60 protein-coding genes and 4 pseudogenes (2 of these 64 cut by a window edge) are annotated in these 55046 nt (G+C 60.3%); 32 read left to right on the top strand and 32 right to left on the bottom strand.

Annotation, left to right across the window (positions count from 1 at the left end; genetic code table 11):
- The 5 genes from K1X80_RS21920 to K1X80_RS21900 all read right to left on the bottom strand — a co-directional run.
- On the bottom strand, positions 1-180 hold the beginning of the coding sequence (locus tag K1X80_RS21920; RefSeq protein WP_057960494.1) for a bifunctional diguanylate cyclase/phosphodiesterase. It extends 1872 nt beyond the left edge of the window; 180 of the gene's 2052 nt are visible here — the first part of the coding sequence; its start codon is at positions 178-180; the stop codon falls past the left edge of the window.
- A 217-nt stretch (positions 181-397) separates the two neighbouring features.
- Positions 398-586 (bottom strand): hypothetical protein, encoded by a 189-nt coding sequence (locus K1X80_RS21915; protein ID WP_057439976.1) that lies wholly within the window; start codon positions 584-586, stop codon positions 398-400.
- A gap of 156 nt (positions 587-742) precedes the next feature.
- Positions 743-1339, bottom strand: coding sequence for a superoxide dismutase (locus tag K1X80_RS21910; RefSeq protein WP_003212997.1), 597 nt, complete (start codon positions 1337-1339; stop codon positions 743-745).
- A gap of 178 nt (positions 1340-1517) precedes the next feature.
- Complete coding sequence (locus tag K1X80_RS21905) at positions 1518-2117, bottom strand: LysE/ArgO family amino acid transporter (protein WP_170060095.1); 600 nt, start codon at positions 2115-2117, stop codon at positions 1518-1520.
- A 5-nt stretch (positions 2118-2122) separates the two neighbouring features.
- Positions 2123-2521 carry an ACT domain-containing protein gene (locus K1X80_RS21900; RefSeq protein ID WP_057960493.1) on the bottom strand — a complete coding sequence of 133 codons (399 nt, stop codon included), beginning with the start codon at positions 2519-2521 and terminating at the stop codon, positions 2123-2125.
- A 102-nt stretch (positions 2522-2623) separates the two neighbouring features.
- On the opposite strand from K1X80_RS21900, the gene K1X80_RS21895 reads away from it, so the two are divergent.
- The 10 genes from K1X80_RS21895 (at position 2624) to K1X80_RS21850 (ending at position 13922) form a co-directional block, all read left to right on the top strand.
- Complete coding sequence (locus tag K1X80_RS21895; protein WP_057439973.1) at positions 2624-3517, top strand: LysR family transcriptional regulator ArgP; 894 nt, start codon at positions 2624-2626, stop codon at positions 3515-3517.
- A 53-nt stretch (positions 3518-3570) separates the two neighbouring features.
- Complete coding sequence (locus K1X80_RS21890; RefSeq protein WP_057439972.1) at positions 3571-4569, top strand: NAD(P)-dependent oxidoreductase; 999 nt, start codon at positions 3571-3573, stop codon at positions 4567-4569.
- A 111-nt stretch (positions 4570-4680) separates the two neighbouring features.
- Positions 4681-5523 (top strand): hypothetical protein, encoded by an 843-nt coding sequence (locus tag K1X80_RS21885; RefSeq protein WP_057439969.1) that lies wholly within the window; start codon positions 4681-4683, stop codon positions 5521-5523.
- 141 nt (positions 5524-5664) lie between these two features.
- Positions 5665-6924, top strand: coding sequence for an AGE family epimerase/isomerase (locus tag K1X80_RS21880; protein WP_057960492.1), 1260 nt, complete (start codon positions 5665-5667; stop codon positions 6922-6924).
- 106 nt (positions 6925-7030) lie between these two features.
- Positions 7031-8317, top strand: a complete 1287-nt coding sequence (locus K1X80_RS21875; RefSeq protein WP_057960491.1) for an ABC transporter substrate-binding protein — start codon at positions 7031-7033, stop codon at positions 8315-8317.
- Between the two features lie 169 nt (positions 8318-8486).
- Positions 8487-9395, top strand: coding sequence for a carbohydrate ABC transporter permease (locus tag K1X80_RS21870; protein ID WP_029296391.1), 909 nt, complete (start codon positions 8487-8489; stop codon positions 9393-9395).
- On the top strand, positions 9388-10230 hold the full coding sequence (locus tag K1X80_RS21865) for a carbohydrate ABC transporter permease (RefSeq protein ID WP_057439965.1): 843 nt from the start codon (positions 9388-9390) through the stop codon (positions 10228-10230). The genes K1X80_RS21870 and K1X80_RS21865 overlap by 8 nt, the downstream gene beginning before the upstream one ends.
- A 2-nt stretch (positions 10231-10232) precedes the next feature.
- Entirely contained in the window at positions 10233-11390 is a 1158-nt protein-coding gene (locus K1X80_RS21860; RefSeq protein WP_128593440.1) for an ABC transporter ATP-binding protein, read from the top strand.
- Positions 11391-11568: 178 nt separating this feature from the next.
- Positions 11569-12915 carry a carbohydrate porin gene (locus tag K1X80_RS21855; RefSeq protein ID WP_057960489.1) on the top strand — a complete coding sequence of 449 codons (1347 nt, stop codon included), beginning with the start codon at positions 11569-11571 and terminating at the stop codon, positions 12913-12915.
- A gap of 161 nt (positions 12916-13076) precedes the next feature.
- A complete protein-coding gene (locus K1X80_RS21850) occupies positions 13077-13922 on the top strand; it encodes a D-hexose-6-phosphate mutarotase (RefSeq protein WP_057960488.1) in 846 nt (281 codons plus the stop codon).
- Positions 13923-14007: 85 nt separating this feature from the next.
- Here the strand turns inward: K1X80_RS21850 and K1X80_RS21845 are convergent, their stop codons facing one another.
- Positions 14008-14868 carry a MurR/RpiR family transcriptional regulator gene (locus K1X80_RS21845; RefSeq protein WP_169866643.1) on the bottom strand — a complete coding sequence of 287 codons (861 nt, stop codon included), beginning with the start codon at positions 14866-14868 and terminating at the stop codon, positions 14008-14010.
- A 219-nt stretch (positions 14869-15087) separates the two neighbouring features.
- Here K1X80_RS21845 and zwf point away from each other — a divergent pair, with 219 nt between their 5' ends.
- Genes zwf through K1X80_RS21830 form a run of 3 tightly spaced genes read left to right on the top strand, consistent with a single transcriptional unit; the run spans position 15088 to position 17937 of the window.
- Complete coding sequence (gene zwf, locus K1X80_RS21840; RefSeq protein ID WP_057960487.1) at positions 15088-16554, top strand: glucose-6-phosphate dehydrogenase; 1467 nt, start codon at positions 15088-15090, stop codon at positions 16552-16554.
- Entirely contained in the window at positions 16541-17254 is a 714-nt protein-coding gene (gene pgl / locus K1X80_RS21835; protein ID WP_057960486.1) for a 6-phosphogluconolactonase, read from the top strand. Before zwf ends, pgl begins: the two co-directional genes overlap by 14 nt.
- Positions 17255-17271: 17 nt before the next feature.
- On the top strand, positions 17272-17937 hold the full coding sequence (locus K1X80_RS21830; protein WP_057439953.1) for a bifunctional 4-hydroxy-2-oxoglutarate aldolase/2-dehydro-3-deoxy-phosphogluconate aldolase: 666 nt from the start codon (positions 17272-17274) through the stop codon (positions 17935-17937).
- A 1031-nt stretch (positions 17938-18968) separates the two neighbouring features.
- Here the strand turns inward: K1X80_RS21830 and K1X80_RS21825 are convergent.
- Both K1X80_RS21825 and K1X80_RS21820 read right to left on the bottom strand, forming a co-directional pair.
- Entirely contained in the window at positions 18969-20141 is a 1173-nt protein-coding gene (locus K1X80_RS21825; protein WP_128593815.1) for an aminotransferase class V-fold PLP-dependent enzyme, read from the bottom strand.
- A 12-nt stretch (positions 20142-20153) separates the two neighbouring features.
- Positions 20154-20390 (bottom strand): DUF3820 family protein, encoded by a 237-nt coding sequence (locus K1X80_RS21820; RefSeq protein ID WP_008056784.1) that lies wholly within the window; start codon positions 20388-20390, stop codon positions 20154-20156.
- A gap of 206 nt (positions 20391-20596) precedes the next feature.
- On the opposite strand from K1X80_RS21820, the gene K1X80_RS21815 reads away from it, so the two are divergent.
- The gene (locus K1X80_RS21815) at positions 20597-21064 is read left to right on the top strand and encodes a PA2169 family four-helix-bundle protein (RefSeq protein WP_057439949.1); all 468 of its coding nucleotides are present in this window, start codon (positions 20597-20599) and stop codon (positions 21062-21064) included.
- Here the strand turns inward: K1X80_RS21815 and K1X80_RS28635 are convergent.
- The 3 genes from K1X80_RS28635 to K1X80_RS21805 all read right to left on the bottom strand — a co-directional run bounded on the left by K1X80_RS28635 (position 21016) and on the right by K1X80_RS21805 (position 22733).
- A complete protein-coding gene (locus K1X80_RS28635) occupies positions 21016-21162 on the bottom strand; it encodes a 4Fe-4S binding protein (protein WP_128593822.1) in 147 nt (48 codons plus the stop codon). The two genes, K1X80_RS21815 and K1X80_RS28635, sit on opposite strands and share 49 nt — an antisense overlap.
- 87 nt (positions 21163-21249) lie before the next feature.
- The gene (locus K1X80_RS21810; protein WP_032862565.1) at positions 21250-21720 is read right to left on the bottom strand and encodes a MaoC family dehydratase; all 471 of its coding nucleotides are present in this window, start codon (positions 21718-21720) and stop codon (positions 21250-21252) included.
- A 68-nt stretch (positions 21721-21788) separates the two neighbouring features.
- Positions 21789-22733 (bottom strand): alpha/beta hydrolase, encoded by a 945-nt coding sequence (locus K1X80_RS21805; RefSeq protein WP_169961339.1) that lies wholly within the window; start codon positions 22731-22733, stop codon positions 21789-21791.
- Between the two features lie 210 nt (positions 22734-22943).
- Between K1X80_RS21805 and fadD2 the strand changes: the two genes are divergently transcribed.
- Both fadD2 and fadD1 read left to right on the top strand, forming a co-directional pair.
- The gene (gene fadD2 / locus K1X80_RS21800; RefSeq protein WP_057439948.1) at positions 22944-24632 is read left to right on the top strand and encodes a long-chain-fatty-acid--CoA ligase FadD2; all 1689 of its coding nucleotides are present in this window, start codon (positions 22944-22946) and stop codon (positions 24630-24632) included.
- A gap of 314 nt (positions 24633-24946) precedes the next feature.
- Positions 24947-26638 carry a long-chain-fatty-acid--CoA ligase FadD1 gene (gene fadD1, locus K1X80_RS21795; RefSeq protein ID WP_057439947.1) on the top strand — a complete coding sequence of 564 codons (1692 nt, stop codon included), beginning with the start codon at positions 24947-24949 and terminating at the stop codon, positions 26636-26638.
- Between the two features lie 195 nt (positions 26639-26833).
- On the opposite strand, the gene K1X80_RS21790 is transcribed toward fadD1, so the two are convergent.
- Complete coding sequence (locus K1X80_RS21790) at positions 26834-27211, bottom strand: hypothetical protein (RefSeq protein WP_057439943.1); 378 nt, start codon at positions 27209-27211, stop codon at positions 26834-26836.
- Positions 27212-27410: 199 nt separating this feature from the next.
- On the opposite strand from K1X80_RS21790, the gene K1X80_RS21785 reads away from it, so the two are divergent.
- The 3 genes from K1X80_RS21785 to def all read left to right on the top strand — a co-directional run bounded on the left by K1X80_RS21785 (position 27411) and on the right by def (position 29275).
- Positions 27411-27602, top strand: coding sequence for a CsbD family protein (locus tag K1X80_RS21785; RefSeq protein ID WP_057439941.1), 192 nt, complete (start codon positions 27411-27413; stop codon positions 27600-27602).
- 176 nt (positions 27603-27778) lie between these two features.
- On the top strand, positions 27779-28732 hold the full coding sequence (locus tag K1X80_RS21780) for a YihY/virulence factor BrkB family protein (protein WP_057960482.1): 954 nt from the start codon (positions 27779-27781) through the stop codon (positions 28730-28732).
- A gap of 3 nt (positions 28733-28735) precedes the next feature.
- The gene (gene def / locus K1X80_RS21775) at positions 28736-29275 is read left to right on the top strand and encodes a peptide deformylase (protein WP_029296447.1); all 540 of its coding nucleotides are present in this window, start codon (positions 28736-28738) and stop codon (positions 29273-29275) included.
- Here def and K1X80_RS21770 read toward each other — a convergent pair.
- Positions 29272-29688 (bottom strand): GNAT family N-acetyltransferase, encoded by a 417-nt coding sequence (locus K1X80_RS21770; protein ID WP_057960481.1) that lies wholly within the window; start codon positions 29686-29688, stop codon positions 29272-29274. The genes def and K1X80_RS21770 overlap by 4 nt on opposite strands.
- Before the next feature lie 703 nt (positions 29689-30391).
- Between K1X80_RS21770 and K1X80_RS28630 the strand changes: the two are divergent.
- Positions 30392-31165, top strand: a pseudogene (locus K1X80_RS28630) (PAS domain-containing protein); the annotation flags it as partial.
- Positions 31139-31711, top strand: coding sequence for a methyl-accepting chemotaxis protein (locus K1X80_RS28625; protein ID WP_370693748.1), 573 nt, complete (start codon positions 31139-31141; stop codon positions 31709-31711). The pseudogene K1X80_RS28630 and the gene K1X80_RS28625, both read left to right, overlap by 27 nt.
- Positions 31712-31818: 107 nt before the next feature.
- On the opposite strand, the gene K1X80_RS21760 is transcribed toward K1X80_RS28625, so the two are convergent.
- The 8 genes and pseudogenes from K1X80_RS21760 to K1X80_RS21730 form a co-directional block, all read right to left on the bottom strand.
- Positions 31819-32319: a hypothetical protein gene (locus tag K1X80_RS21760; protein WP_057960479.1), complete on the bottom strand. Its 501-nt coding sequence runs from the start codon at positions 32317-32319 to the stop codon at positions 31819-31821.
- Between the two features lie 149 nt (positions 32320-32468).
- Entirely contained in the window at positions 32469-33206 is a 738-nt protein-coding gene (locus K1X80_RS21755; protein WP_216311851.1) for an NAD(P)-dependent oxidoreductase, read from the bottom strand.
- 10 nt (positions 33207-33216) lie between these two features.
- Positions 33217-33849 carry a glutathione S-transferase family protein gene (locus tag K1X80_RS21750; RefSeq protein ID WP_057439933.1) on the bottom strand — a complete coding sequence of 211 codons (633 nt, stop codon included), beginning with the start codon at positions 33847-33849 and terminating at the stop codon, positions 33217-33219.
- A gap of 81 nt (positions 33850-33930) precedes the next feature.
- Positions 33931-34101: pseudogene (locus K1X80_RS28305) on the bottom strand (IS110 family transposase); the annotation flags it as partial.
- 30 nt (positions 34102-34131) lie between these two features.
- Positions 34132-35169 carry an IS630-like element ISPa47 family transposase gene (locus tag K1X80_RS21745; RefSeq protein WP_013982509.1) on the bottom strand — a complete coding sequence of 346 codons (1038 nt, stop codon included), beginning with the start codon at positions 35167-35169 and terminating at the stop codon, positions 34132-34134.
- A gap of 23 nt (positions 35170-35192) precedes the next feature.
- On the bottom strand, positions 35193-36002 hold the full coding sequence (locus K1X80_RS21740) for a transposase (protein WP_220172508.1): 810 nt from the start codon (positions 36000-36002) through the stop codon (positions 35193-35195).
- Between the two features lie 302 nt (positions 36003-36304).
- Complete coding sequence (locus K1X80_RS21735) at positions 36305-36628, bottom strand: DUF6124 family protein (protein WP_057960477.1); 324 nt, start codon at positions 36626-36628, stop codon at positions 36305-36307.
- Positions 36629-36965: 337 nt separating this feature from the next.
- Positions 36966-37997 (bottom strand): LacI family DNA-binding transcriptional regulator, encoded by a 1032-nt coding sequence (locus K1X80_RS21730; protein WP_162947806.1) that lies wholly within the window; start codon positions 37995-37997, stop codon positions 36966-36968.
- Between the two features lie 213 nt (positions 37998-38210).
- Between K1X80_RS21730 and K1X80_RS21725 the strand changes: the two genes are divergently transcribed.
- Positions 38211-38744, top strand: coding sequence for a gluconokinase (locus K1X80_RS21725; protein WP_057441958.1), 534 nt, complete (start codon positions 38211-38213; stop codon positions 38742-38744).
- An 84-nt stretch (positions 38745-38828) separates the two neighbouring features.
- Positions 38829-40181: a GntP family permease gene (locus K1X80_RS21720; protein ID WP_057960476.1), complete on the top strand. Its 1353-nt coding sequence runs from the start codon at positions 38829-38831 to the stop codon at positions 40179-40181.
- Between the two features lie 130 nt (positions 40182-40311).
- Here K1X80_RS21720 and alaC read toward each other — a convergent pair whose 3' ends face one another.
- Entirely contained in the window at positions 40312-41523 is a 1212-nt protein-coding gene (alaC, locus tag K1X80_RS21715; protein WP_029296464.1) for an alanine transaminase, read from the bottom strand.
- 195 nt (positions 41524-41718) lie between these two features.
- Between alaC and K1X80_RS21710 the strand changes: the two genes are divergently transcribed.
- Entirely contained in the window at positions 41719-42201 is a 483-nt protein-coding gene (locus K1X80_RS21710; protein ID WP_120733974.1) for a GyrI-like domain-containing protein, read from the top strand.
- A gap of 151 nt (positions 42202-42352) precedes the next feature.
- Here the strand turns inward: K1X80_RS21710 and K1X80_RS21705 are convergent, their stop codons facing one another.
- The 4 genes from K1X80_RS21705 to K1X80_RS21690 form a co-directional block, all read right to left on the bottom strand.
- On the bottom strand, positions 42353-42958 hold the full coding sequence (locus K1X80_RS21705; RefSeq protein WP_057960474.1) for a pyridoxamine 5'-phosphate oxidase family protein: 606 nt from the start codon (positions 42956-42958) through the stop codon (positions 42353-42355).
- A gap of 31 nt (positions 42959-42989) precedes the next feature.
- Positions 42990-44198, bottom strand: a complete 1209-nt coding sequence (locus K1X80_RS21700) for a type II toxin-antitoxin system HipA family toxin (RefSeq protein ID WP_057960473.1) — start codon at positions 44196-44198, stop codon at positions 42990-42992.
- Positions 44191-44445, bottom strand: a complete 255-nt coding sequence (locus tag K1X80_RS21695) for a helix-turn-helix domain-containing protein (RefSeq protein WP_057960472.1) — start codon at positions 44443-44445, stop codon at positions 44191-44193. The genes K1X80_RS21700 and K1X80_RS21695 overlap by 8 nt, the downstream gene beginning before the upstream one ends.
- 70 nt (positions 44446-44515) lie before the next feature.
- The gene (locus tag K1X80_RS21690) at positions 44516-45004 is read right to left on the bottom strand and encodes an N-acetyltransferase (RefSeq protein ID WP_057960471.1); all 489 of its coding nucleotides are present in this window, start codon (positions 45002-45004) and stop codon (positions 44516-44518) included.
- A 148-nt stretch (positions 45005-45152) separates the two neighbouring features.
- On the opposite strand from K1X80_RS21690, the gene K1X80_RS21685 reads away from it, so the two are divergent.
- From K1X80_RS21685 to K1X80_RS21670, 4 genes are read left to right on the top strand one after another with little or no spacing between them, the layout of a single operon-like run.
- The gene (locus K1X80_RS21685; RefSeq protein WP_128593818.1) at positions 45153-45572 is read left to right on the top strand and encodes a nuclear transport factor 2 family protein; all 420 of its coding nucleotides are present in this window, start codon (positions 45153-45155) and stop codon (positions 45570-45572) included.
- A gap of 43 nt (positions 45573-45615) precedes the next feature.
- Entirely contained in the window at positions 45616-45960 is a 345-nt protein-coding gene (locus tag K1X80_RS21680) for a YciI family protein (RefSeq protein WP_057441944.1), read from the top strand.
- 32 nt (positions 45961-45992) lie between these two features.
- Positions 45993-46469, top strand: a complete 477-nt coding sequence (locus K1X80_RS21675) for an SRPBCC family protein (protein ID WP_057441942.1) — start codon at positions 45993-45995, stop codon at positions 46467-46469.
- Positions 46466-47695: an RNA polymerase sigma factor gene (locus K1X80_RS21670; protein WP_057960469.1), complete on the top strand. Its 1230-nt coding sequence runs from the start codon at positions 46466-46468 to the stop codon at positions 47693-47695. The genes K1X80_RS21675 and K1X80_RS21670 overlap by 4 nt, the downstream gene beginning before the upstream one ends.
- Positions 47696-47708: 13 nt before the next feature.
- On the opposite strand, the gene K1X80_RS21665 is transcribed toward K1X80_RS21670, so the two are convergent.
- Positions 47709-48563, bottom strand: a complete 855-nt coding sequence (locus K1X80_RS21665; RefSeq protein ID WP_057960468.1) for a LysR family transcriptional regulator — start codon at positions 48561-48563, stop codon at positions 47709-47711.
- A gap of 90 nt (positions 48564-48653) precedes the next feature.
- On the opposite strand from K1X80_RS21665, the gene K1X80_RS21660 reads away from it, so the two are divergent.
- Entirely contained in the window at positions 48654-49097 is a 444-nt protein-coding gene (locus K1X80_RS21660; RefSeq protein ID WP_057960467.1) for a multidrug/biocide efflux PACE transporter, read from the top strand.
- A gap of 93 nt (positions 49098-49190) precedes the next feature.
- Here the strand turns inward: K1X80_RS21660 and K1X80_RS21655 are convergent, their stop codons facing one another.
- Together K1X80_RS21655 and K1X80_RS21650 are read right to left on the bottom strand one after the other, a co-directional pair.
- Positions 49191-50807, bottom strand: coding sequence for an inorganic phosphate transporter (locus K1X80_RS21655; protein ID WP_120733965.1), 1617 nt, complete (start codon positions 50805-50807; stop codon positions 49191-49193).
- A 146-nt stretch (positions 50808-50953) separates the two neighbouring features.
- A pseudogene (locus K1X80_RS21650) lies at positions 50954-51167 on the bottom strand (CorA family divalent cation transporter); the annotation flags it as partial.
- A 75-nt stretch (positions 51168-51242) separates the two neighbouring features.
- Between K1X80_RS21650 and K1X80_RS28620 the strand changes: the two are divergent.
- Together K1X80_RS28620 and K1X80_RS28615 are read left to right on the top strand one after the other, a co-directional pair.
- Positions 51243-52079, top strand: a pseudogene (locus K1X80_RS28620) (hypothetical protein); the annotation flags it as partial.
- Between the two features lie 117 nt (positions 52080-52196).
- Positions 52197-52964: a methyl-accepting chemotaxis protein gene (locus K1X80_RS28615; protein WP_370693747.1), complete on the top strand. Its 768-nt coding sequence runs from the start codon at positions 52197-52199 to the stop codon at positions 52962-52964.
- Between the two features lie 51 nt (positions 52965-53015).
- Here the strand turns inward: K1X80_RS28615 and K1X80_RS21640 are convergent, their stop codons facing one another.
- Entirely contained in the window at positions 53016-53321 is a 306-nt protein-coding gene (locus K1X80_RS21640) for a PepSY domain-containing protein (RefSeq protein ID WP_038442689.1), read from the bottom strand.
- A gap of 151 nt (positions 53322-53472) precedes the next feature.
- Here K1X80_RS21640 and K1X80_RS21635 point away from each other — a divergent pair, with 151 nt between their 5' ends.
- Positions 53473-54351, top strand: coding sequence for a sterol desaturase family protein (locus tag K1X80_RS21635; RefSeq protein ID WP_057960464.1), 879 nt, complete (start codon positions 53473-53475; stop codon positions 54349-54351).
- Here K1X80_RS21635 and K1X80_RS21630 read toward each other — a convergent pair.
- Together K1X80_RS21630 and K1X80_RS21625 are read right to left on the bottom strand one after the other, a co-directional pair.
- The gene (locus K1X80_RS21630; protein WP_120733963.1) at positions 54343-55017 is read right to left on the bottom strand and encodes a helix-turn-helix domain-containing protein; all 675 of its coding nucleotides are present in this window, start codon (positions 55015-55017) and stop codon (positions 54343-54345) included. The two genes, K1X80_RS21635 and K1X80_RS21630, sit on opposite strands and share 9 nt — an antisense overlap.
- Positions 55018-55046: the final stretch of a glycerophosphodiester phosphodiesterase gene (locus tag K1X80_RS21625; RefSeq protein WP_057960462.1), read on the bottom strand. The gene runs 1099 nt beyond the window's last position; only the last 29 of its 1128 coding nucleotides appear in the window; its start codon lies beyond the right edge, outside the window; it ends in the stop codon at positions 55018-55020.

Raw genomic sequence — 55046 nt, 5'->3', positions numbered from 1 at the left:
GGTCGAGGGGTCGCGAAACATGTCGAGGATGCGCTGGGCATCGCCTGCCACCGCCTGGCGCGTCTTGTAGGCATCAAAGACGATCTGCGCCACGCTTAGTGCCACGCCCACTATCAGTGCCGACAACAGCACCACCCGGAGCAACTTCACCGACAAGCTGTTTTTGAGTTCCAGCTTCAAAGGGTTATTCCTTGTTCCATGCGGGTAGCCTCAATATGCCATGAGTATTGGCAATCCCGTGGTGGCAGTCAAAGGAACATTGCGGTGCGTGGCGTCTGGACGCTAGCGGGGCAAGATCTGGAAGGCGATGGGCGGATCAAATCTTCCGCCCTTTTGCACGGCTGGCGGGCGTACAGGCGTAGGCTTTTCTGCCTGTCGCAAGAGCACGTCGATGGCCTCAAGGGTGCGGGTAGGTAATCTGCATATCGACTTTGGCGTGTACATCTTCGGCTATTTTGCCGGGTTCTTTCTCCTCGTCTTCACCTGACTTGCCCTTTATTGCATTCCCCAGCACTCCCGCCAAGGCACCCACAAGCTCTCCGATCCCTGGCATGGCGCCCTTGGCGAGTTCCATTATTCCAAGCATGGTTGATACTCCTAAAATAGATGAGGGAGTTATTTCTCTCACCGGCTCAGTGGTCAATTCCTGTCGGTGAGTTCCACGGGTGTTGGGGTGAGGTGGTTTCAATCTGGCACAAAAAAGCCCGGCAATTGCCGGGCTCTTTTTTACTGCAAGGGTTACTTACGCAGTGAAGGTTTTGCCTTCGAACTGCTCGGCAACGAACTTCCAGTTGACCAGGTTCCAGAACGCTTCCACATACTTTGGACGCACGTTACGGTAGTCGATGTAGTAGGCGTGTTCCCAGACGTCGCAGGTCAGCAGCGGGGTATCGCCGCTGGTCAGCGGGTTGCCGGCGCCGATGGTGCTGGCCAGGGCCAGGGAACCGTCAGCCTTTTTCACCAGCCAGCCCCAACCGGAACCGAAGGTGCCGACCGAAGTCTTGGTGAACTCTTCCTTGAACTTGTCGAACGAACCGAAAGCGGCGTTGATCGCCTCGGCCAGTGCGCCAGTCGGTTGGCCGCCGGCGTTTGGCGCCAGGCAGTTCCAGTAGAAAGTGTGGTTCCAGACCTGGGCGGCGTTGTTGAAGATGCCACCCGAAGAGGATTTGACGATCTCTTCCAGGGTCTTGCCTTCGAACTCGGTGCCAGGCACCAGGTTGTTCAGGTTCACGACATAGGTGTTGTGGTGCTTGTCGTGGTGATACTCCAGGGTTTCCTTGGAGATGTGCGGCTGCAGGGCATCGTGTGCGTAGGGCAGCGGCGGCAATTCGAAAGCCATGATAATTCTCCTAATCAGGTCAGTTGCGGTGAGCGCAAGGCCGATCACGGGCGGCCAAACAAGCGCCGGGGAGTTTGTACTCTTTGCGGCGCAGGGGCTGGATCATAGCACCGGGGGTGCGGCAAAACCACGCAACAACTGTGTGGGATAGAGGTTCCAGAGCGTTTTGGAATATTCCTCAGGTGCTGATCAATTGATAGGCCACGCTGAACATCATCACCGCCACCAAAAGGTCCAGCAGGCGCCAGGTCGCCGGGCGCGCGAGCCACGGGGCCAGCCACGCCGCGCCCAGGGCCAGGGCGGAAAACCAGAGGAACGACGCACTGGCGGCGCCTGCGACATAAGCGCCCGGCTCGGTTTGCTGGGCGCCCAGGGAACCGATCAGTAACACCGTGTCCAGGTACACATGAGGGTTGAGCAGGGTTACGGCCAGGGCGCTGAGCATCACCGCGCGCAATGAGCGCACCTTCTGGCTCTCGCCTTGCCCCAGGCTTTGCCGCGAACAGGCGCGGCGCAAGGCCAGGGCGCCATACCACAGCAGGAAAGCCGCGCCGCCCCAGCGGGCAATCGCCAGCAATAACGGGTTGTGCGCCAGCACCGTCGCCAGGCCAAATACCCCGGCGGCCACCAGCAGCGCATCACACACCACGCACAAGGCCGCCACTGGCAGGTGATGTTCGCGACGCAGGCTCTGCGCCAGCACAAACGCGTTTTGCGTACCGATAGCCATGATCAGCCCGAGGGCCACCAGCAAGCCGTTCACATAACTTTGCCACATAGGATTTACTCCGCGCCCGCTGCCAGTTGTTTCAATACATCCATTGCCCGCTCGGCATCGTTGCGGCCGACAAACAAATGGTCGTGGTAGTAGCCGGCGACCACGTTGCAACTGATCCCGGCACGTCCCAGGGCAGTGGCGAAGGCGGCGGTCAGGCCGACGGCCTCCAGGGCTGAATGCACGTTCAAGGTGATCCACGCCGCCACATACTCAAAGGCCAGGCCGGCCTGTTCGGCCTGTTGGCGCTCGACAATCACCGTCAAGCCTTCCTGTTCGCGAAAGCTGCCGATCACTTCGCAGGCGGGCAGGCGGTTGTCGGCCAGGGTGCAGAACACATAGTCGCCCGCGTTGAGCTGTGGGCTCATGCTGCGCAGTAGGGTTGCCAGGGCGGTTTCGCCAGCCATTGGAAGATCCTTGAAAGAAGATAAACACGGGATGCTGGTCATTCTCCGGTCTGGCGCTGTATAAGAAAAACCAATATTGCTCATCGCTCATTAGGAAAACTGATGTTCGACTACAAATTGCTCTCTGCCCTGGCGGCGGTGGTGGAACAGGCCGGCTTCGAACGTGGCGCCCAGGTGCTGGGCGTGTCGCAATCGGCCATTTCCCAGCGCATCAAATTGCTCGAAGCGCGTATCGGCCAGCCAGTACTGGTGCGCGCAACGCCGCCCACCCCCACGGAAATCGGCCGGCGCCTGCTCAACCATGTGCAGCAGGTGCGCCTGCTGGAGCGCGACCTGCAAAGCCAGGTGCCGGCGTTGGACGAGGAGGGCATGCCGGAGCGCCTACGGATTGCCATCAACGCCGACAGCCTGGCCACATGGTGGGGGCAGGCGGTGGGGGATTTTTGCGCCGAACAGCATGTGTTGCTGGAGTTGGTGGTGGAAGACCAGACCGTCGGCCTCAAGCGCATGCGCGCCGGCGAAGTGGCGGCCTGCGTCTGCGCCAGCGAGCGCCCGGTGGCCGGTGCCCGCAGCCTGCTGCTGGGGGCCATGCGCTATCGGGCCCTGGCCAGCCCGGCGTTTATCGCCCGGCACTTTCCCGGCGGGGTGCGCGCCGATCAGTTGGCCCGGACCCCGGCGCTGGTATTTGGCCCGGATGATTTCCTGCAGCATCGCTACCTCGCCTCGCTGGGCGTGGACGGCGGTTTCGAACACCATTTATGCCCGTCTTCCGAAGGGTTTATCCGCCTGGCCGAGGCCGGCCTGGGCTGGGGGCTGGTGCCGGAGTTACAGGTGCGTGAGCAACTGCAGCGTGGGGTGTTGGTGGAGTTATTGCCAGATAAACCCATTGATGTGCCGTTGTACTGGCATCATTGGCGCAGCGGTGGGCAATTGCTCGGCTTGTTGACCGAACATCTGGCGCGGGCGACCGGCCAGTTGTTGGTGCCGTTGGGGTGACGGCTGGCGTCAACGCAACTGCGATGAAAAATGTAAAGAACACGGAGTAATACATGAAAATTCTGGTCACCGGCGCAAGCGGCTTCATTGGCGGGCGCTTTGCGCGCTTCGCCCTGGAGCAGGGCCTGGACGTGCGGGTCAACGGGCGGCGGGCCGAGGGTGTCGAGCACCTGGTACGGCGCGGCGCCGAGTTTATCCAGGGTGATCTGAATGATCCGGATCTGGTGCGCAACCTGTGCCGCGACGTCGAAGCCGTCGTGCATTGTGCCGGTGCCGTAGGGTTGTGGGGGCGTTACCAGGACTTTTACCAGGGCAATGTGCAGGTGACCGAAAACGTGGTCGAAGCCTGCCTGAAACAGCGGGTCGGGCGCCTGGTGCACTTGTCGTCGCCGTCGATCTATTTCGATGGCCGCGATCACCTGGGGCTGACCGAAGAGCAAGTGCCCAAGCGTTTCAAGCATCCCTATGCGGCCACCAAGTACCTGGCCGAGCAAAAAGTCTTCGGTGCCCAGGAGTTCGGCCTAGAAGTGCTGGCCCTGCGCCCGCGCTTTGTCACCGGGGCCGGGGATATGAGCATCTTCCCGCGACTGTTGAAAATGCAGCGCAAAAACCGCCTGGCCATCGTCGGCGACGGCCTGAACAAGGTTGATTTCACCAGTGTGCACAACCTCAACGAGGCCCTGCTCAGCAGCCTGCTGGCCACTGGCTCGGCGTTGGGCAAGGCCTATAACATCAGCAATGGCACGCCGGTGCCGGTGTGGGACGTGATCAACTACGTGATGCGCCAGATGGAAATGCCCCAGGTCACGCGTTACCGTTCCTACGGCTTGTCCTACAGCGTCGCGGCGCTCAATGAAGCCTTCTGCGCGATGTGGCCGGGGCGTCCGGAGCCGTCACTGTCACGCCTGGGCATGCAGGTGATGAACAAGGATTTCACCCTGGACATCAGCCGCGCGCAGCACTACCTCGATTACCAACCCAGGGTCAGCCTGTGGACAGCGCTCGACGAATTTTGCCACTGGTGGAAAGTCCAGGAACCGGGCTCCCAGTAGCCTTCGCAACACCGGGAACCGATTTTTCGGTTGCCGCTCGACCAAGGCGACGGGCCAGGGGTTTATACTCCCGCCGCTTGGTTTTTTATGTGGCTATCTCAAGGTTGATTCATGCGTAACGATACTAAAGACGACTTCGACAATGTGCCGAGCCTGCGGGCCGACGTTGGCGATGACGATGATTTTGTGCCGACAGCTGCCACCTCCATCCGCTCGCGCCCGGCGCCGGTGGTCAAGGTCAAGAGTGCCAGTACCGGGCCGTTGTGGGCCCTGGTCGGCGCGCTGCTGTTCGCCTTCGTGGGCCTGGCCTGGTGGAGTTTCCAGCAGATCTCCCTGATGGGGCAGCAACTGGTGGCCACCCAGGAAAGCTTTGCACGCATCAGCGAAGAAGCCGCCGGCCGCTTGCAGGACATTTCCGGCAAGGTGGTGGCCAGTGAGGCCATCGTCAATACCGGTAGCGAAGCGCTCAAGCTGCAGATCAAGCAGTTGGAAAGCCAATTGCTGGAGCAGGGCAAGCAGCAGTTGGGCGTGGCGGGCCAGGCCACCGACCTGGACAAGCGCCTGGCGCAGATGAGTGCCAGCACCACGGACCTGGCCACCGCCAATACCCAGTTGCAGGCCCAGGTGCTGAGCCTGGTCAATGAATTGACCGCCCTCAAGGCCGCACAGGCCGAAGCCGCCAAATTGAATGCCGACGTCAAGGAACTGGGCACGGAGGTGGCCGCCTTGAAGAAGCAGGGCAATCCGGCCACGGCCATTGCACGCCTGGAACAGGACCTGCTGGTGGTCAAGAGCGAACTGGACAACCGCGCCGCCACCGAAGGGCCGTCGAATAAAGAGTTCGACGTGTTCCGTATCCAGACCACCCGCAACATCACCACCTTGCAAACCCAGATGCAGAACCTGCAACGGGAAGTGAGTGCGCCGGCCAAGGTCACGCCCCTGGGCCAGTGACGCCATTGTTACTCTTGGGGCCGGCTTGCCGGCTCTTGCCAATGTCACCAATCGGTGACATTTCCTCGCTCTTTCGTTACATGCCCTCTCCCGACCCTTGTTTAGACTGCGGTCATCCCATAAAAACAAAAAGGGCCACCCATGATCATGCAACCACTGCCTGCCAGCAGTTGGCTGAACGCCCCTGCCCATCACGCCTGGCTCGCCGCCGAAGGCCAGCGCCTGCTGGGTTTTGCCAAGGCCTCGCGGCTGCCTGAAGGCTTCGGCAACCTCGATGTACAGGGCCGTCTGCCCGTCGATGCCCACGCCGAAACCATGAACACCGCCCGCATGACCCACAGCTTCGCCATGGCTCACGCCCAAGGGCTGCCGGGCTATGCCGAGCTGGTGGAGCACGGTGTGGCCAGCCTCGGCGGCCCGTTGCGGGATGCCGAGCATGGCGGCTGGTTTGCCGTCGCCGGCGCGGGTGATGGCAATACGGGCAAGGCCGCCTACCTGCACGCCTTTGTCGCCCTGGCCGCCAGTTCCGCCGTGGTGGCGGGTGCCCCTGGGGCGCAAGCTCTGTTGACGGATGCCATGCAGATCATCGACCAGCATTTCTGGTGCGAGGAGGAGGGCGCAATGCTTGAATCCTTCGCCCGGGACTGGAGCGGTGAAGAAGCCTATCGCGGCGCCAACAGCAATATGCACGCCACCGAAGCCTTTCTGGCCCTGGCCGATGTCACCGGCGACACGCGCTGGCTGGGGCGGGCGCTGCGTATTGTCGAACGGGTGATCCATCGGCACGCCGCCGCCAATGAATTTATGGTGATCGAGCATTTCGACCGCTATTGGCAACCCCTGCACCGTTACAACGAAGACAACCCGGCCGACGGCTTTCGCCCCTACGGCATCACTCCCGGGCACGGCTTTGAATGGGCGCGCCTGGTGTTGCACCTTGAAGCCGCACGCCAGCAGGCGGGGCTCGTCACGCCAGCGTGGTTGCTGGAGGATGCCAAGGCTTTGTTCGCCAGCGCCTGCGAGTATGGCTGGTCGGTGGACGGTGGCCCGGGCCTGGTCTACACCCTGGACTGGCACTACCGCCCGGTGGTGCGCGAGCGTCTGCATTGGACCCACGCCGAAGCCAGCGCGGCCGCCCAGGCCCTGCTCAAGCGCACCGGCGAGTGGCATTACGAGGTCTGGTACCGGCGCTTCTGGGAGTTCTGTGAAACCCACCTGATCGACCGGGTCCAGGGCAGTTGGCACCACGAACTCGACCCGCAAAACCTGCCCGCCAGCAAAATCTGGGGGGGCAAGCCGGACCTGTACCATGCCTGGCAGGCCGTATTGCTGCCGGGCCTGCCGTTATCCCCAAGCATGGCCAGTGCGCTGGGGGCCGGTTGCTATGTCACCAAGTGGTGACATTTGCCCGTCCCTTTGTTACGTGCCTGGCAAAAATCCCTGTTTAGAATCCTATGCAGCGCAAGCTCCAGACTTGCATGCATAACAACAAGAAAAAGGTACTCAGATGAACGCGATTAATCGCCTCGCCGTTGCTATTTCCATTGCCTCGTTGTTTCCCCTCAGTGCATTTGCCGCCGACTCCAAAGGGACGGTTGAAGTTGTGCATTGGTGGACCTCGGGCGGTGAGAAGGCGGCGGTGGATGTCCTGAAGGCCCAAGTTGAGAAAGACGGTTTTACCTGGAAAGACGGGGCCGTCGCAGGCGGCGGCGGTGCCACGGCCATGACCGTGCTGAAAAGCCGCGCGGTCGCCGGCAACCCGCCAGGCGTAGCCCAGATCAAAGGCCCCGACATCCAGGAATGGGCGTCCACCGGGCTGCTCGACACCGACGTCCTGAAGGACGTGGCCAAGGCCGAAAAGTGGGACGAACTGCTCGACAAGAAAGTCTCCGACACGGTGAAGTACGAAGGTGATTACGTGGCCGTGCCGGTGAATATCCACCGCGTCAACTGGCTGTGGATCAACCCTGAAGTCTTCAAGAAAGCCGGCATCAGCAAAAACCCTACGACCCTTGAAGAATTCTATGCCGCCGGTGACAAGCTCAAGGCTGCCGGCTTCATTGCGCTCGCCCACGGTGGCCAGCCTTGGCAGGACAGTACGGTGTTCGAAGCCGTGGTGCTCTCGGTCATGGGCGTGGACGGCTACAAGAAAGCCCTGGTCGACCTCGACAACGCGACCCTGACCGGCCCGGACATGGTCAAGGCGCTGACCGAGCTGAAAAAGGTCGCGACCTATATGGACGCCGACGGCAAGGGCCAGGACTGGAACCTGGAAGCCGCCAAAGTCATCAACGGCAAGGCCGGCATGCAGATCATGGGTGACTGGGCCAAGAGCGAGTGGACAGCCGCCAAGAAAATCGCCGGCAAGGACTACGAGTGCGTAGCCTTCCCGGGCACCGACAAGGCCTTCACCTACAACATCGACTCCCTGGCGGTGTTCAAGCAGAAAAATGCCGGTACCTCGGCCGGTCAGCAAGACATCGCCAAGGTCGTGCTGGGTGAGAACTTCCAGAAGGTCTTCAGCATCAACAAGGGCTCGATCCCGGTGCGCAACGACATGCTCGGCGACATGGCCAAATATGGCTTCGACAGCTGCGCCCAGACGGCGGCCAAGGACTTCCTGGTGGATGCCAAGTCCGGCGGCCTGCAACCGAGCATGGCGCACAACATGGCGACCACGCTGGCGGTGCAGGGCGCGTTCTTTGATGTGGTGACCAACTTCATCAACGACCCGAAAGCCGACCCGGCCGACACCGCCAAGAAACTTGGCGCGGCGATCAAGTCTGCCAAGTAACCCCTAGGGGCAATCGGTTTCAGTGTGGGAGCGGGCTTGCCCGCGATGCAAGCGCCTCGGTGTAGCAGTGACACTCAGGTGATGCCATCGCAGGCAAACCAGCCCCCACCCAAAGCCGACTCCCACAAGGTTATCCATTAGTCCCTTATTCCCTGCCCTGGATTTCCCCATGAGTTCTGTTGCTGTGTTCAGCAAGGCCTCGCCGTTCGATGCATTGCAGCGCTGGCTCCCCAAACTGGTGCTGGCCCCGAGCATGTTCATCGTTCTGGTGGGCTTCTATGGCTACATCCTGTGGACGTTCGTGCTGTCGTTCACCAACTCCACCTTCCTGCCCACCTACAAATGGGTGGGCCTGGCGCAATACGCACGGTTGTTCGACAACGACCGCTGGTGGGTGGCGAGCAAAAACCTGGCGCTGTTCGGCGGCATGTTTATCGGCATCACCCTGGTGATCGGCGTGCTGCTGGCGGTCTTTCTCGACCAGCGCATCCGCCGCGAAGGCTTTATCCGCACCATCTACCTGTACCCGATGGCGCTCTCGATGATCGTCACCGGTACTGCCTGGAAATGGCTGCTCAACCCCGGCATGGGCCTGGACAAACTGCTGCGCGACTGGGGCTGGGAAGGCTTCCGGCTGGACTGGCTGATCGACCCGGACCGCGTGGTGTATTGCCTGGTGATTGCGGCGGTATGGCAAGCCTCGGGCTTTATCATGGCGATGTTCCTCGCCGGCCTGCGTGGGGTTGATCAGTCGATCATCCGTGCCGCACAGATCGACGGCGCGAGCCTGCCGCGTATCTACTGGAGCGTGGTGCTGCCCAGCCTGCGCCCGGTGTTCTTCAGCGCGGTGATGATCCTTGCGCACATCGCCATCAAGAGCTTTGACCTGGTGGCGGCAATGACGGCCGGTGGCCCTGGCTACTCGTCCGACCTGCCGGCGATGTTCATGTATTCCTTCACCTTCAGTCGCGGCCAGATGGGCATGGGCTCGGCCAGTGCGATCCTGATGCTCGGCGCGATCCTCGCGATCATCGTGCCTTACCTGTACTCCGAGCTGAGGACCAAGCGCCATGACTAGTCTCGCCAAACCTTCCATCAGCTTCAGCCGCCTGGCGATCCATGCGGTGCTGATCCTCGCCGTGGTGCTGTACCTGGTGCCGCTGGTGGTGATGCTGCTGACCAGCTTCAAGACCCCGGAAGACATCAGCACCGGCAACCTGCTGAGCTGGCCGACGGTGATTACCGGGATCGGCTGGGTCAAGGCCTGGGCCACGGTAAACGGGTACTTCTGGAACTCGTTCATGATCACCATCCCGGCGGTGCTGATCTCCACCACCATCGGTGCGTTGAACGGCTACGTGCTGTCGATGTGGCGTTTTCGCGGTTCGCAGTTGTTCTTCGGCCTGTTGTTGTTCGGCTGCTTCCTGCCGTTCCAGACCGTCTTGCTGCCGGCCTCGTTCACCCTCGGCAAAATGGGCCTGGCCAGCACCACCACCGGCCTGGTGTTCGTGCACGTGGTCTACGGCCTGGCATTCACCACGCTGTTCTTCCGCAACTACTACGTGAGCATTCCGGATGCGCTGGTCAAGGCTGCGCGCCTGGATGGCGCAGGATTTTTCACCATCTTCCGTCGGATCATTCTGCCGATGTCGACCCCGATCATCATGGTCTGCCTGATCTGGCAGTTCACCCAGATCTGGAACGACTTCCTGTTTGGCGTGGTGTTCTCCAGCGGTGATTCGCAGCCCATCACGGTGGCGCTGAACAACCTGGTCAACACCAGCACCGGGGCCAAGGAATATAACGTTGATATGGCGGCGGCGATGATCGCCGGGCTGCCGACCCTGCTGGTCTATGTGGTCGCAGGCAAGTATTTCGTGCGCGGCCTCACGGCTGGCGCGGTCAAGGGGTAATCATGGCTACGCTCGAACTTCGCAACGTAAACAAGACCTATGGTGCCGGCCTGCCGGACACCCTGAAGAACATCGAACTGTCGATCAAGGACGGTGAGTTCCTGATTCTTGTCGGGCCCTCGGGCTGCGGCAAGTCGACCCTGATGAACTGCATCGCCGGCCTGGAAAACATCAGCGGCGGCGCGATCATGATCGGTGACCAGGACGTCAGCGGCATGAGCCCCAAGGACCGGGATATCGCCATGGTGTTCCAGTCCTACGCCCTGTACCCGACCATGAGCGTGCGCGAGAACATCGAGTTCGGCCTGAAAATCCGCAAGATGAGCCAGGCCGACATCGACGAGGAAGTGGCGCGGGTGGCCAAGCTGCTGCAGATCGAGCACCTGCTCAATCGCAAGCCGGGCCAGCTCTCGGGCGGCCAGCAACAACGCGTGGCCATGGGCCGGGCACTGGCGCGGCGGCCGAAGATCTACCTGTTCGACGAGCCCCTGTCCAACCTCGACGCCAAGCTGCGGGTCGAGATGCGCACCGAAATGAAACTGATGCATCAGCGCCTGAAAACCACCACGGTCTACGTGACCCACGACCAGATCGAAGCGATGACCCTGGGCGACAAAGTGGCGGTGATGAAGGACGGGATCATCCAGCAGTTCGGCACGCCGAAAGACATCTACAACGACCCGGCCAACCTGTTTGTGGCGAGCTTTATCGGCTCGCCGCCGATGAACTTCATCCCCCTGCGCCTGCAACGCAAGGAGGGCCGCCTGCTGGCCCTGCTCGACAGCGGTCAGGCGCGTTGCGAATTGCCACTGGGCATGAACGATGCGGGTCTTGAAGACCGCGATGTGATCCTCGGCCTGCGCCCGGAGCAAATTGTCCTGGCCAGCGGCGAGGGCAATGGCCTGCCGAGCATTCGTGCCGAAGTCCAGGTGACCGAGCCCACAGGCCCGGACACCCTGGTGTTCGTGCAGCTCAATGACACCAAGGTCTGCTGCCGCCTGGCGCCAGATGTGGCGCCGCAAGTGGGCGAGAGCCTGACCTTGCAGTTCGATCCGGCCAAGGTGCTGCTGTTCGACGCCAAGACCGGCGAACGCCTGGGCACCGCCGCGTCAGTGCCAGTGCCACACGCCGACAACGTCACCCAATTTAAAGGCCGCTGAAAATCAAAATGTGGGAGCGGGCTTGCCCGCGATACAGGCCGCTCGGTCTACCAGGCACACCGCAGTGATGCCATCGCGAGCAAGCCCGCTCCCACACATTCGATGTGGATGTTTCGGAAATAGCTGTAAACCGCGTTAGATAAAAACAGTTAATAACAATAAAGACGAGGATGTAGGGATGAAAAAGCAACACAACAACACTCGCTTGATCTGCCAGCTGTCAGCAGCGGCAGCGCTGGTTTTGTCCGCCAATGCGATGGCAGACGAGGCCTTCAGTGCCGATTCCAAATGGATGACCGGCGATTGGGGCGGCGAGCGGACCAAGCTGATCGAGCGGGGTATCGACATCAAGGCCGACTACGTTGGGGAAGCGGGCTACAACGCCCACGGCGGCTACAACGATGACAAGACCGGTCGTTATGCTGACCAGTTCGGCCTCGGCGTAGCGCTGGACCTGCAAAAACTCTGGGGCTGGGACAACACCCAGGCCAAGATCCAGATGACCAGCCGTAATGGCCGCAACATCTCCAATGACCGCATTGGCGACCCGCGTGCCGGCACCTTGAGTTCGTCTCAAGAAGTGTACGGCCGTGGCCATATGGTGCGCCTGACCCAGTTCTGGATTCAGCACCAGATGTTCGACAACAAGCTGGATGTGAAACTCGGTTACTTCGGTGAAGGCGAAGACTTCAACACCTTCCCGTGCGACTTCCAGAACCTCTCGTTCTGCGGCTCCCAAGTGGGTAACTACGTCAACACCTGGTACAACTGGCCGGTCAGCCAGGCCGCGATCCGCGTGAAGTACCACATCACGCCTGAGCTGTATGCGCAGATCGGCGCGTACAACCAGAACCCCTCGCAGCTGGAGCACGGCAACGGCTTCAAGCTCAGCGGCAGTGGCACCAAGGGCACCGTGATTCCGGTGGAGCTGGTCTGGTCGCCGAAGGTCAATAACCTGCCGGGCGAATACCGTGTGGGTTACTACAAGAGCGCCGCCGATGCTCCCGACGTACGTGAAGACGTCAACGGCGACAATGCGGCCACCACTGGCGCAGACTACCGTACCCGCAGCAGCAAAAAAGGCTATTGGTTCGTTGCCCAGCAGCAGCTCACCACCCATAACGGCGACGCTTCCCGTGGCCTGAACATCGCGGCCAACGCCACCTTCCACGACAAGGAAACCAACACGGTCGACAACTATCAGTCGATCATGCTGGTGTACAAAGGCCCATTCGATGCGCGTCCAAAAGATGACGTCGGCATTGGCGCCGCTCGCCTGCATGTCAACGATGACGTGCGCAAGAACGCCCAGCTGTTGAACGAAGCGGGCGGTTTCACCGATTACAGCCAGGCAGGTTATGCGCCACTGCGCGGCACCGAGTACAACTACGAAATCAACTACGGCTTCCACGTCACCAACTGGTTGACCGTGCGTCCCAACCTGCAATACGTCACCCACCCAGGTGGCGTGGATAAAGTCGACAACGCCTTGGTCGCCGGTCTGAAAATTCAGTCGGTGTTCTAACGCGGTTGCGATAAGCTCCTTCCTCTGTGCGCATTTTGCGGGTAGCCATGGCTATCCGCTTTTTTTTGAGCGGGTGCGCATAACGCGTGTGGGAGCTGGCAAGCCAGTTCCCACAGGTTCACCAAAGAGGTGAGCGATAGTGATCTACAGGACCGTGGCACATGCATGAGCATCCGCTGCAACGCTTTTTCAAATCCCTGCGCGAGCAACCGATATTCGCCTGGGAGCGCTTCCAGATGCGCGACGTATTGGTGATTGACCACCCCCTGTGCCAGGCGGTATTCAGCCGCCAGGGCGCGCAGTTGCTGCACTTCCAACCCACGGGCCAGAAGCCATGGCTGTGGTGCGCGGCCAAGTGGCCGCAGGTCGGGGCGATCCGTGGCGGGGTGCCAGTGTGCTGGCCGTGGTACGGCCGCCATCCCAGCGAAAACGCCTGGCCCTCCCATGGTTGGGCACGCTTGATTGACTGGAAGCTATTGGACAGCAGCACCGATGACGACGGTGTGCGCCTGCATTGGCAATTGCAGCTGTGCGATTGGCAGGTGGACCTGCATGCGCACCTGGGCGAAACCCTCGAACTGCGCCTGAGCACCGAGCATCAGGATGAGCTGCCGTGCCAGTTGAGCCACGCTTTGCACGCCTATTGGCGGATTGGCAACGTGGGCGAGATAGCGCTGTCTGGGCTCGACGGGGCGCAGGGTTACGACCAGTTGAGTCGTCAGGTTTGCCAGCAGCAAGGTGAGTTGCGCGTCGATGGCGGCTGCCAGCGCGTGTTCCAGCATGAGGGGGAGTTGCAGCTCAAAGACCACGCCTGGCAGCGCGAACTGTGCATCGACACTGGCGACAGTGCCGACACGGTGGTCTGGCATCCGGGCAGCCGGCCATTGCTGGGGGTGAGCTTTAACGAGGCGTCGGGCTTTGTGTGCGTGGAGTCGGCCATGGCTGGGGCCAGCCTGGCGCCGGGGGAGAGGGCGCATTTGAGTTTGCAGGCCCGGGCGGGGGGTTAGTGGTGTTGCCCTGGGCCTCATCGCGGGCAAGCCCGCTCCCACAAGGTAGCGGGCTGGGCTGGCCCTGCTGGAGGCGATTCCAGCTTTAGTTGAACTCATCCCCCACCGGATACCGGCTGTCATTCAAGCTCTCTTTGATCTTGCGCAGATGGGGCTGGAAATCCACACCACGGCGCAAGGTCATGCCGGTCGCCAGCACATCCAGCACTGTCAACTGAATGATCCGCGAGGTCATTGGCATATAGATGTCGGTGTCTTCCGGCAGCGGTATGTTCAAGCTCACCGTACTGACCTTGGCCAATGGCGAGTTCTCGGCCGTCACGCCCAGCACCGAGGCGCCGTTCTCCCGGGCAATGCGCGCCACTTCCACCAGCTCGCGGGTGCGGCCGGTGTAGGAAATGATCACGAACAGCTCGCCGGTATGCGCCACCGAGGCAATCATGCGTTGCATCAATACGTCGGCGTGGGCCGTCACCGACAGGTTGAAACGGAAGAACTTGTGCAGGGCATCCATGGCCACTGGCGCCGAAGCACCGAGGCCGAAGAAGTGGATCTGCCGTGCCTGGATCAGCAAGTCCACGGCCTTGCTGATAAGCGCGGGGTCCAGGGCCTGGCAGGCGCTGTCCAATGAAGCGATGGCGCTGCCAAAAATCTTCTGCGTGTAGGCCTCGGGGTTATCATCGGCCTCCACGGCGCGGCTGACATAGGCCGCGCCACTGGCCAGGCTTTGCGCCAGTTGCAATTTCAGTTCAGGGTAACCGCTGACGCCGAACGAGCGGCAGAAACGGTTGACCGTCGGTTCACTGACCGAGGCGGCTTGGGCGAGGGCGGCGATCGAGAAGCGGGTCGCCTGCTGTGGGTTGAGCAGGATGACCTCGGCGACTTTTTTCTCGGCCTTGTTCAATTCTTCGAGGCGGTTCCGGATCTGTTCCAGAAGATTGCGCACGCGGTCCATTCAGTCTTTCCTTCGGGCGACGATGCAAGTAAGGGCCAGTAACAGGTCGACGAGCGGCCCTTGGCGGTGGCCTATCCTACTGAGGGTAGTTGAACACCACCACTCGCAATGCGTATTTTGGGAAAATGTTGTGGTTATTACTACATTTTTCCTTGAGTGATGCCTTGAAAAAAGGTATTTGTAGCTTAACTTGATAAAAGAACAAACATCATGCCTTCGATAACCGTGGAACCCTGCACCTTTGCCCTGTTTGGCGCCTTGGGTGATCTGGCGCTGCGCAAGTTATTTCCTGCCCTTTATCAACTCGATGGCGCCGGGCTCTTGCACGCCGACACCCGCATCCTGGCCCTGGCCCGTGAAGCTGGCTCCGAGCAGCAGCACCTGGACCACATCGAGCACGAACTGCGCAAATACGTCGGTCAGGAACTGGATGAAGCGGTAGCTGCGCGCTTCCTCGCGCGCCTGGCCTATGTGCATGTCGATTTCATGAATGCCGATGACTACGTGGCCCTGGCCGCCAAGGCCGGCACCGAACAACGCCTGATCGCCTACTTCGCCACCCCGGCGGCGGTGTATGGCGCGATCTGCGAGAACCTGTCCAAGGTCGGCCTGGCGGAAAATACCCGGGTGGTCCTGGAGAAACCCATCGGCTCGGACCTGGAGTCCTCGCGCAAGGTCAACGACGCCGTGGCGCAGTTTTTCCCGGAAAACCGCACTTACCGCATCGACCACTACCTGGGCAAAGAGACGGTGCAGAACCTGATCGCCCTGCGTTTTGCCAACAGCCTGTTTGAAACCCAGTGGAACCAGCATTACATCTCCCACGTGGAAATCACCGTGGCCGAGCAGGTGGGTATCGAAGGCCGCTGGGGCTACTTCGACAAGGCCGGGCAACTGCGGGACATGATCCAGAATCACCTGCTGCAACTGCTCTGCCTGATCGCCATGGACCCGCCGGCCGACTTGTCCGCCGACAGCATCCGCGACGAGAAGGTCAAGGTGCTCAAGGCCCTGGCGCCGATCAGCCCGGAAGGCCTGACCACCCAGGTCGTGCGCGGCCAGTACATTGCTGGCTACAGCGCCGGCAAGCCGGTGCCGGGTTACCTGGAAGAAGATAACTCCAACACCCAGAGCGACACCGAAACCTTCGTCGCCCTGCGGGCCGATATCCGCAACTGGCGTTGGGCCGGGGTGCCGTTTTACCTGCGCACCGGCAAACGCATGCCGCAAAAGTTGTCGCAGATCGTTATCCACTTCAAGGAACCGTCCCACTATATCTTTGCCCCCGAACAGCGCCTGCAGATCAGCAACAAGCTGATCATCCGCCTGCAACCGGACGAAGGTATTTCCTTGCGCGTGATGACCAAGGAGCAGGGCCTGGACAAGGGTATGCAACTGCGCAGCGGGCCACTGCAACTGAATTTTTCCGACACCTACCGCAGCGCACGGATTCCCGATGCCTACGAGCGGTTGTTGCTGGAAGTGATGCGCGGCAATCAGAACCTGTTTGTCCGTAAAGATGAAATCGAAGCCGCGTGGAAGTGGTGTGACCAGTTGATCGCCGGGTGGAAAAAATCCGGTGATGCACCCAAGCCGTACGCGGCGGGTTCCTGGGGGCCGATGAGCTCCATTGCACTGATCACGCGGGACGGGAGGTCGTGGTATGGCGATATCTGATTTGAAACTGCCCCAGGGCGTAACACCCCATGAGTACCGCACGCCGGTACTGCTGGCCGAAGGCTTGGCCAACGACGTGGCCGAACAACTGCGCGCGGCCATCAGTGCCCGTGGCGAGGCGACCCTGGTGGTGTCCGGTGGCCGCAGCCCGGTGGCGTTTTTCCAGAACCTGGCCAGCCAGGGGCTGGACTGGTCCAAGGTCACCATTACCCTGGCCGATGAGCGCTGGGTGCCGGTGGAACATGCCGACAGCAACGCCGGCCTGTTGAAGAAATATCTGCTGCAAGGCCCGGCGGCCAAGGCCAAGTTCTTGAGCCTTTACAGCGCCGCCGCGAACCTGGACGGCGCTGCCGAGCAGGCGGATCGCCTGCTGGCCGAACTGCCGGCGATTGATGTGCTGGTGCTGGGCATGGGCGATGACGGGCATACCGCGTCGCTGTTCCCCAACAGCCCGAACCTGGCCGAAGCGCTGCAGCCCGATGGCTCCCGCCGGTGCTGGCCGATGCTGGCGCCGAGCGTGCCCCATCAGCGCCTGACCATGAGTCGTGCATTGCTGGCCAGCGCCCGTTACACCGTGTTGTCGATTGCCGGCGATTCGAAACTCCATACCCTGAGCGAAGCGCTGGCCAGCGACGATGTTGCCGGCATGCCGATTCGCGCGTTTTTGCAACCCACTCTAGAGATTTACTGGTGCCCATGAGCCAAGGATCAGCCGCTATGAAAAGCCCTCACCCGACCGTGTCCATGGCGGATAAAGTTGCCCTGATCGACAGTCTCTGCGCCAAGGCGCGGATCCTGCCAGTGATCACCATTGCCCGCGAACAGGACATTCTGCCCCTGGCCGATGCCCTGGCGGCGGGTGGCTTGACCGCGCTGGAAGTGACCCTGCGTTCGCAGTTCGGCCTCAAGGCCATCCAGGTCCTGCGTGAGCAGCGTCCGGAGCTGGTGACGGGCGCGGGCACGGTGCTCGATCGCACCATGCTGGCGGCTGCCGAGGCGGCGGGTTCGCAGTTTATCGTCACCCCCGGTATTACCCGTGACCTGCTTGAAGCCAGTGTCGACAGCCCAATCCCGCTGCTGCCCGGCATCAGCAATGCCTCCGGCATCATGGAAGGCTATGGCCTGGGCTATCGTCGTTTCAAACTGTTCCCGGCGGAAGTCAGCGGCGGTGTGGCGGCAATCAAGGCCCTGGGCGGACCGTTTGGCGAAGTGAAATTCTGCCCCACTGGCGGCGTTGGCCCGGCCAACATCAAACACTACATGGCGTTGAAAAACGTGATGTGCGTGGGCGGTAGCTGGATGCTTGATCCGGAGTGGATCAAGAACGGCGACTGGGCGCGCATCCAGGAAGTCACCGCCGAGGCGTTGGCACTGCTGGACTGATTGGCTTTACCGAATCGTTGTTGCTGTGCTTCACGGCATGTTTGCGGTGCACTTGGTCGGTGTGCCGCTTTTTTTTGCCTATAGAAAAGCGAAATTTCACCGTAATTCAAATGGGGGTGGCTTGTGTGGGAACTGGCTTGCCTGCGATGGCCATAGGTATCTACACAACTATCTTCTTGGTCTGTGTACATATCCATTGCTGCGGTCACGGCCACTTAGGGTTCCGCCCTTACGGCGGCTCACTTTGGAGAAGCGCCAAAGTAAGCAAAGCGCTCTTGCCCCACCACTCGGTGCCTCGCCTAGGCTCGGCATGCCCGCAGTCAGGCATTGCTCCGTGGGCCCGCCGCGATCGGCCATCCATGGCCGTGTCGCGGCTACCCCGGCATCCATGCCGGGGTGCCCACTGCGCAATACCTGCCTGCGGCCAGCGTGGTTTAACGGGGCGCCTCAGATCAAGATCAAAAGCCAGATCAAAAGCAGAGCAACAGCAACAGCAAAGCCGGGGCGCGAAGCTGCATTCCCCCCCTGTGGGAGCTGGCTTGCCTGCGATGGCGGTGTATCAGCCAATACATTTATCGACTGAGACACCGTCATCGCAGGCAAGCCAGCTCCCACAGGAATCCGCGTACGCCTCGAGGATCAGGTCGGCTGTCAGGCCGCCTCGCTTTGCTTTGATTTTGATCTTAGGCGCCCCGTTAAACCACGCTGGCCGTCATCCGATTTTGATTTGGGGGGTAAACCGGCAGGACGCCGGTTTAGCCGCGCTGGGCCATGGATGGCCCATCGCGGCGGCCCCCCAAATCAATGTCGGATGACGGGCACACCGAGCCTAGGCGAGGTGCCGAGTGGTGGGGCAAGAGCCCTTTTGGTTACTTTTGGCTGGGCCGGCACTCCGGGCTCTTTTCCAAAAGTGACCCGCCGTAAGGGCGGAACCCTAAGTGGCCGTGACCGCAGCAACGGATATGTACACAACCCCAGAAAAGAGTTGTGTAGATACCTACGGCTATCGCAGGCAAGCCAGCTCCCACATTTTAATCAGTGTTCAGCTTGGTAATGGCATTGACCAGCACGTCGATGTCCGCCGCCGACGTCACCACCCCCGGCGTCACCCGTATGCAGGTACCAAACGCTGCCCCACTGCGCAGGGTGGTAAACAGGTTGTATTCATCAAGCAGTCGATCCGCCATCACCTGTTGATCACGCCCGTTGAACTTGAACGCCGTAATTGCGCAATACAACCGTGGATCATCCGAGGTCAGCACCTCGATCCCCGGCAATGGCCGTACCTGGCTCACCCACAGGTCACGCAGGTATTTCACCCGCGCCCCCTTGGCCTGCGCGCCGCCCAGGGCCCGATGCTCTTCGAGCACCAGCGGCAAGGTCATCAGCGCTGGAAAGTTCGGCGTGCTGTAGGACGTACGGGCGCGCACGTCGCTGGCTGGGTAATGGAACTCGCCCATGTCCGGGTCAATGTCCGCCAGCCGCTGCGGGGCGATATAGAGAAAGCCCAGGGTCAGCGGTGCACCGATCCACTTGTGCAGGTTGAAGCCGGCGAACGAGATGCCCAACTGGGCCAGGTCGAACTCGATCTGGCCAAGGGCATGGGCGCCATCGAGGATGATTTCGACGCCATATTCCCGCGCAACCTGGGCGATGGCCTCCACCGGCATGACCAGGCCGGTGCGGTGGGTGACATAGGTCAGCGCCATCAGCCTCAGGCGTGGGTAGCGGCTGAAGGTGTCGCGATAAGTCTGCAGCAGGCTGTCGAAACTGGCCGGATGGGCGTGGGACAATTCGATCACCTCTACCCCCCGGTAGCCGGCGAGCCAGCGCATGGCGCCTTTGACCGTGTCGTATTCCAGATCGCTGATCAGCACCTGGTCGCCCGGCTGCAGGTGGTTGTAGTTGCGGATCAGCGACTGCAGGGCTTCGGTGGCATTGCGGGTGAAAGCAATCGCTTCTGGGTCGACGTTGACCAACTCGGCCAGTTGCCGGCGAATCTCGACATGTTGCCCTTGCTCGAAGCGCTGGCGCACATGCACCGAGTTGCTGCGATTAATGAAGGCCACGTGCTCCTGATACTGGGCCAACACGGCCCGGCTCATGCGGCCAAAGTAGCCGTTTTCCAGGTTGATGGGGCCGGGCTCCAGGTCATAGCGCTGGGCAATGGCCTGCCAATAGGCTTCGTCGCGGGTGTGGGGCATGGGCGGGCTCGGTTAGTGGCGCGGGGCGGGTTTACCGTGTTTGGCGCGTAGCGGTTCCAGCAATTCGGACAGGCCGTTGTGGTCGATTTCCTGCATCAAGGCCAGCAAGCCGCCCAGCTCGCCGTGGGGGAACCCTTCGCGGGCAAACCAGTTCAGGTACGGCCCGGGCAGGTCGGCAATGATCCGGCCCTTGTACTTGCCGAACGGCATTTGGCGGGTGATCAGCAGTTCGAGTTTTTCGGGGTTCATACGGGCTTCAGGCAATCAGGAGGATGCCTTGGAAAATACAGGCATTCTGCATGAAGGCCAAATGACAGATCATGCAAATAAAGCGGATACAGATTTGAGGATTATTTATAACTTTTTGAAAAATAAGGAATAAATATTGATTCAAGACCTGGCACGGGCGCTGCAACTACCCCAATACCTTTCTAAACCCGCGAAGGAATTGAAAAATGACTGATATCAACAAAGAGTCGATCTCCGTACTCAATGACCTGATCGAAACCAGCAAAGACGGCCAGGAAGGCTTCAAGACCTGCGCAGAAGACATCAAGCACCCTGAGCTCAAGGCGCTGTTCATCAAGCGTTCCGCAGACTGCGCGTCGGCGGCTGCCGAACTGCAAACGGCGGTGCGGGCCTTGGGTGGCGATCCGGAAGATTCCGGCAGCGTGGCCGGCGCACTGCACCGTGGCTGGGTCGACGTAAAGTCGATGGTCACCGGCAAGGACGAAGAAGCGGTACTCAACGAAGCTGAGCGCGGTGAAGACCACGCACTGAAGGCTTACAAAGAGGCCATCGAGAAAATCAACAAGCACAACCTGGTCGGTATTCGTGACCTGGTTGAGCGCCAGTATCATGGTGCGCAACGCAATCACGACCAGGTGAAAGCCCTGCGTAACCAGGCTCGCGCCCAGTCCTGAGCTGCGCTGAAGTAACAAATGTGGGAGCAGGCAAACCTGCTCCCACCGGTAATTGCGCCGTACCCCGATACAAATGTGGGAGCTGGCTTGCCTGCGATAGCGGTTGATCAGTCGATGTATGTATCGACTGACAGAACGCCATCGCGGGCAAGCCCGCTCCCATATTTTTTATTTCACATGCCTGATCAGCCGATGCTGATCGCCGGCAACTCGGTCAAGGTCACAACCTGCTGTTTGCGTGGCGCGAGGATCTCGGCTTCGCCATCCACCACCAACTCATCACGCTGGTTGAACACCTGGGTGGCAATCCGCACGCGGAACTTGGGCAGCTTCTCGAGGATTTCCAGACGTACGGTCAAGGTGTCGCCGATTTTCACCGGCTTCTGGAAGCTCATCTGCTGACCGATATAGATGGTGCCCGGCCCAGGCAGCTCACAAGCGACTGCCGCGCTGATCAAGGCGCCGCTGAACATGCCGTGGGCGATCCGCTCCTTGAACATGGTCGCCTTGGCGAATTCGGCATCCAGGTGCACCGGGTTATGGTCGCCGGACATTGCCGCGAACAGCTGGATATCGCGCTCTTCTACGGTTTTGCTGTAGGTGGCTTTCTGGCCAACTTCGAGGGCTTCGTACGGAGTGTTGGTAACCTGGGTCATCTGATCCTGCATCCTGTGGCTAATCGGTAATCTTAATTCGTTGATTTTAAACGAAAATATTTATGCGTTCACTCGCAGCGCGCCGGCCGGCGATGGTTCACGGCCTGGGCCATCCAGGCCAGCACATCAGCGGTGACCGCATCGCGGTTGGTTTCATTGAAGAGTTCGTGGCGCGCCTGCGGGTAGATGTTCACGTGCAGGTTCTGGCAGCCGGCATCGCGCAATGCGTTGGCCAGGCTGGTGAGACGCTTGCCTTCACTGACCGGATCACATTCGCCGCCCATCACCAAAATCGGCAGGCCCGGATCAATCTGTTTGAGATTGGACGCTTTGCTGATTTGCTGCAAGCCACCCAGCAGGTCGATCCATAGCTGGTTGGTGCAACGAAAGCCGCACAGGGGGTCGTTGACGTACTTGTCCACTTCGTCCGGGTCGCGGCTCAGCCAGTCAAACGCCGTGCGGTTGGGCTTGAAGGCCTTGTTGAACGAGCCAAACGACAGAAACTCGATCAGTGCGCTGCGGCCCCTGAGGCCCTGGCGCAGGCGTTCGGCCCGGGCGATCAGGCGGGCGGCGCGGTACAGGGCCACCGGCTGGAAGTTCGACCCACTGAGAATCGCCCCGTGCAGGCTGGCACTGTGATGCAACAGATAGGCCTGGGCGATATAGCTGCCCATGCTATGGCCCAGCAGGAGGATCGGCACACCGGGGGCTTGCTGGCCGATGTGCTGGTTGAGCGCGGCCAGGTCACCTACCACTTTGTTCCAGCCATCGCGCTCGGCAAACAGGCCCAGGGTGCCTTCATCGGCGGTACGGCCATGGCCGCGCAGGTCCGGGGCGTACACGCCGTAGCCGGCATCACACAGGGCCTGGGCCAGGCGCGCATAGCGGCCGCTGTGCTCGGCCATGCCATGGGCCAGCATCACCAGCGCCGTGGGCGTGCCGTCCGGTAGCCACTGGTTGACGTACAGGCGGCTGCGGTCGTTCGCGGTCAGCCAGAAAGTGGTGTGGTTCATGGCGCTTCCTTTGCTCAGGGTCGTTGCAGTGTATAGCTCATCCGAGGGCCGGCGTCTGATCACCCGCGGCCTCAGGGGCAAGATTCATACAATCAATGACACGTTTTAGTGTATTTGCCTGTTTGGCCATAGCTGCTAACGTCCCCGAAGCTCCGCTTCCCTTAAACAGCCGGAAGCGGTCGGGCACACTCGGGTAAGAGGACAAGAATAATGCAACCTGATTTCTGGAATGACAAACGCGCAACAGGCGTTCCCAACGAGCTTGACCTGTCGGCGTACAAGTCAGTAATCGAAGTCTTCGAGCGTTCCTGCAAAGCCTTTGCCGACCGTCCGGCATTCAGCAACATGGGGATCACCCTGACCTACGCCGACCTGGAGCGCCAGAGTGCGGCGTTCGCCGGCTACCTGCAACACCACACCGATCTCAAGCCGGGCGACCGTATTGCGGTGCAGATGCCCAACGTCCTGCATTACCCGATTGCCGTGTTCGGCGCCTTGCGCGCCGGGCTGGTGGTGGTCAACACCAACCCGTTGTACACCCCGCGGGAAATGCGCCATCAGTTCAAGGATGCGGGCATTCGTGCGCTGGTCTACCTCAACCTGTTTGGTTCCCGGGTCCAGGAAGTGGCGGCCGACACCGAGATCGAGTACCTGATCGAAGCGAAGATGGGCGACTTCATGCCCGCCGCCAAGGGCTGGCTGATCAACACCGTGGTCGACAAAGTGAAGAAGATGGTCCCGGCCTACAGCCTGCCCCGGGCGGTGTCGTTCAAGCGCGCGTTGCGCATGGGCGCGGGCCTGGCCGTGACCCGCCACCCGATAACCCTCGATGACATCGCCGTGCTGCAATACACCGGCGGCACCACCGGCCTGGCCAAGGGCGCGATGCTCACCCACGGCAACCTGGTAGCCAACATGCAGCAGGTGCGGGCGTGCATGTCACAGCTGCGTGAAGACGGGCATCCGCTGGTCAAGGAAGGGCAGGAGGTAATGATTGCGCCGCTGCCGCTGTATCACATCTATGCCTTTACGGCGAACTGCATGTGCATGATGGTCACCGGCAACCACAACGTGCTGATCACCAATCCACGGGACATCGGCGGCTTTATCAAGGAATTGAAGAAGTGGCGGTTTACCGGGTTGCTGGGGCTCAACACACTGTTTGTCGCCTTGATGGAGCACCCGGATTTCAAGACCCTGGACTTCTCCCACCTGAAGATCACCAACTCCGGCGGTACCGCCCTGGTCAAGGCCACCGCCGAGCGCTGGAAGCAGATCACCGGCTGTTCCATCGGTGAAGGCTACGGCCTGACTGAGACGTCGCCAGTGGCCAGCACCAACCCCTACGGTGATCAATCGCGCCTGGGCACCGTGGGTATTCCAGTGCCGGGCACGGCGATGAAGGTTATTGATGACGCCGGCGTCGAGTTGCCGATGGGCGAGCGGGGCGAGTTGTGCATCAAGGGCCCGCAGGTCATGAAGGGCTACTGGCAGCAACCGGCGGCCACTGCCGAGACCCTGGACGCCGAGGGCTGGCTCAAGACTGGCGATATTGCGGTGATCGACCCCGACGGTTTTGTGCGCATTGTCGACCGCAAGAAAGACCTGATCATCGTCTCGGGCTTCAATGTGTACCCCAACGAGATCGAAGACGTGGTGATGGCCCACCCGAACGTTGCCAACTGCGCGGTGATCGGCGTGCCTGACGAGCGTACCGGCGAGGCGGTGAAACTGTTCGTGGTGGCGCGGGCCCAGGGTGTCAGCCTTGAGGAGCTGAAGACTTACTGCAAGGCCAACTTCACCGGCTACAAAGTGCCCAAGCACATTGTGTTGCGCGACTCGCTGCCGATGACGCCGGTAGGCAAGATCCTGCGCAGAGAGCTTCGCGATATCGCCTGACCTGAATTGAAATGCGATTCAAATGTGGGAGCTGGCAAGCCAGCTCCCACATTTACGGTGTACACCCTTAAAGTAGAGCGGTTTCGCAGGTTATAGAATCTTTGCTCTAAAAATGACTACTGCATATTCTTGAGTCATGTTTATGACTGTAGGGGCCTCTTTTGGCTCTAGGCGGCCCTTGGCAAAGCTGCTACTCTCGGCGCGCTTTGTGACCTCTCGGCCTGCTTGAAACAGCCGGAATCACCTAAAAACACACAAATAATAATCGCATCAAATGCGGTGAATGAATTCGCGTCGCTGAGGAGTGGGCTTCCATGATCGAAGACTTTTGGAAGGATAAGTACCCCGCCGGGATTGCTGCAGACATCAATCCAGACGAGTATCAAAATATTCAGGCGGTACTGAAACAGTCCTGCCAACGCTTCGCCGACAAACCGGCTTTCAGCAACCTGGGCAAGACAATCACCTACGGTGAGTTGTACGAATTGTCCGGTGCCTTTGCCGCGTACCTGCAACAGCATACCGACTTGCAGCCGGGTGATCGAATCGCCGTGCAATTGCCCAACCTCCTGCAGTATCCGGTCGCCGTGTTTGGCGCTATCCGCGCCGGCCTGATCGTGGTCAACACCAACCCGCTGTACACCGCGCGGGAGATGGAACACCAGTTCAACGACTCCGGGGCCAAAGCCCTGATCTGCCTGGCCAACATGGCGCACCTGGCAGAAAAAGTCGTGCCCAAGACTGGCGTCAAGCACGTGATCGTCACCGAAGTGGCTGACCTGTTGCCGCCGCTCAAGCGGTTGCTGATCAACAGCGTCATCAAGTACGTGAAGAAGATGGTCCCGGCCTATCACTTGCCCCAGGCGATCAAGTTCAACGACGTCCTGGCCAAGGGGCATGGCCAGCCGGTCACCGACGCCAGCCCGGCCAGCGAAGACGTCGCCGTACTGCAATACACCGGCGGCACCACCGGCGTGGCCAAGGGCGCAATGCTGACCCATCGCAACCTGGTCGCCAACATGCTGCAGTGCAAGGCGCTGATGGGCTCCAACCTCAACGAAGGCTGCGAGATCCTGATCACGCCGCTGCCGCTGTACCACATCTATGCCTTCACCTTTCATTGCATGGCGATGATGCTGATCGGCAACCACAACATCCTGATCAGCAACCCGCGCGACCTGCCGGCGATGGTCAAGGAGTTGTCGAAGTGGAAGTTCAGCGGCTTTGTCGGCCTGAACACCCTGTTCGTGGCCCTGTGCAACAACGAAGGCTTCCGCAAGCTGGACTTCTCGGGGCTCAAGGTCACGCTGTCGGGTGGCATGGCATTGCAACTGGCGGCGGCCGAGCGTTGGAAGGCCGTGACCGGCTGCAATATCTGTGAAGGTTACGGCATGACCGAAACCAGCCCGGTGGCCACGGTCAACCCGATCCAGAATATCCAGATCGGCACCATCGGCATCCCGGTGCCCTCGACCCTGTGCAAAGTCATCTCGGATGAGGGCGTCGAGTTGCCCCTGGGCGAAATCGGCGAGCTGTGCGTCAAGGGCCCGCAAGTGATGAAGGGCTACTGGCAGCGTGAAGACGCCACCGCCGAAGTGCTCGACAGCCAAGGCTGGCTGAAGACCGGCGATATCGCGATCATCCAGCCAGACGGCTACATGCGCATCGTTGATCGCAAGAAGGACATGATTCTGGTCTCCGGTTTCAACGTCTACCCCAACGAACTGGAAGACGTGCTGGCAAGCCTGCCGGGCGTGCTGCAATGCGCGGCCATTGGTGTACCGGACGAGAAATCGGGCGAGCACATCAAGCTGTTCATCGTGGTCAAGCCAGGCGCGACCCTGACCAAGGAGCAGGTGATGGAGCATATGCGCGCCAACGTCACCGGCTACAAAGTGCCGAAGGCTGTCGAGTTCCGCGAAGCACTGCCGACCACCAACGTGGGCAAGATCCTGCGTCGTGAGTTGCGCGATGAAGAGATGAAGAAACTGGGCCTGAAGAAGTAAACAAAAAGCCCCGCGAATGCGGGGCTTTTTATTGGGCGCTGAGTGTCGACTGACCCGCCGCTATCGCCGCGATGCGGCGACCCGACAAGCCATTTGTCCTGGGCCGCACTCAAAACACCTGTACAGCACAACCCCTGTGGGAGCGGGCTTGCCCGCGATGGCGTCCTGTCAGCCCCCACATTTCTGATCGGGTGTCTACAGGGCGAACTGCGCGAAGCTCACGCCAGCGCCTGCCGGGCGTACATCCTTCAGGAACGAGTCCTTGTCCGCGCTCAGCTCCAGGGTAATCTCCGGCTTGCGCTTGCCTGCATTGCGTACCACCAACCCTTCAAGCTTCTCACGCAGGTACACGGTCGGTACTTTCAGGTGCAGTAGCTGATCGGTTTCGGCGTTGTGCATCAACAAATGAATCCACTCGTACTGGCCAATGGCGATGCGCGCCACCGGCAGGTCGAACCACCAGATGTTGCGCTTGCGGTCCAGGTCGGTGAAGTGGCAGTTGTTGACACCGAGCACGGCACCGCCCAGTTCCAGGTTTCTGCGGGCGATGGCCTGTGATTTATTGAGTTTCATAACCTTCCTACGGGATCTGTTATTCAGCGGTTGAGCCTGAATCTGCCGGGCATTCTCGTGGGTTGGCCGCAAAACATAAAGCCAAACCTGTGCGGGGTGATGAAATGCCTGACGCAAATAATTGAAACTCTGCGCAAATGCCCAGGGTCAATCCTTAGGTAATGACCAAAATCCTTGATTGTTCTTACGGAGAAATACCATGGGCAGCACAGCGGATAAGGCAAAAGGTTTAGCGAACGAAGCCATTGGCAATATCAAACAAGGTGTCGGCAAAGCCACAGACAACACCCAGCTTGAGGCCGAAGGCAAGATCCAAGAGAAGAAGGGCGAAGCCCAGCAAGCGATCGGCAAGGTCAAGGACGCGGTAAAGAATACGGTCGACAAAGCCTGATTCACCCGCCTGCCAACACGCAGCATAACGGTCATCCACGGATGGCCGTTTTTATGTCAAACCGGCGGATTAAAGTTTCGAAATTGTTTCAAGGTCGCCAAATAGGCTACCTTGATGTAGAAAACGGCCCCTGAGTCGCCCACGAACTCAACCTTTTTGCGGCGAAAGGAGACGCTATGATTTTTCCGGTATTAAAAGATCTGCCGCTGCACCGCGTATTGATGCGCACCGTCACAGAGTTCATCGACGACGAGATGCCCACCTACGCCTCGGCACTGGCCTACCAGATGCTGTTTTCATTGTTTCCCTTCCTGCTGTTCCTGATTGCCCTGATTGGTTTCCTGCACCTGCCGGACTTCTTCAGTTGGTTGCGCCTGCAATCGGAGCTGGTGTTGCCGCCCCAGGCCCTGGAGCAGGTCAACCCGGTGATTGACCAATTGCAGCAATCCAAGGGTGGGCTGTTGTCGGTGGGTATCGTCATCGCGCTGTGGACCGCCTCGGCGGGCGTGCGCCTGATGATGAGTGCGATGAACGCTGCCTACGACGTGGTGGAAGGCCGGCCGATCTGGAAACGCTTCCCGCTGTCGATTCTCTACACCGTGGGTATCGCCGGCATGTTGCTGGCCGCTGCCGCGTTGATGGTCCTGGGGCCGCAAGTGATGGAGTGGCTGGCCGGGCAGATTGGCATGCAGGAATTCGTCGTTACCCTGTGGACCATCCTGCGCTGGCCGTTGATTGTGATCCTGCTGATGTTCGCCGTGGCCTTGATGTACTACGTGATGCCGGACGTGAAGCAGAAATTTCGCTTTATCACGCCAGGCTCGGTGCTGGCGGTGGTGGTCTGGATCATCGCTTCCCTGGGCTTTGGCTATTACGTGAAAACCTTCGCCGACTACAACGCCATGTACGGCAGCATCGGCGCGATCATTGTCCTGCTGTTGTACTTCTATATTTCCGCCGCCGTATTACTGCTGGGCGCGGAGATGAACGCGGTGATCGAGCACATGTCTGTCGAAGGCAAAGACCCGGGCGAAAAGGACTTTGGCGAACACCACCCTGATCAAAAACAGCATGTCTCGGGCCTCGGCCGGGACCATTCGCAGCCCAAACCCACCTCTGATGAAAGTTGATCGATGATTCGTGAAATCCTGAAAATGGGCGATGAACGCCTGCTGCGTATCGCGCCCCCGGTGCCCCCGGAAATGTTCGATAGCCCCGAGCTGTGGCAACTGATCGACGACATGTTCCAGACCATGGAACACGTGGGTGGCGTTGGCCTGGCCGCGCCGCAGATTGGTGTCGACCTGCAACTGGTGATCTTCGGCTTCGAGAGCAGCGAGCGCTACCCGGATGCCCCGGCGGTGCCCCAGACCATCCTGATCAACCCGCTGATTACCCCGCTGAGCCCGGTGTTGGAGGAGGGGTACGAAGGCTGCCTGTCGGTGCCAGGCCTGCGCGGTGCGGTGGATCGCTACCAGCAGATTCGCTACGAGGGTTTTGACCCCAAGGGCGAGCCGATTGTGCGGATTGCCGATGGCTTCCACGCGCGGGTGGTGCAGCATGAATGCGACCACCTGATCGGTCGCCTGTACCCGTCGCGGATCACAGACTTCAGCAAATTCGGGTTTATCGAGGTGATGTTTCCGGAGCTGGATCCCGCCGCCGACGCTTAACCCTGGCGGCACAGGCCCATGGCAATCATCGGCTTGTTGCGTTTATAGCGCACCAGGCGCTCTGCCAGCGACTGCGGCAACACGGTCTGCTGGCTGAAGCCCTGGGCTGTATAAAACCCTTCCAGGTCGGGGTGGCACAGTAGCCACACCGTGCCTTCGACAGGCGCAATCGCTTCAGCGATCAGCCGCGCCGCCAGCCCTTGTCCGCGTAATGCCGGATCGACAAACAGCCCGGTCAGCCACTGACCGCAGACCACGGGGCTCAGGCACAGGCCTGCGACGATCTCGCTGTTGCGCGCGACCCACAACTGGCCGCCCTTGAGGGCCTTCATCGGCGAGTTATGGCGGCGGTAGAACTTGTTCAGCAACGGCCACAGGGGCTCCGCCAGTAGATCAATGTGCAACTCGGGCATGGTATTTGGACAAGCGTGATCAAGGGCTGGGGATTATAAGTCGGGCAAAGCGCCTTCTGTTGGGCAATAGGTGTTATACCCATGCTTACTTCCTCTGTTAGTGGAGCATGCATCATGGCCAAAGGTATGGATTCAAAGAAAGCCGCGAAGAAAAAACCGGCAAAGACCGCCGATGAAAAACGCGCGGACAAAAAAGCCAAGAAAACTGAGACAGGCCTGTTCGGTCACTAAGCCCTTCACTGTGGGAGCGAGCAAGCTCGCTTCTACACGGCAAGATACATCCTGATATCCCCCTCGCACGCCCCTCCAACATCTTTTTATCAATGATGGCTGATTAATGGCCTTGCAGAGTGCCAAGCCCTGTCTATGCTCATCCAGAACCACTTATGTCGCTTGCCATATGAAGCGTCTTGGGTGGTTTTTGGCATAGCGAGCGCGTACCTCAAAGCGCCGGGAAAAAGGAGCCTCAAGTTAAATGGATTTGCGTGTGTCGGTTGAAGCAGGCCCCAGAGAGGGTCATCAAGAAAAGGATGCCTTGAAGCGAGTGTTGCCCCATGGACTCTCCGATTAGCCATCATTTATCTATCGCCTGACACTTGTCCTGTCTCTGGACGATTGCGTTTGCCTGTTTTGTGGAAAGTTGTGCTGGGTCAAATCCAAGAACTAACCGTCATTCAAAGACAGCGCTGAAGGTGATCCGACCATGTTTAACCTGCACCACAAATCCGACCTGTTGCAAATCGAACGTTTTTCCTGCGCGTTGACCCAGGCCCAGGCCAAGCTGGCGGCGATCAGCCGCTCCATGGCGATGATCGAGTTTGATCGCGACGGCATAGTCCTGGATGCCAACGAAAACTTCTGTAAGACATTGGGTTACAGCGCCGAGGAAGTACGTGGCAAACACCACCGAATTTTCTGTGAAGAGTCCTACTACCGCAGCGACGTCTACGCCAAGCTATGGCGCGACCTGGCCCAGGGCGAGCCCCTCAGCGGCACGTTCATGCGCTTGACCAAGAGCGGCGAGGAAGTGTGGCTGGAGGCCAGCTACATGCCGGTGTTCGGCCCGGATGAACAGGTGCAGAGCGTGATCAAGGTGGCGTCGGACATTTCCGAACGGATCCACCGCGAACATGAAAACCAGAGCCTGATTGATGCCATCGGCCGCTCCATGGCGGTCATCGAGTTCACGCCCCAGGGGCAGATCCTCAATGCCAACCAGAACTTCCTGAAGACGGTGCAGTATTCCCTCGGTGAAATCGTTGGCCAGCACCACAGCATGTTCTGTGACCGCGCTGAGGTGGACTCACCGAGTTACAAGGCGTTCTGGGCGTCGCTCAACCGGGGTGAGTTTCACTCCCATCGTTTCGAACGGCGCAACAAGCATGGCCAGACGCTGTTTCTGGAAGCCTCCTACAACCCGATCTTCGATGCCAATGGTCGCCTGTACAAGGTGGTGAAGTTCGCCAGTGATATCACCCACCAGGTCACCACGTTGCGGACCGCTGCCGATTCGGCCCACGCCACCTCGGTGCAGAACGACGCCTGCGCCCGTAAGGGGTCGGAAGTGGTGCAGCAGACGGTGCAGATCATCGAAGAAATTTCCCGCGACCTGAATCAGGCGGCGCTGAGTATCGACGCGGTAAGCAAGCAGTCGGACATTATCGGCACCATCGTGCAGACCATTCGCGGTATTGCCGATCAAACCAACCTGTTGGCGCTTAACGCGGCCATTGAAGCTGCACGCGCGGGTGAGCACGGGCGTGGGTTTGCGGTGGTGGCGGACGAGGTGCGCAGCCTGGCGGCGCGTACCAGCCAGGCGACGATCGAGATTGTCGACGTGGTGCGCAAAAACCACGACTTGTCCCTGAGCGCGGTATCGAGCATGCAGTCGAGCCTGAGCCGTACCGGCGTGGGGGTGGAGTTGGCCAATGAAGCGGGGCAGGTGATCCTGGAGATCCAGGAGGGCTCACGGCATGTGGTGGATGCTATCGGCCAGTTCAACTCCACCCTGCAATTGCAGTAGCGGGACCGTGCCCACCCTGTGGTGAGGGAGCAAGCTCCCTCGCCACAGGTCAACGGGAGAGTGGGTTGCCAGGCTCAACCCGCGCAGAGCGGCAGTGGCGGGCCATATCAGATGGCAGCCAGGGCATCTTTCACGGCCTTGATCTGCGGGTCAGCGGTCTTCTCGGCGAACTGCTGCGCCGCCTGCATCTTCAGGCGCTCAGTCACTTCCAGGGCAATGGCATTCTGCTGTTCGATAGGCATCGCTTTCACATCTTCTTCGGTCAGGCCCTTTTCCTTGAGGATCTGATCGCGAATGCGCTCGGCCGGCGTCTTGGCCATGTAGTCGGTGAACTCTGTCCGGGCCTGGGTGCTGGTCGCGGTGGTTGGCGTGGCGCTGGTCGGCGGTGTTGCCTGCAACTGCAGGCGGGTCTTGGCAAACGCCGCATCCACGTTGCTGGCCGTGGTGTCGGTGGCCTTTTGCGTGGCTTGCACCTGGGTCGCGGCGGCAGCGTTCTGCACGTTTTGCATCACGCCGCTGTACAGCGCGCTGGCGGCGGCGTTGGCCGGGTCCAGGTCGGGGCGTTTGGACTGTTGGATCACGGACGAGACTTGGGTATTGACCAACATGATCGGGCACCTGTGGTTTTGAACGGTCCATAGGGTTTAGCAATTAGCGTGCCGGGAACTAAAACCCCGTATTCATTGGCTGTGAGGGCAATACCGAGGCAAGAGGCGGGTTGCCGACGGCCAATGTTTGCCGTCGGCGGCCATTGCCTTCAGTAAGTAATGGGAATCTCGAAGACCTGGAAAGCATCGTCCTGCGGCTGATACCCCAGAACCCGTGTGGTCTCGCTCAAGTCCAGGCGCTTGAAGCGGTTATTGGAAATGCCATGGGCGATCAGGTGCTTGACCCCCTCGGCCTCCACCGAGCGCTGCAACAACTGCACGGCATCCCGAGGGCTGAGCCAGGCGCTGAGGTCGCGGGCGTTGTTCAGGTCGTGGGTTTCGGTAAATTCAAACGCGCCAATGCGTAATGCGATGGTGGAGAGTGGGGTTTTGGCTGCGTAATACCCGCACAGCGCTTCGCCGTAGCATTTGCTCACGCCATACAGGTTGGCCGGCAGCACCGGCATGCCCGGGGTGATTTGCCGATCCACCGGGTAGCCTTCGATGGTCTGGGCGCTGCTGGCGAAGACCAGGCGCTTGACGTTGGCGGCCACGGCGGCCTCGAACAGATAGGTGGTGGCGAGGATATTGTTGGGGAGCAGTTCGTCGAAGGTGGCGCTGGCGTGGGGAATGCCCGACAGGTGCACAACCACGTCGATGCCGTCGAGCAGTGCGGTGAGGGCCGTTTTGTCACTCAAGTCGGCCTGCACGAAGCGATGGCCGTCGAGGGCGAAGCCCGGTGCGACGCGGTCGGTGAGGGTAAAGCAGTAGCGATCTTTCGACGCTTCGAAAAATGTCTTGCCGATCCTGCCGCAGGCGCCGGTGAGCAGTACGTTGAGTCCTTTCATCGTGTAATCCTTAGTTGTGACCGTCGAGGGCAAAGGCCTGGAAACCTGGGCGCTGGCTGAGCAGGGCGTAGTACGCATCGACAGCCGGGTAGCGAGGGCGCTCCATGGGCGTCATCCGCCAGCGGTGCACCGACAGGCCGACCAGGATATCGGCGAGGCTGAAGCTGTCACCGGCCACATAGGCGCCGGTCTTGATCAACTGCTGCTCCAGCAATCCCATTTTGTCGTTCCAACCGCGCACGCCGGCAGCAATGCGCTGCGGGTCCTGGAAGTCCGGGTTCTGGCGCACCAGGGCGTGGAAGGCATAGCCCCAGGAGGGGTTGAGTTCGGTGGCTTGCCAGTCCATCCATTGCTCGACCCTGGCGCGAGGCGCGGGGGCGGCGGGCAGCAAGTCATGGCGCTGGTGCAGGCCCACCAGGTAACGGCAGATGGTGTTGGATTCCCACAGCACGCCGTTGTCGTCAATGATCACCGGCACCTGGGCGTTGGGGTTCAGGGCGAGGAAGGCGGGTGATTGGGTGGGGGTGAAGCCGATGCCCCAGTCTTCGCGCTCGTAGGGGATGTTCAGTTCCTGGCAGGTCCACAGGACTTTTCGTACGTTGATGGACGAAGTGCGACCCAAGATTTTCAGCGCGTGTCCCATGGTGCTTCCCTGGCAGGTGTGAGTTGGCGTTGGCCAATTTAGCAGGGGCCAAGTGGGCACGGTAAAAAAAGGTGGGAGATTCTATGGTTTTGGGGAAGCCCCCAAAACCGCTTTTGACTGGTATTCGCTCAGGTTTTTCATGAGCGAAAAGGCGATGCGCGCCAGCTTGCGGCCAATGATGACCAGGGCTTGAGTCGTTTTCAGGCCCCTGGCCAGATAACCCTCGTATAAAGGTTTCCAGGCTTCTGACCTGATATTAACCCGGCAATCAAATACACCAAATCATGCTGCGTAGGCGATACGTGGATGCCGGAAATAAGAACGGATTCTTTGAGGGCGTAATTGCAATCGTCTCATGACCGAGCGAACACGCCTTTCCAGTTCGTCCTGATTACGCGCCGGCAAGCCCGTGCGGACCTGATGTTTCAAATCACAATTCAAATACTCGTCAGGGTTCAACTCCGGGGCGTAGGCCGGCAAGAAGAACAGTTCGATTTGCTCTTTGCGGTCGCCAACCCAGGCGCTCACCTTTTTGCTGTGGTGTACGCGCAGGTTGTCGAGAATCAGGAACACCTTGCGGCCCTGAGCATCGCGAATCAGGCGGCTCAGGAAGCGAATCAGCACTGGGGCTGTCAGCGTTTCCCGATACAGCATGAAGCGCAGTTTGCCCCGATTGGTCACGGTGGAAATCATGTTGGTGGAAAAACGACTGCCGCTGACCAGGCGCACCGGCGTTTCGCCAATAGGGGCGTAGCTGCGGCCAGCATGGCTGTCACTGCGCATACCGGTTTCGTCGCCCCACTGAATCTCACCATTCTCAGCCTTGGCCCGCTGTGCGATGCGTGGATATTCATTATCCAGCCAGTGCTGAACCACTTCAGGTTTCTGCTGATAAGCCCGATGCAGTGGGCGCTGCGGGGTGTAGCCCCAACGCTTGAGATATTCACCAACCGTTCGAACCGGCATGAGAAAACCACAGCGCTGGCGGATCAGTTCTCGCACCGCATCACGCGTCCAGAGCGCAAAGCCGAGCTTGAGTTGGTCGGGCATCTTATCGGTCATCAAGGTGCGAATCAGCACTTCCTGGCTGGAGCTCAAACTGCGGCGATCACCCTGGCGCACACCACGCTGGCCGCCGGCAATGGCAGCCTTTTCGCCTTTATGTTCTGCGACCTGCGCCCAGTGAGCAATAGTGCGGGGGTGAACACCAACCGCTTCGCCAATAGCCTTGTAGGTGTAACCCTGCTCACGCATGCGTAGGGCCGTGGAGCGCTTTTCACGTTGTTCTTGGGGGCTGAGTTTGCGGGCATCTATTTTCATGGAGACAGATTATCTAATATGCCCTATTTATTTGCCAGGTTAATACCTGCTGACGCCGCGTTATGCAGCAATCTGCGTATCTCTGAATCTCCCTTCTTGCTCAATGAGCGGCGTCCGCTCATTTGCCCAGAATCGGATACTCTCAAGTCCATTCCCAAGAACGCGATGTAAGCGTCAGCACTTTCAAATTCTCCTCGCTGAAACGCCATTACCAGGGCAACTGCTGTCAGAAAACCAATGCCCTCGACGGCTTGGCAGCGCTTGACCTGATGCAAAAGCCCCGCCTCAGTAACAGCATCTAATATCCTTTTCTCAATGAGCCCCTCATGCCTATCAAGACACGCTGAAATGCTCTTGGACGAGGCCTTGAGTGATGGCTCGCCCGCCCAGCTCTGATTCAGTGCAACACGCATTTTCACCAGCGCTGCGCGTCGACGCAGCAAGCTTTGAAGCTTGGTATAAATCTTCGGCGGCGGATTCCAGGCGCGTAAATCAGCCTGTTCATTCTTCAAGTAGCGAGCCAGCAACTGCGCATCACTGAAGTCTGTTTTAGCGCGACCACCTGTGCCTTTGCGGTAATGGCTAAGGCGATATCCATCAATCACGTAAACGATATGGCCCATCGAATGAGCCAAATTGACGGTATCCACGTGATAGATATTGGTGGCTTCAATTGCGATGGCGCTGCCCGCAGGCAAAGACTTCAGCCATGCCTTCAGCTCGCTTTTCTTGTTCGATACGATCTTTGTTTCAGCAGTTTCACTTTGATAAACAACTACTTCGGCTTTAGCGACATCCACTCCAATGATTGATTGCGAGACAGTCATTGCCATGAGAAAAGCTCCGGGTTAGGGTTTACGGGCTTGTCGGGGCTTCACCGTTGCGCTGGCTTGCTTCTATCGTCGGTCATGGCCGATGCATTCCTTATCGGCGCTTTGGTGAAGGGGTGGGACGAAGTCTCCCACGGTCTGTACTGGCTAGAGTCAGATGCTGGCTTTTAGTCCCACCACCCCTACAAGTCTAACCATACAAGCTGGCTTGCCTGCGATGGCGGTGTGTCAGTCATTATCTTGGCTGGCTGACACACCGCCATCGCAGGCAAGCCAGCTCCCACCTTTTTGATCGCGTCTGGGCTTTAGTTGTGCAGTGTTTGCTGGTCCATCAATGTGCCCATCAGCAACACGCCCAACTCGCTCAACTGGTGAATCGCTAGGGCCCTGTCGCGGTCTTTGCCGGTCAGGTCTTCGGACAAGTCCAGCAGCAATGTGGTGACGGAGGATAGGGTTTCATAGCTGTTGGCAATCAGGCTTTCGCTGCTGGCGCCGGAAGTGACGGTGAACAGAGTGGAAGGTTCGGGCGCGGGGGCGGTTGGTGGATTGAGGTAGTGATCAATGGCGCGGTGGGCGGCCAGGTTGAGTTTTGCGTCGTGAAGCGGGGGGTTGGGCGTTATTTTGAACATAGGGGTGTTCCTGATTCGGGCCGCCACCTCATCGCTACTAAACGAATTAGGGTGGCGGCTGCACGCAGGTTAGTAGACCGGTGAACACCCAAAGCCGGCGCGCCCGAAGGCGCCCTGCGCACAGCCACCATCAAGCACAGACGAGAACGTCTGACAGGGGAGGCTCATGCACTTAGGTTGTTCAAGCTCAGGCTACTAAACCCGATCACCGAGACATTCAGCGACCGAGCCACCTTAGAGAGCCCCACCCAGGCGCACAAGCCGGCGGATTCTGACGCAACCGTAGGTAACGGAGCAAGGCGCGGCCGCACAGTCAGCTCATTCCTACAGCCAATGCTTAACTGCTCTCGCGTACCTTCAACTCAAACCCCATATCCACCACCGGCCGGGCGATTTTGTTGCCGGCCATCACCGTCAGCAAATGCTCTGCCGCGCGTCGGCCAATGGCTTCGCGTGGGGTGCTGATGCTGCTCAGGCGCGGCACCATGAAGCTGGAGGCGGGCAGGTCGTTGAAGCCCAGTACCGCCACTTGCTGCGGCACCTTGATCCCGTGGCGCAGGGCTTCGAGCAGCGCACCCTGGGCCAGGTCGTCGTTGCCGAAGAAGATCGCGTCCACATCCGGATGGCTGGCCAGCAGTTGCAGGAACAACTCGCCACCCAGGCCCACCGACGAGGGGCGCGGGGTCAGCAGTTCGAGGGTCGGGTCATACAAACCGGCCTGTTGCAGGCCACGGCGGAAGCCTTCACCGCGCAGCAGCGTGCGCTGGTCCAGTTGTGCGCCGACGTAGGCCAGGCGTTTGCGGCCCCGGGAGATCAGGTGCGCTGCTGCGGTTTCGCCGGCACTGATCTGCGAGAAGCCGACGCAGTTGACCCCGGCCGTCGGGTCCAGGTCCATCATGTACACGCAGGGCACATTGCTCGACTCCACCATGCGCCGGGCGCTTTCGGTGCGGTCAAAGCCGGTCAGCAGCAAGCCGCGTGGCTGATAGGCCATGTAGTTGCGCAACAGGTTTTCTTCTTCGTCCCGGGAATAGTGGGTGTTGCCGATCAGCACTTCGAAGCCCTTGGGCCGTAGCACCTGATGAATGGCTTCGAGGGTTTCGATAAACAGCAGGTTGGACAGCGAGGGCACCAGCACCACCACCGACTGGCTGCGGGCGGAGGCCAGGGCGCGGGCGGCCGGGTTGACCACGTAGTTCAGCTCGGCAGCGGCCTTCTGCACTTTTTCCACCAGTTCGGTGGCCACGGTGCTGATCCCGCGCAGGGCCCGGGAGGCGGTAATCGGGCTGACGCCGGCCAGGCGCGCGACTTCGTTAAGAGTAGGGCGACCCGTGGTGCGGGTATTTTTATCGTTCTTGGAGGTCATCAGGCGGCTTGCCAAACAAAAATCGAGGCACTAAGGTAGCGCTGTCTCCAAAAGCCTGCAAATACTTGCGCAAAGGGTTGCCTGATCCTGGTGCAAGCGGTGGCAGAGGATGCACGCGTCACTCCATAAAAATGACAATTAGGCGCGGGAAAAGCCTGTTTTTGCACTAGCCTTAGGGCGTGCAAAGGTAGCGCTATCTGCGTCCTGAGGTGTTTCATGAGTCAACCTGTTACTGCCCTGGTCATCATGGGTGTTTCCGGATGTGGCAAGTCCAGTGTCAGCGAGGCCCTGTGCCTGTTGAACGGCGCCACCGCCATTGAAGGCGACAGCTTTCACCCGGCTGCCAATATCGAAAAGATGAGCGCAGGCCATCCCCTGAACGACGACGACCGCGCCGGCTGGCTCGACATCCTCTGCGATGAGTTGCGTCGTGCGCTCAAGGCCGGCGAGCATCCGGTGCTCACCTGTTCGGCCTTGAAGAAAAAATACCGCGATCACTTGCGCGAAGCCGCGCCGGGCCTGGGGTTTGTCTTCCTCGAACTGACCCGCGAAGTGGCCGCCGACCGCGTGTCCCATCGCCCCGGCCATTTCATGCCGGCCAGCCTGATCGACAGCCAGTTCGCCACCCTCGAATCGCCCATTGGCGAGCCGCTGACCCTGGCCCTCAACGCCAGTAAAGACAGCATCGAGGCGTTGGCCGCGCAGACCCACGCGTGGTGGCTGACCCACGGTTTTGAACCTTCCCGATGATTTTTTGCCCGAAAGACAGCGCTATCCGACGGCACGAAATTCAACACCCGCTTTAATAACAACAACAAACAGGAGACGACCCCCATGTTTGGCATGTCCCACGAGTCTTACCTGCTGCTTGATGCAGTGGTCACTATCATCGGGCTGATCGTGTTGATCACCCGGTTCAAGGTCCACCCCTTTATTGCGCTGATCATCGCCGCAGGCTTTCTCGGCCTGACCTCGGGCATGCCCGTGGACAAGATCATCAAGGCCTTCCAGGACGGTTTTGGCGGGGTGCTCGGGTTTGTCGGGATTATCCTGGCGCTGGGTACGATGCTCGGCAAGATGATGGCCGAATCCGGCGGTGCCGATCAGATCGCCCAGACCCTGATCCGCGCCTTTGGCAAGGAAAAGGTGCAGTGGGCGATGATGTTCGCGGCCTTCCTGGTGGGCATCCCACTGTTCTTCGAGATCGGTTTTGTATTGCTGATCCCGCTGGTGTTTATCGTTGCGCGGCGCACCGGTGTGTCGCTGATCAAGATCGGCATCCCGTTGCTCGCCGGCCTGTCGGCGGTGCACGGCCTGGTGCCGCCGCATCCGGGGCCGTTGCTGGCCATCGGCGTGTTTGGCGCGGATATCGGCAAGACCATTCTTTACGGCCTGATCGTCGCCTTGCCGACCGCCATCATTGCCGGGCCGATCTTCGGGACGTTCATTGCCAAGTACATCCCCGGCAACCCGTCCCAGGAACTGGTGGACCAACTGGCCCGCGAGTCCGACGCAAAAAACCTGCCGAGCTTCAGCATCACCCTGATCACCGTGCTGCTGCCGGTGTTCCTGATGCTGCTGAAAACCTTCGCTGACATCGCCCTGCCAGACGGGCACATCGTGCGTAACTGGATGGACATGATCGGCCACCCGATCAGTGCCTTGCTCCTGGCGTTGCTGCTGTCGCTGTACACCTTTGGTCATCGCCAGGGCATCCATTCCAAGCAAATCCTCAAGCTGCTGGATGCGAGCCTTGCGCCGACCGCCGCGATCATCCTGATCATCGGTGCCGGTGGTGGCTTCAAGCAGATGCTGGTGACCAGCGGTGTGGGTGACGTGATCGGCCATATGGCGGTGACGGCGCAGATCAACCCGATCCTGCTGGCCTGGCTGGTAGCCGCAGTGATTCGGATTGCCACGGGTTCGGCGACCGTGGCCACCATTACGGGCGCAGGCATTGTGGTGCCGGTGGTGGGCATGGTGCCGGGGGTCAACCTGGAATTGCTGGTGCTGGCGACGGGGGCGGGGTCGTTGATTCTGTCGCACGTCAACGATGCAGGGTTCTGGCTGGTCAAGCAGTACTTCAACATGACCGTGGCCGAGACGTTCAAGACGTGGACGGCGATGGAGACCATCCTGTCCATCGTGGCGCTGGGCTTTATCATGTTGCTGTCGTTGGTGGTGTAACCCAACCTGGGGTGACTGATCGTTCCCACGCTCCGCGTGGGAATGCCCCTTGTGACGCTCTGCGTCACGCTTTGGGACGCAGAGCGTCCCGGACTACGTTCCCACGCAGAGCGTGGGAACGATCACTCGGTCAGGCTTTGGTGACCAGGCCATCGGCCCGGAACATTGCCCGTATCCCGCGTACCGCCTGGCGAATGCGGTCCTGGTTCTCGATCAGCGCAAAGCGCACATGGTCATCGCCATACTCGCCAAAGCCGATCCCCGGCGAGACACACACCTTGGCTTCGAGCAGCAGCTTCTTGGCAAATTCCAGCGAGCCCATGGCGGCATACGCCTCGGGAATTTTTGCCCAGACATACATCGACGCCTTCGGATTCTCTACCATCCAGCCCAGTTCATGCAGGCCCTTGACCAGCACATTGCGGCGCTGGCGGTACTGCTCGGCAATGTCTTTCACACATTGCTGGTCGCCTTCCAGCGCGGCAATCGCCGCCACTTGCAGCGGGGTGAAGGTGCCGTAGTCGTGGTAGCTCTTGATGCGCGCCAGGGCGTTGACCAGTTCCGCGTTACCCACCATAAAACCGATGCGCCAGCCGGCCATGTTGTAGCTCTTGGACAGGGTGAAAAACTCCACCGCAATGTCCTTGGCTCCCGGTACCTGCATGATCGACGGGGCTTTCCAGCCGTCGTAGACGATATCGGCGTAGGCCAGGTCGTGGATCACCAGCACGTCGTACTGCTTGGCCAGGGCGATCACCCGTTCGAAGAAGTCCAGCTCCACGCACTGCGCGGTCGGGTTGGACGGGAAGCCGAGGATCATCATCTTCGGCTTGGGGATCGAACCGCGGATCGCCCGCTCCAGCTCGGCAAAGAAGTCCACGCCGGGAATCAGCGGCACCGAGCGCACCTGGGCGCCGGCAATCACCGCACCGTAGATGTGAATCGGGTAGCTGGGGTTGGGTACCAGAACGGTATCGCCCTGGTCCAGGGTGGCCAGCATCAGGTGCGCCAGGCCTTCCTTGGAGCCGATGGTCACGATGGCCTCGGTTTCCGGGTCGATATCCACCTCATAGCGGTCCTTGTACCAGCGCGAAATGGCGCGGCGCAGGCGCGGGATGCCTTTGGAGGTGGAGTAGCCGTGGGTGTCTTCGCGCTGGGCGACGGTCACCAGTTTCTCCACGATATGCGGTGGAGTCGGGCCGTCGGGGTTACCCATGCTCAAGTCGATGATGTCTTCGCCGCGCCGACGCGCAGCCATCTTCAGCTCGGCAGTGATATTGAAAACATAAGGGGGGAGTCGATCTATGCGCGCAAAGCGGCGCGGCGAACCTTGGTCTGCCATTGTTGCCTCGGAATACGTAAGCGCCCGGAACCGTCCGAGCGACGTCGGCCACTGCGGTGGCCTGCGGGGCAGACAATACGGGCGATGAGGGTAGGTTGTCCAGATGGCGCCGGAAAATTTTCGGCCTGGAGTGTTGGATGACTATGCCCCTATACTCAGTATGGTTTTGGTCATTTATCAATGGAGATTGTGCAGATGAACCAACAGGTAACGTTACCCCTGGAACCCCGCATGGAAGAGGGCAGGGCGATGGTCATTGCCGGGGTCGGCGGTCATTACGGCAAGGCCACGCTGGGGGACATTCCGAAGCTGTGGGAGTTGTTCGACAGCTGCATCAAGGACATCACAAAGCGCATGGGCGGCGTGACCTACGGCGTTTGCTACAACGCCACCCAGGAAGAGTTTGATTACATCGCCGGGGTCGAAGTGCCAGCCAAAAGTGATGTGCCGGGCAACTTTCAATCCATTGAAGTGCCGGCCAATCATTATGCGGTCTTCGCGCACTACGGGCCGGTGTATGCGCTGTCGCAGACCTATGAACGGATTATGTACGAGTGGTTGCCGACCTCGGGGTACAAGGTCGCCGGGCCGGATTTCGAGCGCTACAGCGCCGACTTCGACGTGGATAAGGGCACCGGTACCGTGGAAATCTGGCTGCCTGTCGAAAAGTCCGCATAACCTGTACATCGCCTGATCCACCGCCATCGCAGGCAAGCCAGCTCCCACATTTGTATCGGGGGTTTACTCAAAGCCAGGTACGGCGCAATTACCTGTGGGAGCGGGCTTGCCCGCGATGGCGATCTCAAGGGCGCCCGAGCCGCCCAGGGCCTCAATACAACGTGGCCTTGACCCGCTCCGGCATTTCCCGGTCGTAGGCCTCGGCATCAAACTGCCCATCATTCAAACGCTTGTGAAAAGCCCCTGCTGACGGCAGCGTCGAACGCTCCACATGCTTGTCCGGGTTCCAGCAATCGGAGCGCACAAAAGCTTTCGAACAGTGGAAATACGCCGCCTCTACCTGCACCACAATCACCGACCGCGCCGGCTTGCCGTTGACCGCAAAGCTCTGCAGCAACTCAGGTTCGATGGAAATCTGCGCCCGCCCGTTGACCCGCAACGTTTCCCCGATCCCCGGAATAATGAACAGCAAGGCAATCCGTGGATCCACCAACAGGTTACGCAAGGTATCGAGGCGGTTATTGCCCGGCCGATCGGGGATCGCCAGCGTGCGCTCATCAATGATCCGCACAAACCCCGGCACATCGCCCCGAGGCGAGCCGTCGAGGCCATCGGCGCCTGAAGAACTGACAATCACCAGCGGCGAGGCTTTGACCATCGCCTGGTAATCCTCATTGAGAAACGCGATTTCCTTGCGTAGGGCACGCTCCTGGGGCAGGCCGTAGAGGGTTTCGAGTTGGTCCAGGGTGGTTAGCATGGGGGTCTCCTTGCCCAGGGAGCGCTGGCGATTATCCGCCAAAGCTGCGTTGGTAGCCCTGCGCTGATTGCCGGATGGCCTGAGCAACGTGGGGTGCTTGCCGACAATAATCGTCTTCACGTGCGAGTACCACTTCAAGGGTCTGCAGCAGAGCCCGGATGCGCTCCTCGGCGTTTTCTATGCTGCAGGTCTTGGCAAACTCAAGGATTCCCAAGCGTGACGCAAAGAATGAGCGGTTGCCGTCCAGGTCCAGAGCCAGGGCGTCTTCGGGAATATAGGCGGTGGTATTGGCGATGTCATAAGCGGGTGCAAGACGGGCGTCACGTTTGAGTGGATCGCTGTAGAGCAAGCCAAAATTTTTCAGATGGGCATCACCATTGCCGACGATACAGCTCAGCGCAACGCTATCGAACAACTGCTCCAGGGAGCTGCGTTCATGTTCGATTGCACAAAAGAGGCGAACAGCCTTGGCAATCATGTTGTAGCTCTTGCTGTATTTCTGCTCGGCGGAAAGGCCCATCAATGTGGTCATGTCTTCAAAGCCCAGGGGGTTGAGTTTTTCGTCCCGATCAAAGCGGCGCATGATGAAAAGCTTGTGGTTCTGTGACAAGTAGAAGGGTGGCACGGGGATACCTGCCTCCCTTGCAATCGACATACACAGGTATTCGTTGATCGCCAGGCCTGGAAACTCGTCACGCCCGCTCTTGATGATCAGATCGTTGGTTTTCGATGTGAATTTCTGTTCCGGTACCAGCGGGATTTCGGGTACCAATACCTTAGGCTGTACCCCGGAAATGCCGGCGCGAAGGATGTAGCGATCGACCAGATGGGTAAACAAATCCTCGGCACCATCCCAGGCGAGGATTTCATCCAGACGCTCACCGTACGACACGGGGCTGTTGCGCTCAATCAGTTGGTTGACTTGCGCGGACGAGGTGAAGACGCGGCCGATAGGTGCGCTGCTGCCTGACAGGGCCAACAACAGCATTGGATCTACCTTGACGGTCTTCGCCAGACGGTTTTTCAGTTGCTCCAGTACATAACCTTCGGGCAGGTTCATTTGAAAGATCGGGTGCAGTTCATGCCGTCGATACTCCTCGGCCCGCACTGGCATCAGCAGGCTGATTGCACTCTGCTCCAGGGCATCATCAGCGTAGCGAAAGTGGTAGTGCTCAGTGCCGACGAACACGCTGCCACTTGCGCCTTCGGGCGTACGGACCTGCAGTTTGTAGCTACTCATTGAACAAATCCTCCACTTCCTCCAGCGTTGGCATGGAAACGGGGACCAGTTTGACCTCACTGCCCAAGGCTGCAAAAACCCGTGCGTAGGCATTCATCGCCACCGACAAGCTGCCGTGCTCAATCTCGATCAGTTTTTGCCGCGTCGTACCGGCCAGCTGTGCCAGCTGTGCTTGTGTATGGCCACGGCTGAGGCGCATCGAGCGAACCTGGTTGCCGATTCTCTGGCTCAGAAGTGCAGGATCCATGTCGCGTTACCGTTACTTTGGTATTTTAAAGTTATATATACGTTACATTTTGGGGTTGTCAACGCTGATATCAACCGAGTGTCAGTGCCAACCGCCGTTCATAACCCACCCGCCCCTTATACGCCTCGCCCCGGTCTACCCAGCCCTGCTGCAAATACAAGCCCATTGCCGCCACATTGTCGCTGTCCACCGACAACTCCAACGCCGTGATCTGTGGCCAGGCCAGGCGGGCGGCAGCGGGCAGGGCTTGCAGGCAGGCTTTGCCCAAGCCGCGGCCCTGTTGGTGGCGATCGACTTGCAGGGCATGCAGTGTGGCGCTGTGTTCGTCGGCCCAATGGGGTAGGCAGGGCGGGCGCTTGAGCAGCAGGAAGGCCACGGGGATTTCGTCGGCCAGCAAGGCAAAGCCCTTGATGCCGGGGTTGGGGTTGACCAGCAGGCTGTTCAGCGCGCAGTCGATATCGCCGCTATAGGCCAGTTGCTCGGGGTGGACTTCGAGGCTGGCGAGTTGCTGTTGCTGTGCAGCGGTCAGCGTCTCATAGGGCGCGAGGCGGGTTTCCATCGAGCAGATATCCGAAGTCCTACAGGGAAGTCGCAAATTCTAGCGGCTTTGCCCTTGGCGAAATTATTTTTTGTAGGCTTGTCGATTGGCAGGCGGCCCATTCGACCAAGGGTGTCTTCTGTGATTTTCCACCCCGAGGAGTATCGCCATGAGCAACGCAATCAACACCCTGATCGAGCAATGGAAGCAAGCGGTGGTCGCCAAGGATGTCGAGCAGATTGTCAGCTTTTACGCCGAAGATATCGTCGCGTTCGACGCCGTCAATGCCCTGCAGTTCAAAGGCAAGGCGGCCTACCGTGCCCATTGGCAGGCCTGCATGGAGTTTTGCCCGGGCCCCGGTGTTTTCGACTTTCATGAACTGCATATCGTCGCCGCCGATGACAGCGCCTTTGCCCACTGGCTCGCCCACTGCGGCGGCACCGGGCCCGATGGCGTGCTGAAAACCTGCTGGATGCGGGTCAGCGCCGGCTACCAGCGAATCAACGGCCAGTGGAAGGTGGTGCACGAGCATTGGTCCGCACCGTTCGATATGGAAACCGGCGCCGGTCTGTTCGACCTGGAACCGTGAGTACCGCGAACTATAGTCATTAGTCCGAAAAACGGAGAACGCCATGAAATACCTGTGCCTGGTCTACAGCGCCGAAGCTTTGCTGCACAGCCTGCCCGACAGCCCCAAGGACCCGGAATGCCACGCCTACGCCGAGGCGGTCCACGGCAGTGGCCGCATGCTTGCGGCCGAGGCCCTGCAGCCGGTGAGCACGGCCACCACCGTGCGCATGCGTAACGGCAAGTTGTCGATCACCGATGGGCCGTTTGCCGAAACCAAGGAGCAGCTTGCCGGCTTCTACCTGATCGAAGCCAAGGACTTGAATGAGGCGCTGCAGGTGGCCGGCGGCATTCCGGCGGCGCGGGTCGGCAGCGTGGAAGTGCGCCCCGTGCGTGATTTGAATCTCTGACTCAACACTTATAAAACTCAGGAGGTTTAACCATGAACACTCAACCTGCTGCATTTGAACTGTCCATCAGCCGGGTGATCGACGCCCCGCCCAGCCGGGTGTTCCGCGCCTGGACCGAGCCTGCGCTCTTGCAACAATGGTGGGGCCCCCACGGCATGACCACGCCCGAGTGCGAAATGAACCTGTGGGTCGGTGGCCTGTTTCGCACCCTGATGCGCGCGCCGGACGGCAGTGAATATCCGACCCAGGGCGTGTTCCTGGAGATCGACGCGCCGCGCCGCCTGGTGTTTACCGATGCGTTCCTGCCGGGTTGGATCCCCTCGGGCAAGCCGTTTATGAGCGCCGAAGTGACCTTCGAGGAGGTGGCTGGCAAGACCCGCTACACCGCCCGCGCCATGCATTGGAGCGAAGCCGACAAACAAGCCCACGAAGCCATGGGTTTTCATCAGGGCTGGGGCGAGAGCCTGGACCGGCTGGTGACCCTGGTGACCACGGGCATGCCCGATTGACCGTCAAGGCCCAAGTCGAGGCGGTCTACCGCAGTGAGTCGCGGCGCATCCTGGCGACGTTGATTCGCCTGCTGGGGGATTTCGACCTCGCCGAAGAAGCCCTGCACGAGGCGTTCTTCGTCGCGGTCGAACGCTGGCAGCAGGACGGTGTGCCCGACAATCCCCGAGCGTGGCTGGTGTCTGCCGGGCGCTTCAAGGCCATCGACCGCTTGCGTCGCCAGGCCCGTTTCACCCCGTTGTTGCAGGAGCAGGCCGATGCGCTGGAAGCGGCTGACTGGAGTGCCGAAGACGTGGAAGACGACCGCCTGCGCCTGATCTTTACCTGCTGCCATCCGGCGCTGGCGGCGGATGCGCAAGTGCCGCTTACCCTGCGTGAGATTTGTGACCTCACCACCGAGGAAATTGCCCGGGCCTTCCTGGTCACGCCGGCCACCATCGCCCAGCGCATCGTGCGGGCCAAGGGCAAGATCCGCGAGGCCAGGATTCCCTACCAGGTGCCGTCCCTGGCGGAGTTGCCCGAGCGCCTGGACAGCGTATTGCGGGTGATTTACCTGGTGTTCAACGAGGGCTACTCGGCGTCCATGGGCGCTGACCTGACCCGTGACGACTTGACCCGCGAGGCCATCCGCCTGGGCCGCCTGCTCCTGGAGTTGCTGCCGGAGCCGGAAGTCATGGGCCTGCTGGCGTTGATGCTGCTCCATGAATCCCGGCGCCCGGCCCGGCTTTCTGCCGCCGCTGAGCTGGTGCTGCTGGATGAGCAGGACCGCACGCTGTGGGATGCAGCGCTGATTGCCCAGGGCTGTGGGTTGGTAGAACAGGCCCTGGCCACCCGGCGTTTCGGGCCTTACTGCCTGCAAGCGGCGATTGCCGCGGTACACGCCGAGGCCCCGAGTGCGGCGCAGACCGACTGGCCACAGATTGTCGGCCTGTATGACGTGCTGCTGCGGATGCTGCCGTCGCCCGTGATCGAGCTCAACCGCGCCGTTGCCCTGGCCATGCGCGATGGGCCGTTGGCGGGGTTGCAGCAAGTCGAGGGGATCCTGGTGCGTGGCGAGTTACGGGATTACCACCTGGCGCATTCGGCACGGGGGGAGTTCTGTCGGCAACTGGGGCGGATGAAAGAGGCGCGCCAGGCGTATGAAACAGCCCTGGGCCTGACCCAGCAGGCCCCGGAAAAACGCTTTATCGAACGACGCCTGGCAACCTGCACCGATAGCCCTTTGTAGGCGCCGGCTGAGGTTACTCAAGCATCTTTTGCAGCAACCAACTGCCGGCCGGGCCCGGCGGCTGTTGTCGTGACCACAAGGCATCCACCGCCACCGAACGTGGCCAGCCGCGCGCCTTGAGCTCCACCAGCTGGCCATTGGCAAAACGCTCCACCAGCCAGCGCGGCAAGGGGGCCCAGCCAAAACCGAGGATGGCCATTTCCATCAGCATCAAAAAGCTGGGGGCGGACCATACACGGCCGCTCGGCCGGTTTTCATTGGGGTTGATGATGCTTGCCAGGCGCAGCTCCCGGTGTTGTTCCAGGGTTTGCTGGTTGATGCCCTCAAGGCCGGCCAGTGCATGCAGCGGTGATACAAACAGCGCAAGTTGCGCGCGCTCTTCGACGGTGGCATGGGTCAGGTCTGGCGGGTAGACCTCCTGCGCCTCGATAAACGCGAGCTGCGCCCGCCCGCTTTGGACCAGGGCGATAAGGTCTTCACATTCGGCAATCAGCCACTCCAGCTCCAGGTCCGGATAACGCTGCTCAAGGGCGCTGAGCAGCGTTTCAAAACGTCCCGACTGATAGGTGTCGGACATGGCAATACTGAGCTTGGGTTCCAGCCCCTGGGACAACTGGCTGGCGGCAAGCTCCAGGCGGCTGCTGGCTTCCAGCACCTGCTCGGCGCGCTGCAACAGGACATGCCCGGCCGGGGTCAGGGTGGGTTTGCGGCTGCTGCGGTCGAACAGCACCACGTCCAGATCAATCTCCAGGCTGGCCACTGCGGCGCTGACGGTCGATTGGCTCTTGCCCAGCTTGCGTGCCGCTGCCGAAAACGAGCCTTGGGTCGCCGCCTGCACAAACGCTTGCAACACTTCATGAGAGGCCATCATCTATCGCCTTGGTCGATGGTTATTGATTATGAAGTATCGAGTGCGGGAGTGATGATGGCAACCCTCGACATTCACAGAGCAAGGCTTATGAACACCACCAAGTCCATCACTGAACGCGCTTTGCAGGCCCTGGGTTTCGAAGGCCTGGCCTTGTTGATCTGTACGCCGCTGCTGGTGTGGATCACTGGCCGGCCGGCCCTGGAAATGGGTGCTGTGACCCTGGCTATCAGCTTGTTGGCGCTGACCTGGAACATGATTTTCAACAGCCTTTTCGACCGCCTCAAAGTGCGCCTGCAGTTGGCCAATAGCGTCAAGACCCGGATCATGCACGCGCTGCTGTTCGAGGGCGGGCTGATTCTGTTCGCCGTGCCGCTGATTGCCGCGTGGCTGAACATCAGCCTGATGCAGGCGTTTATTCTGGATATCGGCGTGCTGCTGTTCTTCCTGCCGTACACCTATGTGTACCACTGGGGCTATGACGTGCTGCGGGGAAAATTCTTCAACAGCGAGCTTGCTCGCGAAGGACGTTAACGATGACGCGGGCATCCTGAATGTACGCGGCACTCTCGGGTTATTCACGAGCTACCGGCGTGACCTTGTCGGTCACGCCCGGGTGCCGGTGTTTCAGAAGATTTGAGTAAACAACCAGTACAAACTGCCCGACAGTACAATCGCCGCCGGCAACGTCAGCACCCAGGCCAACAGCAGATTGCGGATGGTCTTCATCTGCAAGCCGCCACCATTGGCCACCATGGTCCCGGCCACGCCCGACGACAGCACGTGGGTGGTCGATACCGGCAACCCGAACATGTCGGCGGCGCCAATGGTCAGCATGGCCACGGTTTCCGCCGAGGCGCCCTGGGCGTAGGTCAGGTGGGTCTTGCCGATTTTCTCGCCGACGGTCACCACAATGCGCTTCCAGCCGACCATGGTGCCCAGGCCCAGGGCGATGGCCACGGCGATCTTCACCCATAGCGGGATAAAGCGCGTGGCATTGTCGATCTGTTGCTTGAACAGTTGCAGCTTGCCCTCGGTGTCGGCGTCGAAATTTCCGACTTTGCCCTTGTCCATCAGGCGAATGGTTTCGCTGGTCAGGTACATGTCGTTACGCACGTTGCCCATGGCCTCGGCGGGCACCTTGGCCAGGGAGCCGTAGCCTTTGACTTGCTCGCCGATATGCCCGGTCAGGGCGGCGAGGGCGGGGATCAGCTCGGGCGTGATGTCCTTGGTGCGCACATAGGTCGACAGCGTCGGTCGTGGGTCCACCGGCGCCGGTTGCGGGGCGATTTTGACCAGGGCTTGCTGGGTGACTTCAGCCACGGCGGAAAATTGCAGGGATTGATCGGCCGGCATGGTGCGGTTCAACGCGTAGGCCATGGGCAAAGTGCCCACCAGGATCAACATGATCAGGCCCATGCCTTTCTGGCCATCGTTGGAGCCGTGGGCAAAAGATACGCCGGTGCAGGTCACGATCAGCAGGCTGCGAATCCACCACGGCGGCGGGGTGTTGCCCTTGGGCGCCTTGTACAGCGCGCGGTTTTTCACAAAGGCCCGCAGCGCCAGCAACAGCAGGGCGGCAAAGCCGAAACCGATCAGTGGTGACAGCAGCAGCGCATAGCCGATCTTGATCGCCTGTGCCCAGTCCACGCCACTGGTGCCATCCCGGCCATGCATCAGGGCATTGGCCACGCCCACCCCGATGATCGACCCGATCAGCGTATGGGAGGACGACGCTGGCAAACCCAGCCACCAGGTGCCCAGGTTCCACAGGATCGCCGCGATCAGCAGGGCGAAGATCATCGCAAAACCGGCGGAAGAGCCAACCTGCAAAATCAACTCCACCGGCAGCAAGGCAATGATGGCAAAGGCCACCGCGCCACTGGACAGCAGCACGCCGAGGAAATTGAAGAACCCCGACCAGACCACCGCGAATTGCGGCGGCAGCGAGTTGGTGTAGATCACTGTCGCCACGGCGTTGGCGGTGTCATGGAAACCGTTGACGAACTCGAACCCCAGGGCAATCAGCAGCGCCACGCCCAGCAGCAGGAATGGGGTCCAGGTGGTGACCACCGTGCCCAGTTCGTGCATGTCGCGCATCAGGCTGTAGGCGGTGAACAACAGGCCCATGGCGAGCACGGAAAAGAACACGATCACCGTGAGCAGGCTGGGTTTGGTGTCCAGTTGCGGTTTTGCGTCAGGGGCGGCTGCCTGGTGGGAGGCGGTCAGGGAAGGGGTGGCCATGCCGGAGCATCCAGAGTGGGGAGGATGTTTCCCATGGTCATTGCAGAATGTTACAGAGGTGCTGCCTCAAGTCAGTGTTTGGTGTCGTCAGCCGGCCGCTGGTCTAAAAATCACCGCCGCTCCCATAGGTTGTTTGCATTTGAGCCTTAGTCATCCTGGCGCTTGCGAAACGCCCATCTGCCGGCAATCAAGGTGAACGTCGCCACCAATGCCACCCACGTTCATGCCAAAGAAGCCCGCGATGATATTGATCGGCAGCGCCAGTACCGTGACCACCGTCAGGGTAAACAGCGTGCGGTTGCTTTGTTCGTTGAGGTTGGCGGCGATTTCTTCCTGCAACAACTCGATCCGTTCGCCTATTTTTTGTCAGTCACAGGCCGCCGCTGCCCGGCCACTCATCCACTGGGCTCAAGAAGTGTCTAGTCCGGCCGATTCATGGTGCAAGCATGCCATTGGATTGGCCATGTGTTGGCTGACAGGGATGTTGCGGTGCAGGTCCCCATTTCCCTGTTTCGAGGCTTTTCCCCGATGAGTTTTTTGCGAAAGTCCTTGAGAGCACAGATCCTGTCGTTGCTCGGTGGCAGCCTGTTGGCAATGCTGTTGATTGCCCTGGCGTGTTTTCATTTTCTCTCCAACGGTGTGCAGAGTTACCGCAGTTTGCTGGAGGGGCCGTTGCAAACCTCACAGCTGATTGATGAAGCCAACCTGCAATTCAAGGTCCAGGTCCAGGAATGGAAAAACGTCCTGCTGCGTGGCAAGCAGCCCCAGGACATGAACAAGTACTGGGGGCAGTTCCAGGATCGGCAGCAAGACGTGCAGGGCATCCTGGCGCGCCTGGTGAGCAACACCCAGGGCGACCCAGCCTTGAGCCGTCGCCTGGAAACCTTGCGTCAAGAGCACCAGATGCTGGGTGTCGCCTACCAGAAGGGGCGAGATGCTTACTTGGCCGCCGGGGCTGATGCAGCGGCTGGGGATAACGCAGTCAAGGGCGTGGACCGCACGGTGAGCGAGCAGATGAGCGCGCTGGTCACCCTGCTGCGTGAGCAGGGCAAGCAGCAATCCCTGGCAATCAGCGCCTATGCCGAACGTACCGTGATGCTGGGTCTGGCGGTGATGGTGCTGTCTGGAGGGCTGATCGGTCTGTTCAGCCTGTGGTTGATCAACCGCAACCTGATTTTGCCGATCCGTGGCCTGATCGACTATGTGGCCCAATTGAGCCATGGCCGGTTTGCCGAGCGCGTTGCCAGCCAGCGCCAGGATGAACTGGGGCACTTGGCCCAAGCCGCCAATACGTTGCGCGACTTCCTCGCTGAAACCTTTGGCCGCCTACAGCGCAGTGCCAAGGACCTGGTGAGCGCCAGTGGCGAGTTGAACTCGATTGCCGGGCAGATGGCGACGGGCACCCAGGATCAGTTCAGCCGTACCGATCAAGTGGCGACGGCGATGACCGAAATGTCCGCCACCGCCCAGGAAGTCGCGCGCCACGCCGCCAGCGCTTCGCGGGCAGCAGACGAGGCCGATCATTCGGCCCGTGAGGGCGGCGAGGTGATGCAAGTGACCATTGCCACCATCGGCCAGATGCGCAACGAGATCCTCAACACCGGTGGCATCATCCGCCGCCTGGAAGCAGACAGCGTGCGCATCGGCACGGTGCTGGAAGTAATTCGCGGCATCGCCGAACAGACCAACCTGCTGGCCCTCAATGCGGCGATCGAGGCCGCGCGAGCAGGCGAAGCCGGACGTGGGTTTGCGGTGGTGGCCGATGAGGTGCGCAGCCTGGCGCAACGCACAGCGGCGTCGATCATCGAGATCAACCAGATTATCCAGGCAGTGCAGACCGGCGCCGTGGATGCCGCCGAGGCGATTGTCAGCGGCCAGTCATGCAGTGATGAGAGCGTCGAAAAGGTCACCCAGGCCGGGGCGATGCTCAGTCATATCACCCAGGCTGTAGAGGCGATCCGCGATATGAACCGGCAGATTGCCACAGCGGCCGAAGAGCAAACCTCGGTGGCCGAGGATATCTCGCGCAACATCACGCAAATCACCACGGTGGCCACTGCCAACCTGGACAACGTGCAGCGCACCGAAGCGGCCAGTCATAACCTGCGTGGGCTGTCTGCTGAGCTGAATGAGGTGACGGCGCGCCTTAGCGCCTGACCAGACACAACTGCGCCGCCCGAAGGCGGCGCGTTGTGTTGCCGGGGCAACTTAAGTGTCTTGCTTGTTTTCCAGCACTTCGCCGGTCTTGGCGTCGAGCTTCACATCCCACTTCTTGCCAGTGGTGTCGGTCAGGTCAACTTCGTAGACCAGGCGCCCGGCTTCGTTATCCAGCTCAGTGTCGTTGATGGTGGCGCCGGCATGTTTGGCCAGGGCGGCGGCATTCAGCTGTTCAAATGGCTTCACGGCGCCCGATTGCAGCAGGCTTGGAATCTGGTCCGGGCGAACATCGGCCTGGGCCAGGCCGGCAGTCAGAGTCAGGGCAGCAGCAGCGAACAGAGCGGTCAGGTTTTTCATGATGTGGTCCTTTGGGGTGAGCTGTTTAAGTGGGATCAGATTACCCCGCGCAACTTAATTCACCCTTAATTGTGTAGGACGTTTGCGTTGTTTGTTCAATCGCCCCGCGCCGGGGGATTTCATGCTGGTGTCTCACCCACGGGAGACACTTATGAAACAGATATTGGCTTGGCTGTACGCGCCCTTGTTCTGGGCAGGCTTTATTGGCGCGGGGCTCTGGTTGGTCATGTTAGGGGCATCGCAGTGGCTGCTGGCGGTGTTTGCGCTGGCCATCGGCGTGTCGTTTATCGCCGAGCTGTACTTGCCCTACGAGCCCCAGTGGAACCGCCCTCTGGGCGACCGACGCCGGGATGTCCTCCACGCGCTGGTCAATGAAAGCCTGAATGCCCTGGGGTTGCTGGCATTGCCGCTGCTCACGGCATGGCTGGCGATCGAGGGCGCCTGGCCGCGCGCCTGGCCGCTGTGGGCGCAATTGCTGCTGGCAATCATCATTGCTGATGCGGGCATCACCCTGATGCATTACGCCAGCCACCGCATCGCCGCACTCTGGCGTTTGCATGCGGTGCATCACAGCGTGCAGCGGCTCTATGGGTTCAATGGCTTGATGAAGCATCCCTTGCACCAGATGCTGGAGGCCACGGCCGGCTTGCTGCCGTTGATCCTGCTGGGCATTCCGCTGGAGGTGGCGATGCTGCTGGCGTTGGCCATTGCCATCCAACTGTTGCTGCAGCACTCCAATGTCGATATGCGCCTGGGGCCGTTGCGCTGGGTATTTGCCTGGGCGCCCGTGCATCGCTTCCACCATATGAAGTACGGGCGCGCAGGGGATGTGAATTTCGGTTTGTTTTTCAACCTGTGGGACTGGCTGTTGGGGACTGCGTTTTACACCGAGGACTATCGAATGGGCGAGGGCGACCTGGGGATTGGCAGCCGGCCGGATTTTCCGGTGGATTACGTCGAGCAGTTGCGTGATCCCTTCAGTGCGGCGCAACTGAGCAAGGAACCTGCGGTGCCAAGCGCACTACTGTAGGAGATGTACTTGAAGATGGCGCAAGGAGGCCCCGGCGGTCACGCCAAACAGTTGCTTCATGGTCCGCGAGAAGTGCGCCGAGTCGGCAAACCCCGCGCCATGGGCCGCTTGGGTCAGGGTGTGACCGTTCAGGGCCAGATCCAGGGCCCGGCGCAGGCGGCGCCACATCACCAGGCGCCGCACCGGCACGCCGAGCTGGCTGACAAACAGGCGCTCCAACTGGCTCAACGACAGGTGCGCCGCCTGCGCCAATGACTGCGCCGAGACCTTGCCGCTCAACTGTTGATCGAGGGTGTGCAGGGCGCGTTGCACGCGCTCATCGTCCGCCTGGCGACGTGGTAGCTGGCGCAATGTCTGCTCCAGGCGCTCGTGGGAAAAATCGGCGGTCTCCAGGGCGTGTTGCAACGACTCGCGTTCAAACGCACCGGGTTCCACATAAGCCATCAACACCGTAGCAGGGGCGTGGACGATGGCATGGGGCTGGCGAGAGGGGATGAACAGGCGGTAAGCCGTTTGCAGGTGCCCATCAAGGCTGACCGTGATGGGGCTCTCCGCGGACAGGATAAATTGATGGGCGTAATGCGCGTGGGGCGCCGTACGCCCCGTCTCACCGAGGATCAGGCCGTAATCAGGCCCCAGCCACAGTTGGCCTGACCACTCGCTCACTCAGTAACCGCTGTCCTGCAGCAGATCCT

Source organism: Pseudomonas sp. So3.2b, assembly GCF_019464415.1.
Lineage (GTDB): Bacteria > Pseudomonadota > Gammaproteobacteria > Pseudomonadales > Pseudomonadaceae > Aquipseudomonas > Aquipseudomonas shahriarae.
The sequence above is the reverse complement of the archived record's forward strand: the minus strand, read 5'-3'. Positions and strand labels throughout refer to the sequence as shown.

Bases quoted from the DNA above. Each gene is read 5' to 3' on its own strand.
- K1X80_RS21915 (WP_057439976.1), bottom strand. From the start codon at position 586: ATGCTTGGAATAATGGAACTCGCCAAGGGCGCCATGCCAGGGATCGGA.
- K1X80_RS21910 (WP_003212997.1), bottom strand. From the start codon at position 1,339: ATGGCTTTCGAATTGCCGCCGCTGCCCTACGCACACGATGCCCTGCAG.
- K1X80_RS21905 (WP_170060095.1), bottom strand. From the start codon at position 2,117: ATGTGGCAAAGTTATGTGAACGGCTTGCTGGTGGCCCTCGGGCTGATC.
- K1X80_RS21900 (WP_057960493.1), bottom strand. From the start codon at position 2,521: ATGGCTGGCGAAACCGCCCTGGCAACCCTACTGCGCAGCATGAGCCCA.
- K1X80_RS21895 (WP_057439973.1), top strand. From the start codon at position 2,624: ATGTTCGACTACAAATTGCTCTCTGCCCTGGCGGCGGTGGTGGAACAG.
- K1X80_RS21890 (WP_057439972.1), top strand. From the start codon at position 3,571: ATGAAAATTCTGGTCACCGGCGCAAGCGGCTTCATTGGCGGGCGCTTT.
- K1X80_RS21885 (WP_057439969.1), top strand. From the start codon at position 4,681: ATGCGTAACGATACTAAAGACGACTTCGACAATGTGCCGAGCCTGCGG.
- K1X80_RS21880 (WP_057960492.1), top strand. From the start codon at position 5,665: ATGATCATGCAACCACTGCCTGCCAGCAGTTGGCTGAACGCCCCTGCC.
- K1X80_RS21875 (WP_057960491.1), top strand. From the start codon at position 7,031: ATGAACGCGATTAATCGCCTCGCCGTTGCTATTTCCATTGCCTCGTTG.
- K1X80_RS21870 (WP_029296391.1), top strand. From the start codon at position 8,487: ATGAGTTCTGTTGCTGTGTTCAGCAAGGCCTCGCCGTTCGATGCATTG.
- K1X80_RS21865 (WP_057439965.1), top strand. From the start codon at position 9,388: ATGACTAGTCTCGCCAAACCTTCCATCAGCTTCAGCCGCCTGGCGATC.
- K1X80_RS21860 (WP_128593440.1), top strand. From the start codon at position 10,233: ATGGCTACGCTCGAACTTCGCAACGTAAACAAGACCTATGGTGCCGGC.
- K1X80_RS21855 (WP_057960489.1), top strand. From the start codon at position 11,569: ATGAAAAAGCAACACAACAACACTCGCTTGATCTGCCAGCTGTCAGCA.
- K1X80_RS21850 (WP_057960488.1), top strand. From the start codon at position 13,077: ATGCATGAGCATCCGCTGCAACGCTTTTTCAAATCCCTGCGCGAGCAA.
- zwf (WP_057960487.1), top strand. From the start codon at position 15,088: ATGCCTTCGATAACCGTGGAACCCTGCACCTTTGCCCTGTTTGGCGCC.
- pgl (WP_057960486.1), top strand. From the start codon at position 16,541: ATGGCGATATCTGATTTGAAACTGCCCCAGGGCGTAACACCCCATGAG.
- K1X80_RS21830 (WP_057439953.1), top strand. From the start codon at position 17,272: ATGAAAAGCCCTCACCCGACCGTGTCCATGGCGGATAAAGTTGCCCTG.
- K1X80_RS21825 (WP_128593815.1), bottom strand. From the start codon at position 20,141: ATGCCCCACACCCGCGACGAAGCCTATTGGCAGGCCATTGCCCAGCGC.
- K1X80_RS21820 (WP_008056784.1), bottom strand. From the start codon at position 20,390: ATGAACCCCGAAAAACTCGAACTGCTGATCACCCGCCAAATGCCGTTC.
- K1X80_RS21815 (WP_057439949.1), top strand. From the start codon at position 20,597: ATGACTGATATCAACAAAGAGTCGATCTCCGTACTCAATGACCTGATC.
- K1X80_RS21810 (WP_032862565.1), bottom strand. From the start codon at position 21,720: ATGACCCAGGTTACCAACACTCCGTACGAAGCCCTCGAAGTTGGCCAG.
- K1X80_RS21805 (WP_169961339.1), bottom strand. From the start codon at position 22,733: ATGAACCACACCACTTTCTGGCTGACCGCGAACGACCGCAGCCGCCTG.
- fadD2 (WP_057439948.1), top strand. From the start codon at position 22,944: ATGCAACCTGATTTCTGGAATGACAAACGCGCAACAGGCGTTCCCAAC.
- fadD1 (WP_057439947.1), top strand. From the start codon at position 24,947: ATGATCGAAGACTTTTGGAAGGATAAGTACCCCGCCGGGATTGCTGCA.
- K1X80_RS21790 (WP_057439943.1), bottom strand. From the start codon at position 27,211: ATGAAACTCAATAAATCACAGGCCATCGCCCGCAGAAACCTGGAACTG.
- K1X80_RS21785 (WP_057439941.1), top strand. From the start codon at position 27,411: ATGGGCAGCACAGCGGATAAGGCAAAAGGTTTAGCGAACGAAGCCATT.
- K1X80_RS21780 (WP_057960482.1), top strand. From the start codon at position 27,779: ATGATTTTTCCGGTATTAAAAGATCTGCCGCTGCACCGCGTATTGATG.
- def (WP_029296447.1), top strand. From the start codon at position 28,736: ATGATTCGTGAAATCCTGAAAATGGGCGATGAACGCCTGCTGCGTATC.
- K1X80_RS21770 (WP_057960481.1), bottom strand. From the start codon at position 29,688: ATGCCCGAGTTGCACATTGATCTACTGGCGGAGCCCCTGTGGCCGTTG.
- K1X80_RS21760 (WP_057960479.1), bottom strand. From the start codon at position 32,319: ATGTTGGTCAATACCCAAGTCTCGTCCGTGATCCAACAGTCCAAACGC.
- K1X80_RS21755 (WP_216311851.1), bottom strand. From the start codon at position 33,206: ATGAAAGGACTCAACGTACTGCTCACCGGCGCCTGCGGCAGGATCGGC.
- K1X80_RS21750 (WP_057439933.1), bottom strand. From the start codon at position 33,849: ATGGGACACGCGCTGAAAATCTTGGGTCGCACTTCGTCCATCAACGTA.
- K1X80_RS21745 (WP_013982509.1), bottom strand. From the start codon at position 35,169: ATGAAAATAGATGCCCGCAAACTCAGCCCCCAAGAACAACGTGAAAAG.
- K1X80_RS21740 (WP_220172508.1), bottom strand. From the start codon at position 36,002: ATGGCAATGACTGTCTCGCAATCAATCATTGGAGTGGATGTCGCTAAA.
- K1X80_RS21735 (WP_057960477.1), bottom strand. From the start codon at position 36,628: ATGTTCAAAATAACGCCCAACCCCCCGCTTCACGACGCAAAACTCAAC.
- K1X80_RS21725 (WP_057441958.1), top strand. From the start codon at position 38,211: ATGAGTCAACCTGTTACTGCCCTGGTCATCATGGGTGTTTCCGGATGT.
- K1X80_RS21720 (WP_057960476.1), top strand. From the start codon at position 38,829: ATGTTTGGCATGTCCCACGAGTCTTACCTGCTGCTTGATGCAGTGGTC.
- alaC (WP_029296464.1), bottom strand. From the start codon at position 41,523: ATGGCAGACCAAGGTTCGCCGCGCCGCTTTGCGCGCATAGATCGACTC.
- K1X80_RS21710 (WP_120733974.1), top strand. From the start codon at position 41,719: ATGAACCAACAGGTAACGTTACCCCTGGAACCCCGCATGGAAGAGGGC.
- K1X80_RS21705 (WP_057960474.1), bottom strand. From the start codon at position 42,958: ATGCTAACCACCCTGGACCAACTCGAAACCCTCTACGGCCTGCCCCAG.
- K1X80_RS21700 (WP_057960473.1), bottom strand. From the start codon at position 44,198: ATGAGTAGCTACAAACTGCAGGTCCGTACGCCCGAAGGCGCAAGTGGC.
- K1X80_RS21695 (WP_057960472.1), bottom strand. From the start codon at position 44,445: ATGGATCCTGCACTTCTGAGCCAGAGAATCGGCAACCAGGTTCGCTCG.
- K1X80_RS21690 (WP_057960471.1), bottom strand. From the start codon at position 45,004: ATGGAAACCCGCCTCGCGCCCTATGAGACGCTGACCGCTGCACAGCAA.
- K1X80_RS21685 (WP_128593818.1), top strand. From the start codon at position 45,153: ATGAGCAACGCAATCAACACCCTGATCGAGCAATGGAAGCAAGCGGTG.
- K1X80_RS21680 (WP_057441944.1), top strand. From the start codon at position 45,616: ATGAAATACCTGTGCCTGGTCTACAGCGCCGAAGCTTTGCTGCACAGC.
- K1X80_RS21675 (WP_057441942.1), top strand. From the start codon at position 45,993: ATGAACACTCAACCTGCTGCATTTGAACTGTCCATCAGCCGGGTGATC.
- K1X80_RS21665 (WP_057960468.1), bottom strand. From the start codon at position 48,563: ATGGCCTCTCATGAAGTGTTGCAAGCGTTTGTGCAGGCGGCGACCCAA.
- K1X80_RS21660 (WP_057960467.1), top strand. From the start codon at position 48,654: ATGAACACCACCAAGTCCATCACTGAACGCGCTTTGCAGGCCCTGGGT.
- K1X80_RS21655 (WP_120733965.1), bottom strand. From the start codon at position 50,807: ATGGCCACCCCTTCCCTGACCGCCTCCCACCAGGCAGCCGCCCCTGAC.
- K1X80_RS28615 (WP_370693747.1), top strand. From the start codon at position 52,197: ATGGCGACGGGCACCCAGGATCAGTTCAGCCGTACCGATCAAGTGGCG.
- K1X80_RS21640 (WP_038442689.1), bottom strand. From the start codon at position 53,321: ATGAAAAACCTGACCGCTCTGTTCGCTGCTGCTGCCCTGACTCTGACT.
- K1X80_RS21635 (WP_057960464.1), top strand. From the start codon at position 53,473: ATGAAACAGATATTGGCTTGGCTGTACGCGCCCTTGTTCTGGGCAGGC.